We start from the raw sequence: 54,161 nt of genomic DNA on the forward strand, positions 1-54,161 counted from the left end.
TCAGGTAAGTCAGCACTTCCAACGCTCTCTAGTAGTAACCAGCGCAATCATCAAACAAATTTTAATAAAATTCAATTTCTTTTTTAACGACAGCGATCATTTATCTTGTGCTGTCAGCAACATGTAGAGTGTCGTTGAAATATCAATAAGCATCTCTCGGAAAACAACGTGGGCATCTCTGAAGAGCAATTTGCTTTTACCGCACAATGTCGACTATCCGTAAGTATATTTTTCGCCGCAACGTGAGAATCCTGCCGCCGATCAATCATTCTATCAGGGCGTGCAGGTATGTGATTTGGCGCTAATATACACCTTCTAGTAGGCAGGCATCCGCGGGGCGCTATCGAATCAAAATGAGGGATTATGGATGGCGACTCTCCATTACACGTCGGGCGGATCCGGCACGGACATTGCAAAAGCCGGATTCAATCTGGCTAGCGTGCAATATGTTGACCAGGTCAACGAGCTGCCAGAGGGCATGAAAGGCTTGGTCTACCTCGACGAGGCCAACGGAGTAACCCAATCCTTTATCGACAAGGTTACTCCTTTCCTCGGCAATCCGAACGTATTTGGATTCTTCCTGGTTGACGAGCCGGATCCCACCGGCCAATGGGGCACCTACGCCTCTGCCGCAAATCTGAAGGCAGAATCCGACTGGATCCATGAGCATTTTCCAGGCGCCAAGACCTACATCACAATGATGAGCTTGGGGACGTCGGCGAATCCGGATTTCAGAGGCACGTACAATCCCGCCAATACCGGTATCGATTACTACGGCATAGATGTCTATCCGGTCCGCACGGATGGCCCGGTCGACTACAACATGATCGACAAATTCGTCGCTGCCGCTCAGGCATCGGGCATCCCGACGAGCCAGATCGTTCCGGGCTACCAGGCGTTTGGAGGCGGCGAGTATAACACCGATATGGGTGGCAAATATGTCGTGCCCACCGCCGCCCAGATGGAAACCATGATGGACCACTGGGCCAAGCTGGTTCCGTCACCCGCCTTCGACTACGCATACGCCTGGGGTTCGCAGCGAGGCGACACAGCGTTGGAGAGCTCTTCGGAACTGCAGGCCGTTTTCCGGGAACACAACCTTGCAACGACGGGAACCACTCCGCCTCCCGTCGACACAAGCGACACCTTGTATGGCACCAGCGGCGACGATGTGTTTCACGGGGCCGGCGGCCACACAATGATCGGCTATGGTGGCAATGACACCTATTATGTCGATGACATCCGCGACAAGGAGATCGAGGCTGCGGGCGGCGGTACCGACAAAGCATTCGCCTCCGTAAGTCATGCGCTTGCGGCCGGATCGGAAATCGAACTTCTCGCCACCAACAATCCGTCCGGCACGACGGCAATCAACCTCACCGGCAATGAGTTCGCCCAGACCATCCAGGGCAATGCCGGCGCGAACGTTATCAATGGCGGCGGTGGCGCCGACACCATGACCGGCTATGGCGGCAACGACACCTATTATGTCGACAATGCTGCCGACAAAGTGGTCGAGGCCGCTGGCGGCGGCTCCGACAAGGTGCTCGCCTCGGTGAGCTATGTCTTTTCGGCCGGCTCGCAGATTGAGCTCCTCGCCACCACGAACCCGTCCGGTACGACGGCGATCAATCTGACGGGCAACGAGTTCGCCCAGACCATCCAGGGCAATGCCGGCGCCAATGTCATCAACGGCGGACGCGGCGCGGACACCATGATCGGCTATGGCGGCAACGACACCTATCATGTCGACAATGCTGGCGACAAAGCGATCGAGGCGGTAGGCGGCGGCACCGACAAGGTGATCACTTCGATGAGCCATGCGCTTACCGCCGGCTCGCAGATCGAGCTTCTCGCCACCAGCAATCCGTCCGGCACGGCGCCGGTCCACCTCAACGGCAACGAGTTCGCCCAGACCATCCAGGGCAATTCCGGTAGCAATGTCTTCAATGGCCTCGGTGGTGCCGACACGATGGTCGGCAATGGCGGCAGCGACGGCTACTATGTCGACAATGTCGGCGACAGAGTGATCGAGGCGGTAGGCGGCGGGCGCGACAACATAGCCACGACAGTGAGCTATGCGCTTGCGGCCGGCTCGGAGGTCGAGCTTCTCGCTACGAGGTATCCATCCGGCACGACGGCAATGAACCTCAGCGGCAACGAGTTCGGCCAGACCATCCAGGGCAACGCCGGCGCGAACATCATCAATGGTGGCGGCGGTGCCGACATCTTGACCGGTAACGGAGGCAATGATGCCTTCGTGTTCAACAGCGCTCTTGGAGCCGGCAATATCGACAAGGTCACCGACTTCAACAAGCTTCAGGACAAGATCCAGCTCGACGACGCGGTTTTTGCCGGGCTTAAGCTTGGAGGCCTTTCATCCGACGCTTTCTTTGCTGGTACGGGTGCGCATGACAGCTCCGACCATATTATCTACAACAGCTCAACCGGAGCGCTCTCTTTCGATAGCGACGGGATCGGCGGCGCATCTCAAATACAGTTCGCCACTCTCTCTCCAGGTCTGTCGCTTACGGCAGGTTCATTCCTTGTGATCTGAACGACCCGGAACGGCGGACCGTCGAGCCGGTCCACCGCTCCTCCTTGTTCAAGCACCGGTTTGTTCCAAAGCGGGGTGTCAGTTTCCGCCGGTTCCGACCCTACTCCGCCGCTCCGCGCTCAGCGCGATTGTTCAAGGCGATAAGGTTTTTGCCCGGGCCAGGCTGTTAGGCTGCTCATTGCGATAGCGGGTCCGATTTCCATGATTAGATCTAGGACGGTCCCGGCAAGAAGACCAACTCACTGAAGACGTCATCCCAGTCGATATGGCCCCAGCCGAGCGGCATGTGCAGGTCGCCCAAACCTCGTGCTGCATCCTCCTGCGGGAGGTAGGTTCGATTGAGACGGGCGCCCCGAAGGAATCATGGACATGCAGGTGCCCCGCCACCGGCGCCATGGCACGCAGCTGCTCGCGGAAGTTCAGGCCGCGATGGGTGGATTCAATATAGGCGTGACGGAAATCGATAAGCGCCACCAAGTTCGGATGGCCGACCGCCTTAACCGTCTGCGCCACCTCGGCCGGGGGTCTGCCGGCACTGACCCGGTTCCTTGGCGAAGAGGTTCTCAAAGGCGATGATGATCACCGCCAGCTTGCGGGACCACCGCGACGCTGGCTCTGCGGTGGCAGGAGCGTTTGGCGGTCGCCTCACCCCAGCTCTTGACCTTGTCCCTGCCCTTGAAGCGGATCACCAGACCCGATACCGCCTCGCAGAGCGCACGCCGCACATCCGAGTCGCCAGCTTTCGAGATCCGTCCCTGGACGTCAATCGTGGAGCCGGATTGCCAGCGCCGCGACAGCGAGCGTGCCGAGGCATGGTTGCACGGCTTCGACGGCCTGCCGATTGGCGGTGAGCCGAAGCCGATAAGCAACCAACTAAAGACCGAGTTCGAAAGCCGTCAGCGGTCGGTCCACCAACCGCTGGCGCGGGCGGCATCGAAGCACACTTTCCTAGGGTGGGGGCCTTTGAGCGCGGCTTTCAGAGCGGCAACGCCACGATTGTACTCTTTCGTTTTGTCATACTTCCCACCCTCAACAAGAAAGTCGCCAAAACGTCTGTCGTTATAGATCGATTGAGAGCAAAACAAATAAGCCGCCATCTGATATCCATAATCGAAGGCAACCGAGTTAGCGCGGGCGGCGGTTGGAACGAACGAGTTTGCGCAAATCACCATTGCCGCGACCGGCATCATGCCTACGCGAGATAATTTCATTGTTGTTGCCCTCTCCCAAGACGCAACGAACTTGCCGAAGTTTTTGCCTTGGTGCAAGACCGTCATGAAATCGTCCTCGAAGGAGCTCGTGCTCCACATCCTTCTGTGCAAGCAGTCGCAGATCTTAACCGGCCGTGGCGTCAATAGCTGGTGAAACTGCTAAGATGCGCCGGATGAGGCAATCAATTCGAACGCCGGAGACCCTGCCTCTGCAGAATTTCCGGGTTTAAGTTTCATTGTTGCGGCGTGCTCGCAAAGCCCTAAAGACCGGTGAAGTTCGCAACACGTCAAATTCTCGGCGACACTCTGACGTTACAGCCCGCCTGTATGCACCCACGCAACGGCTCAGATCTGTCTGGGTTCGGTCCACTCGGCGCCCGAGAGGCGAAGATTTCGGGATCGAGGCGCTTGGGCCACTGCGCGCCAGACAGAGCGATCCGATCCGTGTCATACTGTCAGAGGCAAGACACTAGCAATTTGGGGGCGGCGGCAGATGAAGGAAGAGAACGACGTTCAGAAGTTGGTGCGGACGCTGCGTGCTCGAGCACCTGATGACGCGGCTGAATTGCTGGCCCGAGAATCTCCCGAGTTCATCCGCGACACACTAAAGCTGTTGCCGGACGGGCACGCCCGTAAGGTGGCCGAGCATTTGCCACCGCATATGCGGCCCATCAGGTCTCATGGCGGTGGCAAGGATTTCGCGGTCCCCGACTCGCTCGTCGAGCTGATGGACCCGATTCCCGCCAGCGTTCCTGTCGCGACGACGGTTGCCGCCGCAGTGGAGGCGGTCAGACGCGCCCAGGTGCCGACCGAGCTCACTTATCTCTACGTCACGGACGAGGGCAATAAACTGGTTGGCCTGGTGGTCCTGCGCGATCTGATGCTGAGCGAAGCGGACGCGACGGTGGATCAGATCATGCTGCCCAGGCCGTTCGCCCTTAATGTCGGTCTGTCTTTGAGCGACGCCTGCAAGGCAGCAGTACGCCGTCAGTACCCTGTCTATCCGGTGGTGGACGCGGAGAACAAGCTGCTCGGGCAGGTTCGCGGCTGGCGCTTGTTCGAGCAGCAAATCATCGAGATTTCCGCCCAGTCTGGCCAGATGGTGGGTGTCCAGAAGGAGGAGCGTTCTTTTACGCCGCTGTTTTCAGCCTTCTTGAAGCGTCATCCGTGGCTGCAGCTGAACCTGCTGACGGCCTTCATGGCCGCTTTCGTGGTCAGTTCATTCACAGGCACGATCGAGAAGATCGTCGCCCTGGCGGCGTTCCTCCCGGTCTTGGCCGGGCAGAGCGGAAACACCGGCTGCCAGGCACTCGCTATGACGCTGCGTGGCCTTGCCCTGGGGGATGTGGACAAACGACCGAAGCTGCACCTGGTGATGCGGGAGGGCGCGCTCGGGATCGCCAACGGCGTGCTCGTCGGTCTTGTGGCGGCTGCGGCGATGTGGTTCTACGCCTCGCGGCAACCGGAGTCGGCGGCCCAGGCGCCAATGCTGGCACTTGTGATCCTGCTCGCCATGTCCGGATCGTGCCTCATGTCTGGAATCTCCGGCGTGCTGATCCCGCTGGGCCTGCGCCGGGTCGGCGCCGATCCGGCGGTCGCCTCGGCGATCTTCCTCACCACCGTGACCGATATCGTAGGCATGGGCCTGATGCTGGGGCTGGCCACCATGCTCGTGCTGTAGCAAGGCGCGTCCGGTGACGCGTCCATGGGGAGATGGGGTTCCTATAAGCTGACCTCGTCGCGTCCAACGAAATAGCAAGAGCCGTGCCGCATCGCGAACGCGTCGTGAGAAGCACCTCGCGGCAGATCTCCGACCGCTTGCGCAACGCGACGGAAGACCTTTGGATGAGCCGTGGGTGACCTTGAAGCCTCATTCGGTGACCAGATACGCGCAGAATCGCGCAAACAATATTAATCTTGTCGGCTGTGCGATCCGCCACTGATGATGATTTGATTTAGTTGCCACTGGTGCCGAATACTTCAATCGTTACTGCAACGCTGAGAAGATTTCTTACAACCGGCGCAGCCGGAATAGGAATAACTCCGATGGTTTGTTGCGCGGCTGCAACAGCTGTTGAAAACTCGGACGATTTCGTCAAAGTTCAGTCGCTTTTTTTCTTGTGGTCGTGCTAAGTCCTTCGCACTGGTCGGGTTTGGGGTGGGTTCTCGGCATGCAATCTTCGTTTCGAACGATCGTCGGCTGCGCCGCGCTGCTTTATAGCGGCTTGTTGCCGGCCGGCGCGCAGGGTCTTTTTTCGGCCTATGACGATGCGTTTTCGGCCCGCATCGCCAGTCCGGCCGACAACGGAACGCTCGCCCAGTTCGTCACAGTTGCCGTCAACGCGGGACAATACGATCAGGCGATCTCCTCAATCGAGCAGTATCTGATCAAATATCCCCGCGATGCGCGCGCCCGGCTGGCGGCCAGCCGGTTGTACTACCATGTCGGCTCCTATGAATTGGCCCGGCGGCAGGTGCAGTACGGCATCGAAGTCGGCGGCCTGACCGCAAGTGAGCAGCAGGAAGCCGTTCGCCTGCTCGCCCGCATCGAGCGCGCGTTGCGTGGCGTCACCTGGGAACTCGCCCTGACCGGCGGCGTGTTCAGCGCATTCACCGATTTTGAGCCAGGCGGGGCGCAGGACGACGACAGCTTCGTCTCGCCCTATGGGCGGGCGGAAGGCTTTGTCCGGTGGGACCTCGGCACGCCAAGTGCCGACGCTCTCGTCCTTTCAGGGTCGTTGACGGCGACACAGCGCTTTTTCACGGAAGACCTGTCGGTTCCGGGTAGCGAGGAGACCTTCATCCACGGCAACGCCGCAATCACCTGGGACAAGGGCTTGCCGAACAGTGGGATCGATTCGCTGCGCCTGCTGCTTTCGGCGTTCGCAGTTACGGATCGTTTCGACAGCGATATCCACGAGACCGGCATCGGCGTCAGTGGACGCTTCCTCGTTCGCCCGACGGTTGAGACGACGCTCTTCGCCGGTGGCGGCTACATCGATCTAAGCGCCTCGCAAGGCATTTTCGCCGATAGCAGGGTCTTCTATGACGCAGGCGGCAGCTACCGCTTCCGCAATGGCCAGGCGCTCGGACTGCGCTTTGTCGGCTCGAATGACTTCGCCTCCGGATCTGGCGAAATCGGCCGCAGCTACACAGGCGAGGTCCGCTATGGCGGCCTGTTGATGAACGTACCGGATCTTTTCGCATGGTCGCACCAGATCGCCTTCTCGGCCGGCCACAGCGACACTCCCGATCTGTCTGTCGGCATCGGCACAAATATCAAGAGCGACTTCTGGCGCATTGCCTCGGAAAGCGATTTTCAGCTGACGGAGGCGCAGAAGATCAGCGTCGATCTCGCCTATCGCGAAACCAACTTCGACATCGCCAACCGCGACCGAAAATCGTTCGAAATGCTCATGAGCTATACGTTGACGCTCAATTGAAAGAGGCCGCGATGAGGACCCCGTACCGTCAGATCGCCATTTTTATCGCCTGCCTTGCCTTCGCGGCACCATCCGCCGCTGAGACGGTCGGGTCGATGACGGCCTATCAGACCAACATCGTCCGCAACAACGGCGGGACAATGAACGTTGGTGCCGGCGTCGAACTCGGCGACCAGCTGCGCAGCAATCCCACCGGTCTTGGAATGCTGGTGTTCCGGGATGAATCGAGCGCCAAGATTGGTCCGAACACCAGCCTGACGATCGATGAATTCGTCTACAATCCAGGCTCCGGATCGGGTAAGATCGACATCGGCATGAACAGCGGCCTGGCCCGTTTCTACGGCGGCCAGGTTTCGAAAGGGGGCGTCATGCAGGTTGCGACGCCGCACATGGTGCTCGGGGCGAGAGGCGGCATCATCGAAGTGCTGGTGGCAGCCGGCCAGACCGTCGGCATACTGCGCGCCGGCCGCATGACCTGCACGATCAATGGCAAACGGCTGGTCATCACAAACCCGGGCTACGCCTGCACATCGGAAGATGGCAAGCTGCTGACCGGCTACGGCGGAATCGACACCTTCCCGATATTGGACAGCATCGACCGGATAGCCGGCACCGGCCTGCCAGGCGCACCGGGTCCTGGATTGGACGTAAGCGCGATTTGTGCGTCGGCACTCGGCGGCTCGCTCAAAGTCTGCGAGTCCACGGACGGCGCATTGCCAGGAGTGGTCATGGAGTTCCCCGACAGCCTAACGCCACCTGTGGGCGGGGGCGTGGATAAGGGCGAGTGTGAGGGTGAGGGTTGCTGCTACTACTGCAATTAGGCCTGGCCGCACGACATGAGCCTTTTGGTCGGTTGGCGCTGGGCTGATTGGCGGCAAGCTGGCAGGCGCAAAATATCCGGCCTTGCGGTCGTGCTCCTGCTGCTCGCTTGCCATTTGGCTTTTGACGGGCCGTTGTCGCGCCTGCGTGAGCGGACGTACGACTTCTACCAGTTTCTCGCCCCACGCCAGGCGACGAGCAATCCTGTCGTGATCGTCTCGATAGACGACGCCAGCCTCAAGGCACATGGGCGATGGCCCTGGAACCGTGGCCTCTTGGCCGATCTGGTCGATGGCATCACCGAATCCGGCGCGGCGGTGGTCGGGCTTGCGCTGGTACTCCCCGAGGCCGACACCTCGCCTGAGGGCATCGCCGGAGACAAGCGCCTGGCAGCGGCGCTGGCGAAAAATCGAACGGCGCTTGCCGTCAGCCTAGGCAATGAGGCGACGGTTTCAGAAGCAGAACCCAAAGCCGGCTGGTCGATCGTCGGGCAGGTACCCGACACACTTCCCGGCTTCACCGGCCTGACCGGCTCGCTTGCCGAATTCTCGAACGCCGCCGCGGGCCTCGGCGTGATTCGCACCTTGCCCGATCCCGACGGCGTACTGCGCCATGTGCCGCTGCTGTGGCTTCGCAACACCGCTCAAGGCGTGCAGCTGTGGCCGTCCTTCGCACTCGAGCTCCTGCGCCTTTACGCCGGACAGGACGGTTACATAGCCCGGATGAATGCAGCCGGGTTCGACGCACTCAGGATGGCCGGCGCCATTGTGCCGCTCGAGCCGGAGGGGAGCATCCGCCTCTGGGAAACCGCCACCGATACGCCGCGTATATCTGCCAGCACTATCCTTTCGGGCCATGGCGATCCGCGGCTGCGGGAGGCCATCGCTATTGTCGATCTGTCGGCCGTGGGACTGACGCAGTATCTGCCCACCCCGACGCGTCCAGCGCGACCAGGCGCGGACATCCACGCCGATGCAATCGCCCAGTTGCTTGCCGGGCGCTACCTTGCAGAGCCAACGCACGCACGTACGCTTGAGCGGCTCTGGTTTGTCCTCAGCGCCATCGTTTTCATCGGACTTTCCGGAGTGCTCGCCGGGCGTGTCGTGCTTGGTGCCGTGGCTCTCGCGCTGCTGGCCGTCACGCCGTTCGTGTTCGGCGCTCTCGAATACAGCCTGCAGGATGCACTCTATGACCCGCTGCAGCCGGCGCTTGCAACGATCCTGGTAGCCGGCTTCGAAGGCTATGTCCTCTACAGGCGCAGCGAGCAGCGCCGGTCCACCCTGGCACGGCAGTTCTCCCAGTATCTGTCGCCTTCCGTGGTGCAGCGCCTCGCAAGCTCGGACACCGAAGCGATCCTGTCCGGCGAGAAGCGCGAGATCACAATTCTGCTCAGCGACATACGCGGCTTCACGACGATGAGCGAACAACTCGATACCCAGGAAATCGCCAAGGTGGTCAACCACTTCCTCGGCATTGCGACCGATGAGATCCTCAAGCGCGACGGCACCATCGACAAGTTCATGGGCGATGCGGTGCTCGCCTTCTGGAACGCGCCGCTTAATCAGCCGGACCATCGCGAGCGCGCGCTCGACGCGGGGCTTGCCCTGATCGAACGGGTGAAGCGCGAAGACGCCGCCTTCAGCGCGGACGGCCACCCCTCCATCGCAATCGGCGTCGCCATCGAGACGGGCATCTGCTCGGTAGGCAATTTCGGCTCCGAACGGCGTTTCGATTACACCGCGATCGGCTCTCCGGTGAACCGCACGGCTCGGCTCGAGTCGACGACCAAGAAGCTGGGCATCCCCCTGGTGCTTGGTCCCGGCTTTGCGGCAGGAGCGCCGATGCCGGTCGTCCAGGCGGGCGCCTTTGAACTCCAGGGTTTCAAGGGCGAGGTGCCGGTTTTCACCGTTCCGGAGATGCAAGCTGCTCACCAAAGTATGAGCCGCGAAGAAGAGAGCCAACGTGGTGAGCAATCTGGCGCCCCTGCCGTGGTGGTTGGTTCGCCGCCATCCGTGCAAATGGCACCGCCTGATCTTGCACCCCGAACCCGAAGCACACGCTGACCGGATCCAGCGGATCGCAGGGGTGCCGACCTGCTTGTGAACTAATACTGCTGGGGAGGCCTAGGTGTCATCCCGACGGATTTTCGCGAGCTGCATTCCTCCCTTCCCTCCTTATCAAAACCGCCGCTCGCGAATTCGCTGGCGAGTATATCTCCGGTATGATATACATATATCACTCATGAGGATATACAAAATGCCGCTCTTCATTCGCGATCCCGACGTCGACGCCATGGCCGTCGAGCTGCAGCACATTACCAACGCGCGCAGCAAGACCGAGGCCGTCAGAACCGCCTTGCGCCATGAGATCGAGCGCAACCGCGGCAGCGTCCCGCTGCGCGAGAGACTTGCCAAAGTCAAGGAAATGGCGCGGCGGATCGGGCCGGCCAACCCTGATTTCGATATGAAGAAATTCACCGACCAAATGTGGAGCGACGACTGATGTTCGTCGATGCCTCTGTGATCGTTGCCATCCTGAACGAGGAATCTGGCGCGGAAGAACTGGAAAAGCGGCTCGCGGCCGCGACCAAGCCGCTGTATATCTCCCCGCTCGTCCGGTTCGAGGCAGTCCAGGGTCTCGCGCGAGCGTCGGCCGAAGCCATCAAAAAGAACGCCAAGCCCACGGCCAACATGCTGGCGCAAGCCCGTGATACTGTCGACGCCTTTTTGATCGAGATCGCCGGCAAGGAAATCATGATATCCGGCGACATCGGCGACCGGGCGATCGAAGCCAGCATGAAATACGGCAAAGCAGTCGGGCACAAAGCCGATCTCAATTTCGGCGATTGTTTTGCCTACGCTTGCGCGAAGGCTCACCGGCTTGCCCTGCTTTACAAGGGCAATGACTTTTCACAAACTGATCTGGCGTAAGGCTTTCCTGGCCTTGCATCGCGGCGCGAGACCCATGCAGACGCTCGGTGTCGTAAGCCGACTATTCCCGCTGATTATGAGCGATGAGAAGACGTCGACCATCCGGTTTCGCAAGGTCCGCATCGTTCCCGGTCCGATGCGGTATGTCTGCGATGATGACGCGAGCAAATCCGCTGTCGTTAACGTCTTAAAATGCGCGGATATTCAGCTAGCATCGGAGCTGCCTGTCTCAGAAAATCGGCCGAGTGGCCGGATGACATGATGCTGCGTGGGATGCGCGAGCATTACCGGAAATCGAGCTTACCGACATTGTCCAGGTAATTGAGCACGAACCGCTCAAACCAGACGGCTGACGTCGGCTGATCGAGCTGTCCAAAACTGCGGGTCGGTTCTCCAGCCGATTGCGATCTTCTCGGCTCAGGGTGAACAGTGGTAGCGGCGAGGAGGAACTCGTCGCGCGCCTGAGGTTCGCCGCCGATCCATAGGCGCTGTCGGCGGCCAGATACTCCGGCTTCAGGCCGAAGCGGTCCCCGGTCCTGTCAATCCTGGTGCGCGCGGCTCCCATCTCAGCCTGCCAGATCGCGCGGGTCGCCTCGGCGTCCAGGGTGACGCGTTGAGCGGTCATTCCGTTCACTATCCAAAGCTGTGCTTCTTCGTCCGTATGCGGAACTGATTGGAGGGTATCTCGCTGGCCACAAACTGCGCGGCATCCGTCCGCAGCTGTGATAGGTTCGGGTATGGGCATGCAATGACCGAAGTACGCAAGCTCGCGGCAATCCTGGTGGCGGACATCGTCGGCTTCAGCCGTCTGACGGCGAGTGACGAGGATCGTACGCTCGCTCGCATCCGCACGCTGCGAAGCGACCTCGTCGATCCGACCATCGCAGTTCATCGGGGTCGGGTCGTAAAGAGCACCGGCGATGGCGTGCTGTGCGAGTTTCGGAGCGGCGTTGACGCGGTCCGCTGCGCTATGGAGCTGCAGGCAGGGATGACTGAGCGCAATTCCGGATTGCCGGCAGAGCGTCGAATTGAACTGCGCATCGGTATTCATATCGGCGATGTTGTCGAGGAAGCGGATGGCGACTTGATGGGCGATGGCGTCAATATCGCTGCTCGTTTGGAGGGCATAGCGAAACCAGGCACCATCTGCCTGTCCGAAGATGCCTACCGTCAGGTGCGGAGCCGGCTCGACCTCGCGATTTGTGATCTCGGCGAGAGAGTCCTTAAGAACATTGCTGAGCCGATGCGTGTCTATGCGCTGGAGGTCGGTGCGCCTGCGCGTCGCGAGCCACCTGTCTTAACCGGAGCCACACCGGCTCCGCTCGCCCTTCTCGACAAGCCGTCCATCGCCGTGCTGCCCTTCATCAACATGAGCGGCGACGCCGAACAGGAGTTCTTTACCGACGGCCTGACAGAGGACATCATCACCGATCTCTCCAATGTACCGGGCTTCTTCGTAATCGCCCGTAACTCCACCTTCGCCTACAAGGGCAAGCCTAGTGATGTCCGTCAGATCGCTCGCGATCTAGGAGTCAAGTACATACTTGAGGGCAGCGCGAGGCGGTCCGTCAAGCGTTTGCGTGTGAATGTGCAGCTGATCAACGCGGCGGAAGGCGGCAATCACGTCTGGGCCGAGCGTTTCGACCGCGAAATCGCCGACATCTTCGACGTTCAGGACGAGGTCACGCGACGCGTTGTTGAAGCGATTTCTGGCAAGCTTAGTGAAAGGAATATTGTTACCCGTTTTCGACCGTCAAGTCTCGAAGCCTATGATCTTTGTGTTAGGTCGCGAGGCAAATGGAACATTTCCAGATCAGACAACAGTGAGGCGTGTGCTGATTTGGAACGTGCCGTTCAGATCGATCCACACTACTGCGAAGCGCACAGCAATCTTGCCATCTCACTGCTATTTGGCTGGATTATTTGGGGCGAACCACAGATACCCGGCCGCGCAAGGGCTCTGATGCACGCACAACGGGCCGTGGAAATCGATCCTGGCGATTCCCACGCTCGCAGGATCCTGGGCTGCGTTCAGCTTAATGAGCGCAATTGGGATGAAGCAAAATTCCAATTCGATGCTGCCGTTCGGCTAAATCCCAACAATGCAGATGCGGTTGCATGGATGGGGGAGCTTCAAATCTACTTAGGCAAGCCGGAAGCGGCGCTGACCGCTTGTGCAGAGGCGCTGCGTTTAAATCCTCGTCCACCCGGTTGGTATTTCTGGATCATGGGAATGGCGCAAATTTCCGCCGGTCACTACGAAGAAGCTGTTTCGTCCTTGAGCCGGGAAGAAACCTACGGGACAGGTTCGAGGGAGCACCTGATTGCGGCGCTTGCCCTTGCCGGCCGCTTGCCTGATGCACAGGAGGAAGCCCGCCTATTTCTTGCGGGCAATCCAGGTTGGACGATCGGCGAACTAGTAGCGAACTTGCCATTTAGTAGCATGAGTGCTGCCCAGCCCTTTGTCGATGGCTGGCGTCTGGCGGGCTTGCCGGACTAGGCGTATTTCGGCGTTGGTGAAACCCCGCACGCCACCAGGTGGCGGACGTAGCGGCACCGGCGCGAGTCTGCGAAAGCGCTATCGACCGCTCCATCCCTGCAAGTTGCCGTCCCAGTTCCGGCCGCGGCCGGTCGAAGGATACGCGACGACCTGAAGGTCGGCTGCTGGCGGACATTGTCGAAAACGTCCTCGGCCAAACCATTCAAGCGGCTTGCCTAGAACACTACGTCCTAGCGTTTTGCGTGCCCTCCCCGGTTGTCATTCGCCGCGCATGGTCGCCTGGAAGGTCGGCAGGTGCTTCTTCTGCGCATCGAGCATTCTCTCGCGATAGACGCCATAGATGACGTCGGTGTCGTGCAGTGTGACGCCGGCAATTGTCGGCGAGGCAAAAACCGGCAGCTCGATACCGCGTTTCGAAAGCGCCTCGGCGGTGCGGGCGATCAGCTCATGCGCCAGGATCATGGCAAGCACGGTCGACGAACCGGAGACCGGCCGGCTCCAGCCCTCGACCGGCACGATGGCATCCTCGATCGGCGAGCAGGTGTCGATGACAAGGTCGGCGGCATCGGCAAGCCGTTTGCCGGAAGAGTGCGTCGCCGGCTTGTCGAGATTGTTCTTGCTAGTTATCGCAACGACGAAGATGCCGCGTTTTTTCGCATAAAGCGCGGTGTCTATGCCGGACGAATTGCGGCCGCTGTGGCCAAAGATGATGATCGAATCGCCTTTGTTCAGCGGCTGGTGGTCGAGGAATTTCTCGGCGTATTTCTCGGTCCGCTCCAGCCACAGAAGTTCGCGCACGCCGCCGGCGCCGAGCACGTTATGCCACATGACACGCGGGTCGGTCAGCGGATTGAAGCCGACATAGCTGCCGTAGCGCGGAAACACTTCCTGGACCGGCAACACCGAGTGGCCCGAGCCGTAAAGATGAACCAACCCGCCGCTCTCGAGCGTGTCGGCAAAGCGGCTGGCCGCTTCGCCAAAGGCTTCGGCATTGGCTTTCGAGGCCTGTTCGATGAGGGCGGCAAGGCGGGGTATGTAAAGATCGGACACGTCGGTACTCCTGTTATGGGTCGGCTTGGGTATGGCTCAGCTTCTTGCGGTTGGCGCGGCGCGACCGGCACGCAGCGTCGAGCGGATTTCGTAGCGGTCGCCACGCATCACCGAGACGGTGAATTCGAATGGGCCACGCTCGTCGGTGGTGATGCGCTCGACCACGAAAGCGGGACTCCCCGCAGGCAGATCGAGCAACTCGGCATCCGCCGCCCCGACCGCGCCAACACGGTAGTTTTCGCGTGCCGCGACCGGCACGATACCGTAATGGCCTTCCAGCGCTTCGTAGAGCGAGCCCTGCAACAGGCCGGCGTCGAGAAAGCCGGGCACGCGCGCGGCGGAGAGTTGCGCAGTCTGAATACCGATCGGTTCGTTGTTGCCGAGCCTGAGCCGCCGGATGCGCACCACCGGGTCGCCCTCCTCGATCTCCAGCGCTCCGGCCGCAGCGGCATTGGCGGTGCTCAGGCTGCAGTCGAGCAAGCGCGAGCCGGCGACCACGCCCATATTGCCCATTTCCTGCGTGAAGCTGGTGAGTTCGCGGGTGCCAGCGACCAGCGTGGTGGAGCGCACGAAGGTGCCACGGCCATGTTCGCGCCTGAGCAGCCCGTGCTCCTCCAGATTGCGCAGCGCGTGGCGCAGCGTGATGCGGCTCACCCCGAACAGGGCGCACAGTCTGTCTTCGGCCGGAATCTGGTCACCAGTCGCCCACTCGCCACTCTTGACGATGGCGCGGATGGCCTCTTCCACCTGATACCAGAGCGGCTCGGGCCTTCGGCGGTCGGGCAGCTGGAAGCTGACTTGGCTCATCTAATCTGCCTCCACTGTGCTCCGGCGAGACCGGCCAGCGAGGCGCCGACGAGACCGGCGCGGGAGCCGAATTCGCCGGGCCGCAGAACGACATCGCGCAGATGCGGCGGCAGATGACGCTGCAAAGCCGAAAGCAGCGGCGGCCCTACCACGTCCAGCGCATCGGCAAGGCCGCCGGAAATCAGGACCGCCTGGGTGTCAAGCAGCGCGACCGCACCCGCCAAGGCAGTGCCCAGCCGGCGCGCCGGCAGCTCCAATGCGTCAAGTGCGGCCGTCTTGCCACCCCGGGCCGCCTCGACCAGCCTGCCGCCATTGGCCAGCCCGATCTGGCGCGCCGCGGCGTCGAACGCCCGCCCGGAAGCGAAGCGCTCCAGCCAGCCGCTGCGGTCCTCGCCTTCATCCTCGATGTCGGCGCAGGCCCAGCCGAATGAGCAGGCGCCGCCCCGTGCGCCGGCGACGATGCGGTTGTTGGCCAGAACGGCGGAGCCGATGCCGGTGCCGATCGCCAGCAGGATGGCATCAGACAGGCCTTTTGCGGCACCTTCGACCGCCTCGGCCAGCATGGCGATCTGCGCATCGTTGCCAATGGCAACAGACAGACGAGGAAATAAGGTCGCGACGTCGACACCATCGAGATAGGGCAGGTTCGGAACCCAACGGCAGACCGAGCCCTCGACAAGCCCCGGCACCGCCAGGCCAAGTGCCTCGACCGGACCGGCCTCGGCGCGCAAGGCACCGATTCCGGCGACGAAGGCATCAAGGCTTGCCGGCGCAGGCTCGCGGCTTAGCATCTCCAGCCAGCGAACATCGCCGGTATGGATTGCGGCGCGCAAATTGGTGCCGCCAAGATCGATGGCCAGAACGCGTGTCATCGAGAGCGGCTCCGATTGGCCACCGCCCGGTCCTCGGAGCGCCAGCTCCACGACGCCACGGCGTCGTCGGCTCTGATCGGCAGTGCGGTACAGACCCCGGTGCACGCGGCGCCAAAGCCGATCGGGCTGAGCGCAGCGTGTCGATGAACCATGCTCCGTCTCCCATTCGACATCGGCATCCTTTGCAGCGGCTCAGTGTCATTATAACGACATGACTTCGGCCGCAAGTGCCTTGCAGTATGTTCGGGCATGGCCGGCCGGGGAGAATCAGCTCGAACTGTATCAGCTAATTCCTTGTTTTCACGAGGTATCTCGCATGCTTGTGTGGACCGCAGTAAGAAAACGCCGCAACACCGGCAGGAGCTCCCCACGAAGATAGCGCTTGCATCGTTGCTTCACGTTGTCATAACGTCATGGACATCGCTGTGTGGCTATGCGGAGGGTCGGATGTCTTTGGCTTGGATCTCGAAACTGGCACTGGCTGCAGGGTTGCTGGCCTCGCCCACCGTTGGTTGGGCCCAATCGGTCAACATCTCCTATCTGACCCACTGGTCGCCCGAAACGGTCGCTTTGCTGGACGCCGCGGCCAAGGACTACGCCAAGAGCAATCCGGATGTGACCGTCACCGTGCGCGCCGTCCCTTTCGGCGATCTCCTGACGACACTGCGTTCCCAGGGCGGCAGCTCGGACGGGCCGACGATCGGCGGCATCTACGATTTGTGGCTGCCCGAACTGGCGCGAGACAAGCTGGTCGCGCCGGCCCCCGATGCGGTTGCCGGCGAGGTCAAGAGTGCGTGGCCGGCCGGTGTCGTCAGTGCGGCCTCTGTTGGCGCCACGCTTTACGGCATTCCAAACGAGATCGACGTCTATGCGCTGAACTACAACAAGGAGCTGTTCAAACGGGCAGGCATCACAGCCGCGCCGAAGACCTGGTCCGAATTGAAGGATGCGGCCCAGAAGCTGACCAGGAAAGATGCCGGCCAGCAAGGCTTCGGCATGATCAATTCCTGGGCGGCGGGCGTCGTCCATCCCTTCGCCTCGCTGCTGGTCTCCAATGGCGGCGAGCTGGTCAAGGACGGCAAACCGATGCTCGACAGTCCTCAAGCCGGCGAGACTTTCCAGCTTTATGAGGACCTGATCAAGTCCGGCGCCAGCGATCCGGCGATGGCCACGGCCGACGCCAATACAACCGGCCCCTTCCTAGACAATTTCGTCTCCGGCAAGACCGGCATGATCATCATGGCCAACTGGTGGGAAAGCGCATTGAAGAGCGGCATGGGCGACAAGTTCTCCAATATCGCCACCGCACCCATCCCGGTCGGTCCGAGCGGCGACAAGCCGCACTCGATCTCCTATTCATGGATGACCGTCGTCAACGCCAATGCCGGTCAGGCCGAACAAAAAGCGGCATGGGATTTCCTGGTATGGCTGAACAGTCCGAAGTCCGGCAAGAACGGCGCATCGGCAATGTCGGATATTCTGATGTCGATGGGCATCCTGCCGACGCGGACCTCCGACATCGAAGCCCATAAGGACAAGCTCGGTTCCGAGTTCCTGTCCGGCTATGTCAGCGTGCTTGCCGACGCCAAGCCCTTCCCTGTCGTCCCGGGCGGCCAGGAGTTCAGCGAATCGCTGCAGCAGACGCTCGAGGCGTTGCAGTATGGGCAGCTCTCGGCCAAGGATGCGCAGGCGAACGCGCAGGCCGATGCCGTCTCGATCCTGGAGCGTGCCGCCAAATAGCGAAGGCGCTGTTTCGAGAGCCCGACGCTTTGGAAGCAGAGCGATGATCAAAACCTATCGTGCCTCGGCGGGCATCATGCTGGCGCCCGCCGTGACACTGATCGGCGTTTTCATCCTGCTGCCGATGCTGCTCACCATCTGGCTGTCATTCCAGGACTGGTCGACGCAGACGCCTTTTTCCAATGCGAGCTTCATCGGCTTCGACAATTTTCGCGAAATATTCGGGCCGACCTCGGTCGGGCGGGATTTCAAGCGAGCGCTGCTCAACACCGCCATCTACACGGCATTGTCGGTGATGCTCATCCTGCCCCTTTCGGTAGTGTTCGGCTTGATGGTCCACCAGCGCGATGTCGCAGGCGGCACGGCGCTGCGGACCGTGTTGTTTTCCACCTACATGGTGCCGATGATCGCCGTGACGCTGGTCTGGTCGAAGCTCTATTCGCCGAGCGAGGGGCCGCTCAACCAGGTGCTCGGTCTCGCCGGAATCGGCCCGCAACTCTGGTTGTCCTCGCCAAGATCGGCGTTGATCTCGATCGTCGTCCTCAATGTCTGGCAGCAGATCGGCTATTTTACGGTGCTGGCCGTTGCCGGGCTGACCCAGATCCCGGGCAGTCTTTACGAGGCGGCGACGCTTGACGGCGCCAACCGGCGCGAACAGTTCCGCTTCATCACCTTGCCGCTATTGAGCCGCACGCTCTTGTTCAGCGCCGTCATTGCCATCATCAACGCCGTGCAGGTGTTCGAGCCGGTGGCGCTGATCACCCAAGGCGGGCCGGTCGGCTCGACCAACGTGCTGACCTACCATATCCGCCGAGTCGGCATCGAGCGGGCACAAGGCGGGCTGGGCTCGGCCATGGCAGTGATGCTGATGCTGGCGCTGATCGTCATTGTGTGTGCGCTGTTTGCATTCGCCAACCGGAAGGATGACGAATGAGCGCGCCGGGCCGCTCAGCATCGAGCCGGTTGGCGCGCAAACGCCTGGCGGGCCGCAGAGCGCTGCTCGCCACGCTGATGCTGCTGGTTGCCGTGGCCTCCGCCTTCCCGCTGTTGTGGATGGTGCTCTCCAGCCTGAAAACGCCGGCCGAAACCATGCAGGTGCCGCCGGTGTGGATACCGCGCACGCCGAGCCTCGAAGCGTATGAGAAAGTGTCCGGCGTCATCAATGTCGGCCGCTCGATGTGGAATTCGCTCGTGATCGCCACGATCACCACCGCCGGCATTCTGGTCACCAGCATGATGGCTGGCTACGCCTTCGCCAAGCATCACTTTCCCGGCCGCTCACTGCTGTTTTCGGTGCTGATCGCCACCATGTTCCTGCCGCCGATCGTCACGCTGATCCCGCTTTACCGTCTCGTCGGATCAATCGGCCTGAACGCCAGCCTTGCCGGTATTATCGTGCCAAATCTCGCCAATGCGTTCGGCATTTTCCTGATGCGCCAGTTCATAGCCGGCGTGCCCGACGATCTGATCGACGCAGCGCGGATGGATGGGGCGTCGGAACTCCTGATCCTGTTCAAGATCGTCGCGCCGAGCGTGGCGCCGGCAATCGCGGCACTGGCGCTGTTTGCCTTCGTCTATCACTGGAATAGCTATCTCTGGCCGCTGACCGTTCTACAGGGCAATGCACACGAATATCCGATCGTCATCAGCCTTAGTCGCCTGCTCAGCTACAATCGAGGCGCTCTCAACACGGGACTGGTGATGGCTGGCGCGACGCTTGCCGTGCTTCCGCCACTGGTGCTCTTCGTCTTCCTGCAGCGCTTCTTTGTGGATTCGATCGTCGGCTCGGCGGTCAAGGGATAGCGTCGGCGGCACTGGCTATCTGTTTATCGCGAATCTGATGCGAATGCCTCACAAAGTGAACGTCGGACGTACGTTGTTGTCACTTACCGAACAAGCTCAACCACCTATGTCCTGGTGCATGGTCGGCCAGCTCGCCTTTCCGCGTACATCGCCTGTCAATGCCCAAATGCGACGCACCATTGGCTCAGTTAGCCGGATTCGGCCGGGTTTCGACACCAAAGCGGAAGTGCGAGTGGCCATGCTGCCGCGCTCGGCGGGCCGCCTGCTGATTGCTCTCTGTCTTCTTGCGCGCCGTTCCTGGCGCCGAGCGCCTTTCATTCTGTGACATATCCCCTGGCTTGAGAGCGCGCGCGATCTCTAGGTAGCCGGTCAATTTGTCAACCTCGACGACATAAGGCTCGAATATGGCTCCTATGTCATGGGAGTGAACGGCTTCCGGCGTCCGCCCCCAAAGCAGCTGCTTGCGGCGGTGACCGAGGCGCCGGTTACCGCATCGTGTCGTCGGTAATAAAGCGACGTTGCGCTCTCTGCTTTCACATCCGGGTATGCCGAAAAGTCCGTCGGTCAAAAGTCGACCAGCGGCGTGTCCACGATCTGGTGCTCGAATAGCAACCAGAACGACGATCCCCGGGATTCGGAGTACCAATGTTCAAAAATCGCAAGGGCCTCGCCGATATTGGTGGCGGGTTCGTCCTCGGGCAGCTTCGCAGCCTGGAACAACGCAAGCGCAACGGGGCCAAAATGCGTGATCGCTTCCGTGCGCGCCTCGCTGTCCGCATTCCAGCCGAGCCGCAAGCGCAGGACGGCCAAAGCGCTGGCCACGGCGATCTCCTCACTTTCGGCTGAGGCCACGGCGTCCGAGATCGCCTGCATGAGGTTGAGCCGCCTGAAGGCGAAAGCGCGCTCCTGTTCCAGAACCGCGATCTGATTGGCCGCTTGTCGCCTGAAGCTTGCCTCGGTTGTCCTGGCGGTCTCAGCCGTCGTTTTCAGGTCATTCAGAAAGGAAGCCGTCGGGTTCATCTTGGCTCACTAGGATGGCGGAAGAGAGTGGGAGTCGAACCCACCAGAGACCGACTCGCGGCCCCTCCCGGATTTGAAGTCCGGACGCCCCACCGGGGACGATGCTCCTCCAGAAATTTGCGCCATCGGCGGCTCACCCTCGCCTGTCAGGCGGAACAGGTCCAGCCTGCGCCTGTTCAGACGGCGCAAGTCTCCCCGCCGCAGCGTCACGCCGTGCCGATCGAGAAATTCGAGGATATGGATGGCGACCTTGCGTCCGCTGCCCACGCGATCGCGAAATTGAGCAGCGGTGAACTCGCCTGTGGGCATCGACGCAGCGAGGTCGCGCGCGATCTCGACGATCTGCGCCAACGCCTGGCGCTGGAAGAAGTGATCATGAGCGACCTCGTGGACCTTCCCTATGCGGCCGGCAAGCTTCAGAAGCCGCCGGATTTCCGTCTCCGGCGCGGCCAGCACCTCGGCAATATCCCACACTCGCGGCGGATGGAATCGTTCGGGTCCGCCGATGAGAGGCTGGATCTGCAGCCAGAGAGTTTCATCCTTTGCCGTCAGGTGCGCCTCATGACCGGGCAGCCGCACCCAGGCGCCGTCCAAGGCAACTTCTCCAGCGTGCGAAAGGCTCCGCAGAACTGCTATGAAAGAGGGGGCCGGCAGACGTGGATCAAGCCCAATACGCAGTCTCTCCATTCCTACGCCCGGCAAATCCGGATTGTCGGCATGGAAGTTCTCCAGGGTCGCGGCCACGTCGCGCTTGAATCGCAACCAGCGCTCTGGCGACAGCACGAGAAGCATTTCTCCGACGGCAAAACGGACAAGCCCGAGCTGATCGATCAGGCCTTCCGTCTCGCAGTCACTGAGCGCCCTGTCGCGCGCGAAAGCCTTCAGGTCGAAATAGTGGGGCGGCGCATCAAGGAGTGCGGCGGCGGCCAGTTCGGGCGCCAATAGCGCATGGGCATCGAGTTGGACCAGCCGTTCCGGCGCGCGGCGTTTGCGGCTGGGCGCCCGCAGATCGAGAAAATGTCCGCCGCCGATGGTTCGCTGCGCGGAGGTGTCGCGCACCACGTAAACGTCTCCGGCAGTGGCCGCGATCGGACTGTCCAGCACCAATTGAACATTGGCCGTGCCGCCAGGCCCGATCGGTTCGTCTCCGAGGAGTACAATGCGTGCCCCGACCTCCGTCGCGGCATGGTGGAGCCGCACCGGAAACCATTGGCCGATCGGTTTGCGTTCACCCGGCAGAACGCGAAGGCTTGCATCGATCCGGTCCGACGGCGCGTGAAGCTTCGGATCGACAATTACGTCGCCGCGCCGGATCGCCTCCTTGAAAACCCTTTCGCCGGTCAGATTGAGCGCGCAACGGTCTCCCGCCCGACCACGTTCAGTCGGCCGGTTCTGGGCGTGGATCGATCGAACCCGCGCAAGCAATCCTGACGGGCTTACAACCACGTTGTCCCCAGTACCGAGAGAACCCGAAAGCACGGTGCCCGTCACGACGGTGCCCACGCCGCGCAGCGTGAACGAGCGGTCCACCGCTAGTCGAAAACGGCCCGAAACTGCACGCCGGGCAAGATGCGACGCCTCCTCGACCAAGAGATACCTGAGTTCATCGATACCTTCGCCTGTAACGACCGAGACGGGAATCAGGGGGGCCTCGGCAAGCATCGTCCCGGCAAGCACCGAGCGGATATCGCTCGCCACCGCGGTGCGGCGCTCGGGACCGGCCAGATCGCATTTCGTGAGCAGGACGGCGCCGCGCTTGACACCTAGCAGGTCGACGATGGCGAGATGCTCCCGGGTTTGCGGCATGACGCCGTCGTCGGCGGCCACCACGAGCAACACGAAGTCGATGCCGCTGGCGCCGGCGAGCATCGTGTGTACGAAACGCTCGTGGCCGGGAACATCGACGAAACCGATGCTATCCCCACCCGGCACCGGCAAATAGGCGAAGCCGAGATCGATCGTCATGCCGCGTGTCTTTTCCTCCTGCAAACGATCGGTGTCTATACCGGTCAGCGCATGCACCAGCGCAGTTTTGCCATGGTCGACATGTCCCGCCGTGCCAACGATCATGATGATGCGGCCTCCGGCCACGGCGCGGCGGCGCGACGCTGGGCCTCGGCGGCATCGCCCGCGCTCAATTCGGCCCGCACCGCAGCCAGATAGCGGCTGGCAAGGGCGCTGCCGCCTGCCTGGGCACGCAGGAGCCAAACCAGCGCCTCGACCGCGTCAGCCGGCACGCCCGTGCCAAGATGGCAGGCGGCGCCGAGCATTGCCTGCCCTTCGGCGTCTCCTCGCATGGCAGCACGGCGCCACCAGCGGACAGCCTCGTCCGGATCGCGCGGCACGCCGAGCGCATTGTGATAAAGCATGCCGATCCGGGTCATAGCGGATGCGATGCCCTGATCGGCCGCGGCAAGCGCCCAGCGTCGCGCCTCGCCGACATCGGGAGCCATCACTTCGCCTTCCAGCAGCATCCAGCTCAGCATATCCTGCGCCGGTCCGTCGCCAGTTTCCGCTGCGGCCCGATAGAGCTCGGCCGCCCGGCGAAAGTCCTGCTCGACGCCTTCGCCGCGGAAATAGAGCGACGCCAGGTTCCTTTGCCCGACAGGATCCCCTGCCTCGGCGGCGAGCGCCAGCCAGCGAAAGGCCATATCCGCATCACGCTCGACGCCGAGCCCTTCGGCGAAGCAGGCGCCGATATTGTTCTGAGCGCGGGCAACGCCCTGGTGAGCCAGCGGCTCCCATATGGAGAGAGCCACGGCATGATCGCCTCGCCGCGCGGCTTCGAGGGCCTCGGTCATGCGTGCGGCCACAGGCGTCTCGGCTGGGCGGCGCGCAAGGCGGTCAAGCCAGCGCATCGGTTCCTCCCAGATTTAAGCCGGCTAGATTGGCGATGAAGTTCGCCTCGTCTTCCAGGCAGCGGAAATCGAGCACGAGCGCCTGGTTTTCGATGCGCCCGATCACGGGGACGCCCAGCCCACGCAGCGCAGCCGCAAGCGCTTCGAGCGCCCGGCCGCTCCCTGAGCGCGGCTTGAGAGCAAGCCCGGCGCTTGGCACAGTTTCGAGCGGCAGCGCGCCGGATCCGACTTGGCTCCGGCACTCCACCGTGTCGACCGCAAAGGCTTCGCCCACGGCGTCAGCAACCAGGGGAGCAAGGCGCTTTGCCTGCGCTGCAATCTCCCTCACCGAGCGCGAGAGCAGCCTTAGCGTCGGCAGGCGCTCGGCCAGGCGGTCGGGGTCGCGGTAGAGCTTCAACGTCGCCTCGAGCGCGGCCAGACGAAGCTTGTCGACCCTGAGCGCCCGCTTCATCGGGTTGCGGCTGATCGCTGCGAGCAGGTCCTTGCGGCCGACGATGAAACCCGCCTGCGGACCGCCAAGCAGCTTGTCGCCGGAGAATGTGACGAGATCGGCGCCATCGGCGACCGCCTCGCGCACGGTCGGCTCGCGCCCAAGGCCGTAGCGGGCTAGATCGACCAGCGTGCCCGAACCGAGATCATGGACCAGCGGTACCTCATGCGCCTTTGCGATTGAAGCGAGCTCCGGTGCCCGGATCTCGGCCGTGAATCCTTCCACCCGGTAGTTCGACGTGTGCACCTTGAGGATGAGCCCGGTCTCCGGGCCGATCGCCGCGACATAGTCTTTGCGATGCGTGCGGTTGGTGGTGCCGACCTCGACAAGCCTGGCGCCGGCGCGCGTCATGATCTCGGGCATCCGGAAAGAGCCGCCGATCTCGATCAACTCGCCTCGCGAAACGATCGCTTCGCGACCGAGCGCCAGCGTGTTGAGCACGAGAAGGACGGCAGCCGCGTTGTTGTTGACGACGGTTGCATCCTCGGCTCCGGTCAGCTCGCAAACGAGCGATCGAAGATGATCGTCCCGTTCGCCGCGCTCGCCTTTCTCGACATCGAATTCGAGAGCCACGGCTTCGCGCATCGCCAGCCGAACAGCCTCGACCGCCTCTTTCGCGAGGAGGGCTCGTCCGAGATTGGTATGCAGCACCGTTCCGGTCAGGTTGAAAACGGGGCGCAGGGAAGAGCGTTCGCCGCCCCTGAGCTGCACGAGCGCGTCGCCGGCAAGATCGTTCGCCTCCGGCACGACGGCTGCGGCATTGCGGGAGGCCATTCGTGCATCGGCGACGGCTCGGCGAATGGCCTCCGTCGCGGCCTGCCGTCCGAAGCGCTCGATTGCGGCCGCCGCCAGCGGGGTCCTCAGCACTTGGTCGACCGACGGAAGATTGCGCAAAGGGTTTGCCGATGAAGCGGTCATCGTATCCTCAATAGCCGACAAGGAACGGATTGAACGATCCGCGGCGATGGCCGCCCTCGCGGACGAGCAGGTCGAGGCCGAGCGTCGCCACGTCGTCGGCGACCGGATCGAGAGCCGGATCCTTGTGCTGGTACAGGATCTTTACATAGCAGCCGCATGCATCGCAGGTCTCGGCCTTGACCGTGCCAGGGCCTCCCTCGATTTCCTGATAGCCTATCCCCTTGGTCGAGCCGCACAGCGTACATTTGACACGGACGTGGTTCCACAATGTTCCACACAGCGCGCAGACGCAGAACCGCGCCCCGTGTGCGCCGTGCCAACCGACGATGATCGAGGATACGGGCGGCCCACCGCAGGCCGGACAGGCGCCGTCGGCAACCGGAACCAGCTTCGAGCTGTCGAGACATGCCGCGAGGCGGGCAAAGTGAACCTGCAGCGCGGCCGCGACATAGACATGCTCGGCAAGCGCGTTCATTGGGATCGCATCGGTGAGCACATTGCGCACCATGGAGTCGACCCCGGACGCATCGATATTCGCCAGCCTGTCCAAGGCGGCTGCGGCCGCCTTGGGTTTTTCGATCGTGGCTGCCACTTCGAACAGGCGGCCGAGCGTCATTCCAAGGGCGGCATCCGAAGTGGATTGGTTGCGATCGAGCGGCGGCATACCGAAGGTTCGTGCGCGCTCGCGCGCCTCCGCGGTCGGCAATTCGATCTCCGGCAAGCCGTCCTGGATGCGGTGCTGCGCATCCGTCAGTGCAGAGAGGAAGCGGAGATAGGGGCCGAGCTGGTGGTCATCCGCCAACACATCCAATCGCTCGGAGCGGCGAATGAACAAGGTCCGCGGATCAGGCAGGCGCGCAAAGGGTGGGGCCGAGACCTCGCCGATTACAGTCGGGTCAGGGCGTGACGGATCTTGTTGCTTTGGCATTTCAACCTCACGAACCTCACGGGCCACGTGGTCGGCTTGATACTGCTCCAGAGCAATTCCACGAAAAGTGTATAACGGTTTTCCGTCCGGAATTGCGTAAAAACAAATACCCGCTCATTCGGCGGGATTCGATCCCGAACGTCCGTCCGGTTTGCCTGCGATCAGTTCACGCAGCCATTTGCGATGATGCCGCCAAGCCCAGCCGCCGGTCACCCGTCCGCGCGTCATGGCGGGAATGGTGCCGCGTACCCAGATGGCCGAATAGAAATGGATAATCCAGACGCCGATGATCGCCACGGCAGCGATCGAATGAACAAGCAGCGCCACCCGCTGCTGACCGATCGTGGTGTAAGCGGCGAAATATTGTTGCCAGATGACGATGCCGCTCGAAATCAGGATGACGATGAGGATCGACATTGACCAGAAGACGAGCTTCTGGCCGGCATTGTACTTGCCGACTTCGGGGACGTTGTCCTCGTGATTGGACAATACGTCACGGAAACGGGCGAGCCACGTTCCGTCCTCGGGCCTCCACAAATTGGCCTTCCAGAACCGAAGGAAAAGCCCAAAGAAGCTGAAGAAGAGCAAGACGCCGATCCATGGGTGAATGAAGCGCGTGAACTGGCCGCCGCCAAACAGCCCCGACAGGAAGAACAGGCTCGGGTGAAACATGGCAAGGCCGGACAAGGCGAGCAGGATCAGGCTGGCCGCCGTGATCCAATGGTTGATCCGCGCGCCCACCGTGTAGCGGTCCACGATGACTGGCTTGCCGGGATGTACCTGCTCGTTCGGCTTCACGTCATACGCGGCCATCGTTGTCGCCTTCCGTCAGCTCTTCGGCATGCTCCTCATCCGTCTCGGAGACCCTGTTCGGTCCCATGACCAGATGGTGAAGCAGGCCGACGCCGGCCGCCACGCCGAGAATGGTGAGGCCGGCATATTTGGTCACGCCCTTCCACGCCTCCACGAGCGGACTGATCTTCGGCTCCTTCGGCAGACCCGAATAGAGCTCCGGCTGGTCGGCATGGTGCAGCACATACATCACATGCGTCCCTCCGACGCCGGGCGGATCGTAGAGGCCGGCATTCGAATAGCCGCGCGATTTCAGGTCCTTGATGCGGCCGTCGGCGTGCTGTTTCATCTCGTCTTTCGTGCCGAACACGATCGCCTGGGTCGGGCAGGCCTTGGCGCAGGCTGGTCCCTGGCCGACAGCCACGCGGTCGGAGCAGAGCGTGCATTTGTAGGCCGTGTGATCGACTTTGGAGATGCGCGGAATGTTGAACGGGCAACCCTTGATGCAATAGCCGCAGCCGATGCAGTTCTCATGGACGAAATCGACGATGCCGTTCGAATACTGCACTATGGCCCCTGGTGCCGGACAAGCCTTGAGGCAGCCCGGGTCAGCGCAGTGCATACAGCCATCCTTGCGGATCAGCCATTCGAGTTCGTTCGTCTCGGGATTGTCCCATTCGCTGTAGCGCATCAGCGTGAACATGTCCGGCGTGAGATCGGCAGGATTCTCATAGACGCCGGCATTGAAGCCGATCTCCGGATGCGTGTCGTTCCACTCGATGCAGGCCGTCTGGCATGCCTTGCAGCCGATGCATTTCGAAACATCGATGAGCTTGGCGACTTCTGTCAATTGCTGCTCGGGCGCGGGAACCGTCGAGGCAGAGCGGCGGATGAGGTCCTTGTCGGAAAAACGCAGTGCGGTATCCGTCGTCGAAGGATTTGGAAGTGGAGGAAACATCGCTTACTCCTCCTACGCTACCGGCCCGGCGATGGGCTCGATGTTGACAAGGAACGCCTTGTATTCCGGCGTCTCGATGTTGGCGTCGCCGACAAAGGGGGTGAGCATGTTCGGGCCAAAGCCTTTCTTCGCCGCTCCCGTGAAGCCCCAGTGCAGCGGTATTCCGACGATGTGGACGGTCTTGCCATCGCAGGTGAGCGGCCTGATCCGCTTGGTCACCATGGCCTTCGCCACAACGGAACCGCGCTTCGACCAGACGCGCACCCAGCCGCCTTTGGTGATGCCCTTCTCGGCCGCAAGCTGTTCCGAAATTTCCACGAAAAACTCCGGCTGCATCACCGCATTGGTGATGACGTGCTTGGTCCAGAAGTGGAAATGCTCGGTCAGTCGGTAGGAGGTCGCCGCGTAGGGGAACTCCTGCGAAGCCGATTCGGCGAACTGGGCCATGTCGCCTTCGAACACCCGCGCTGCGGGGTTGCCGCGGACTTTGGGAGCTATCGGGTTCGCGATGGGCGACTCGAATGGCTCGTAATGCGCCGGGAATGGTCCGTCGCGCATCATGCCCCGGGTAAAGAGGCGCGAGACGCCCTCCGGATTCATGATGAACGGGCCTACTTGATCGGGCTTTGCCGTTGGCAAGATGTCGGGGACATCGTAGCCCGACCATTTCGTGCCGTCCCATTCAATCACCTTGCGGCTTGGATCCCAAGCCTTTCCGGTGAGGTCAGCCGACGCCCTGTTGTAGAGAATGCGGCGGTTGGCAGGCCATGAGAACGCCCATTTGGAATAGGCGCCGGTTTCGTCAGGATCGGTGGTGTCCCGCCTGGCCATGTTGTTGCCGTTTTCGTTGAAGCAGCCGGAATAGATCCAGCAGCCGCAGGAGGTGGAGCCGTCGTCGCGCAGCGCGGCGAAGCCCGGCAAGAGCTTTCCGGCCTCGGCCAGCACCTTTGTCGGGTCGGCCGTGTCGGTTACCCTGGCGAGCGCCCTACCATTGATCTCCTGGGCAAGCTCCTCGGCCGTCGGATCGCCGGGATCGGCATAAGGCCAGTTGAGCTTGACGATCGGCTCGGCGAAGGCGCCGCCTTCCTTGGTGTAGAGCTCCTTCAGGCGCAGATAGAGCTGCGCCATAATCCAGGTATCGCGTTTGGCCTCGCCGGGGGGCGTGCCGCCGGCCCAATGCCACTGCAGCCAGCGCCCCGAATTGACCAGCGAGCCGTCGTCCTCGGCGAAGCAGGTGGAGGGAAGCTGGTAGACTTCCGTCTGAATCTGCGACGGATCAACATCGTTGTACGGCCCGTGGTTCTCCCAGAACCGGCCCGTCTCCGTGTCCAACGGATCCATGATGACGAGGTATTTGAGCTTCGAGAGGGACTCGATCACCTTCTTCTTGTTCGGAGCTGCCTGTAGCGGGTTGAAGCCCTGGCAGAAATAGCCGTTCATCTTGCCCTGGTGCATCAGCTCGAAAGCCCGCAGCAGATCGTAGCCCGGCAGGTCGAGCTTCGGCAGGTAGTCGTAGGCGAAGCCGTTCTCCGGCGTTGCCGCGTTGCCCCACATTGACTTCTGGAAGCTTACGAAGAACTTCCTGTAGTTCTGCCAGTAGCTCATCTGGTTCGGCCGGAGCGGCTTGAAGCCTCGGGTCGACATGTAGGCTGCCAGATCGACCTCCTTCTCGGTCGGCAGCGTCAGATAACCAGGCAGCAGGTTCGACATCAGCCCGAGGTCGGTCAGCCCCTGGATGTTGGAGTGACCGCGAAGCGCGTTCATGCCGCCGCCGCGTATACCAATATTGCCGAGAACAAGCTGCAGCATCGCCATGGCGCGGATGTTCTGCGAGCCCTTCGAGTGCTGGGTCCAGCCGAGCGCGTACATCGAGGTCATCGCCTTGGTCGGAGACGACGTCTCGGCGACCATCGCGGCCACCTTCAGGAACCGGTCCTTCGGTGTGCCGCAGATGCGCTCGACCATCTCCGGCGTGTAGACCGCGACATGCTTCTTGAGCAGATTCCAGACGCAGCGGGGATTGGCCAATGTCGCGTCGACAACGGCAAAGCCGTCCGTGCCTATGTCATAGTCCCAACTGGACTTGTCATAGTCTCGCTTCGCCTCGTTATAGCCGGAGAAGAGGCCGTCCTGATAGGTGAAGCCTTCCTTGACGACATACGTCGCGTTGGTGAAGGTCTTCAGATAGTCCCATTGCACCTTATCGTTCTGGATGCAGTAGTTGATCAGCCCGAGCAGGAAGGCGATGTCCGTTCCCTGGCGGATCGGCGCATAAAGATCCGACACCGAAGCCGAGCGCGTAAAGCGCGGGTCGATGACGATGAGCTTGGCGCCGCGGTTGGCCTTCGCCTCTGTAACCCATTTGAAGCCGCAAGGATGCGCTTCCGCGGCATTGCCGCCCATGATGACGACGAGATCCGTGTTCTTGATGTCGGTCCAGGAATTGGTCATTGCGCCGCGGCCGAATGTTGGGGCGAGACTCGCCACCGTCGGGCCGTGTCAGACACGTGCCTGGTTGTCGAACACCAGCATGCCCGCGCTGCGGACCACCTTGTAGGTCGCGAACGCGGTTTCATTGGTCGAAGCCGAGGCGGCGAGGAAGCCGGTGGTGATCCACCGGTTGACCGTCACGCCGTCATTGTTCGTCGCGACGAAGTTCTTGTCGCGATCGTCCTTCATCAGGCGGGCGATGCGGCCGAGCGCGTCTTCCCAGCTTATCGGCTCGAACTTGTCCGAGCCCGGTTTGCGGATCATCGGATGTTGCAGACGGGTCGGCGACTTGACAAATCCGAGCAGGGCCGACCCTTTGGGGCACAAGGTGCCGCGATTGGTCGGATGATCAGTGTCACCCTCGATATGGGTGATCTCGGCCGGCTCGCCCTTTCTGAGATCGCCCTTCGAATACAAGATTATGCCGCAAGCCACCGAGCAGTATGGACAGGTGTTGCGTGTTTCGGTGGTGTTCGCGAGCTTGAAGGGCCGTATAGCCGCCGCGTGTGCGGCCTCGCTATCGCCGAAGCCGAGGGCTCCAAGCGTAGTACCGGCGAGACCCGCGCCCGCTGTTTGCAGGAACGCGCGTCGAGAAAGATCGATGTTCATGGGTTCCTCCCGAAGCCGATGCCCCACAAGGCAACTCGAACCAACGGTTCAATCCGACTAACTAGTCTCGGACCAAATAAAATCAATGCCAAAGAACGAGGCGCGTACGGTGCAGCAAAAGTGCCCCTCCGAACCGCCTTCCTGCAACAGGTTTGTGCCCGCAAATCGGCATTGTGTATTATTGTTGAATATTCTTGTCATCTTTTCGTGACCGCGACTGCGATTGACGAAAACGAACGCATTACCATACAGTAAAGCGTGGTGATGAAACAGCTCCCGCGGGTCGGGGCGCCTTTCGATCGATACCCAATGACGGCGATGCCTCGCACGCCGGATACGGTGCTTGCCTTTCCTAACTTAATGAAATCCGCTGAGAGCAAGCGTGCTCCAAACGCGCCGTGCGTTGGCGCGATCGTATTTTCCATTCCGGTTGACCTTGATCCCTACTAAAGCGTGCCAGCAGAGGAGGCTCGACGACTATGGCAATCGCCCTCTCGCCCGAAATAACCGATGCGCCCGTTGTGCGCCTGACCAGCCTCGCCCATGGCGGCGGTTGCGGCTGTAAGCTGGCACCGTCAGTGCTGCAGCAGCTTCTCGCTAATCCGGCGGCTGCCAGTCCCTATCATCAGCTTCTCGTCGGCACGGAGACCGGCGACGATGCGGCAGTCTGGCAACTCGAGGGCGCGACTTGCGTCATCGCGACCACCGACTTCTTCATGCCTATGGTAGATGACCCCTACGATTTCGGCCGGATTGCCGCAACCAACGCCCTGTCCGATATCTATGCGATGGGTGGCCGGCCGATCATGGCGCTGGCGATCCTCGGGATGCCTCTCGACAAGATCCCGACGCTCATGGTCCGCGAAATCCTGAAAGGTGGCGAAGCTGTCTGCGCCGACGCCGGAATCCCGGTTGCAGGTGGCCACTCGATCGACTCGCCGGAGCCGATTTATGGCCTCGCAGTCATCGGCACATGCCGACCCGGAGATATCCGACGCAATTCTGACACCAGGCCGGGTGACGCCTTGATCCTGACGAAAGGGCTCGGCGTCGGCATCTACTCCGCCGCCATCAAGAAGCAGGCGCTTTCCGAGAGCGGCTATCGCGAAATGATCGCCTCCACCACCCTTCTCAACCGGATCGGATCGGAGCTGGCGCAGGACGCGAGCGTCCACGCCGTCACCGACGTGACCGGATTTGGCTTGCTCGGACATGCCCTCGAGATGGCACGCGGCGCCGGGTGCACGCTGATAATTTGCAGCCACGACGTGCCGCTCTTTTCCGAAGCTGCCTCGCTCGCGGTCGACGGCCACGTCACCGGCGCATCGCGGCGCAACTGGGCGAGCTATGGCGACGCGGTAAGCTTACCTCCCGGCATGCCCGAGTGGCGACGCCATCTTCTCACGGATCCACAGACTTCGGGCGGGTTGCTGGTTGCTTGCGAGACCGACCACGCAGCGGCGCTCGTCGAGAGGATCGTCGCGGACGGCTATCCTTCGGCTCGCATCATCGGCCATGCCAGGCCCGGCGCGCCGACAATAGTAGTAGAGGCCTGAACGGCCGCTCCGCTTCCCGCCAGATGACGGGGTGCGCCCTCCAGTTCGCGGCACTCCACCTCCTGCCACCACTGGATCGGCAGGCAAAGACGCCGCCTGCCCTGTCCACGCTGGATTGGCGGCGAACGCTGCGGACTGTTTTGGTGACCGGATGATCCGAGCGAGCCTGAGTTCGCCAGATCATGACTGGGCGCCAGGCACGAGATCGCAACCGACACCCGGCGTAGCAAGTCGTTCCTCGCAGGTGAAGCCGTCGCAGCGTATGTCGATCGCGAGCTTGAAATCATTGAAGGTATCAAGCGCGGCCTTGCTGATGTCGAAGCTGGGCGCATCGTGTCTCATGATAAGGCTATGGCAGAAATTTATGCTGCGATTGATGCCGGCACGGGCCGCAAGGTGTGACGCGAGCCGTTCAGTGGTCTCGCGGTGCGCTGGACGACATCAAGGAACAGATCGCCTATATCTCGCAGGATAATCCGCGCGCTGCGCGCCTGGTAGCAGACCGGATTCTGGGCGCAGGGGCCGCGCTTGGGGGAAATGGCAACCGGGCGACCCGGCCGTGTATCCGGCACCTATGAAAAGCCTTTGAGTCGCCTGCCCTACATCATCGCTTATGCCGTGACCGCCAAGGTCGGCCGGGAAAGCATTTCAATTTTGCGGGTGATCCACGCAGCGCGCGATTGGCAGGACGAGGAATGGCGGAACTGAGCGAAATCTCGTGACGAAGGGGCTTTAATCGGGAGCGGATTTATTTTGACAGCAAGCTGCCGGGTATTGCTCCCGAGTTTAACCGGAGACCTGGGTGGGAGCATATACGTCGAGCACGTTCTGAGTTTCGTCCGTTCGCAATGAGTTATGGCTGCTAACGATCTGGCAAAACCACGATTCAGTCCGCGGTCAGCACGACCTTGACACTCTGTGAACGGTCGGAGGCAAGTCGAAAGGCATCGGGGGCGGAGGAAAGCGTGCGCTCCGCTGTGACGAGCTTGAGGACGTCCACCTCCCCCGACACGATGAGATCGACCGCCCGGCCGAACTCCGTACCGAAGCGGAATGTGCCTTTGAGGTCGATCTCCTTGGCCATCACTGCATTGGCAGGCAGCGGGATCCGGCCACCGGGAAGATTGCCGACCTGGACCACCGTGCCGCCGCGCCGGACACTGGCGATCGCCGCGGCAAGGCCGGCGGCAGTGCCTGAAATCTCGAACGCCACATCAAGCGAACCGCCGGCAGCAAGCCCCTGGAGCTCGGCGTCGCCGCCGGAAAGGTCGACCGTCCTGTCGGCGCCCAACCTGCGGGCGAAGGCGAGCGGAGCGGCGGCGATATCGGCGACCGTAAGCTCAGCGCAGCCGGCAAGCCTGGCCGCAAGCATGGCCAAGAGACCGATGGGGCCGGCACCAAACAGGATGACGTTGCGGCCCCTGATGTCGCCCGCCCGCGCGATGGCGTGCAGGCTGACCGCCAGCGGCTCGGCAAGTGCGGCCGCCTGGTAGGCCACATCAAATGGAACCTTGAAACATTGCGGGGGCGTGGCGTCGAACAGACTGAAGCCGCCGGCCGTGGCGGCGCCGATACGATGGTCGGCTATGGCGGCAACGACACTACTATGTCGACAACGCTGGCGACAGGGCGTGTCTCGGGTCGCTCAAGGGTCCGTTCCGGACATATCGGCAGGAGGCTGCACCGCTCTAACGGCCGAGGCCCAATCAATCCGAACGACCGAGTTCGATCTCGATACGTCGTCGATGAAATGCCGCCTAAAGACCGACGCTAGCCAGAGCCGAACCTATCAATTCAACGCTTCTCGGGTTGGGAAATGGCCCGAAATTGTTTCTGATTTTCTGGCTGGCGATATCAGGGTCCTTCGTCCGAAGCTGGCCGAACAGTTCGCGGGCCTCGTCCTTGAGGCCGAGATGCGCCAACGCAGCCCCATAATAGCGGAGTGTCGGGGGATACGAAATCTCGCGCCCCCCCGGTTCAAGCGCGAGAGCGCGACGCCCCTCGCGGGCGGCCGCTTCGAAATCACCCGACATCGCCTCAATCATGCACAGTGACGTCGCGAAGCAATATCGAAACGTCAAGTTCTTTCCAAGTATCTCTGCCTTCTTAGCCGCTGCCCTAGCCTCTGAATAACGTCCAGTATAGAAGTTTAGCATAGAGAATGCATCGTAGTACATGACATTTTGTGTACCGGTCTGCCTTGCTTTTTCCAAATATTCTCCGGCAGTAGTGAAATCTTGAAGGAGGAACGCGTGTACGTGGGCGCATAGAGACAGGGCTGCGCCATTAAATGGATCAAGGTCCATAGCCACGCGCATGTCGTCCTTGCACTCTTCGATCGTAAGGCGATAGTCGTAGGCATGCGAACGGTCGTAAAGAAATACAGCCTGATACGCGCGCCAAGCATGAAAGATGCCCTGGCGGCTGAGTCCATTTGCTTCGGTCAGCGTCGCACGGCTGGCTCTGACGTCGGACGGGCTAAGGCTGAACATCTGCGCTGTAGCAGTCAGAAGCCGTTTTCGGCTGAGATGGGAATCGTCCAGCGCATCGAGCGAGAGAATGTTCCGGTGCAGGAGACGGTCAACACAGTTGGTTGCGAAGGCCTGAAGATCCCGCTCCAGTGCCAGCGTCTTTCCGCCAAGCTTTACCACCGTACTCATGCTGACCATAACGTCCCGGTTGGTCGAACCGACGCACATAATGGCAACCGCCAGAGTATCGTAGGCGCTCTCCGTCTTGATCAGCAGATCCAAGTCCTGCGCGTCGGCAGCATTTCGCGGCCCGTTGCGAGCGGGATCCGGGACGGAAACCCGAAAGCAGCCCGTTTCCTCAAGGCCGGAGATGACGGCCTGCCGAAAGAGTTCAGGCAAAATCATGGCGCCGACCGCACCATTGTGCCAAGCGTCCAAGCCGATGCTCACGACCAGACGCCTGTCGGGCTGCGCGCCACTGCGTCGAGTGTCGTCGGCCCCCGGACTGATCACTCTCGGCGCCGCCGTTTGCCGCTGGCTTCGCCTCTCGCGCAGCCATTCCTCGAACCCTTCCTCTCCAGCAATGTCGAGGCCTTCAAGAAGCGTTCCGTTCGTCTGAGCGCTTTCACCCTCGCCCAATGCGTCGACGTCACACCGGTCGAGCCGAAGGCAGACGGTTTCGCGATCGATATGAAGCAGATCGGCCAAGTCCCCCGCGAGCAGCGCGCGCAACGATGACAGCTCGCGTCGAAGGCTGTTTTGAGACTCCGTCTTCTCGCATCGCCCCCATAGCATGTCCTGCAGCGAGGCTCGGGAACGCTCCCCGTTCCGGGAAAACGCAAGAATCGCAAGCAAGGCACGTGCCTTCTTGCTCGGCACGGCAATCTGACGGCCGTGCATATCCTCAAGTCGAAAGATGCCCCGTAGCGTAAGCCGCGCGATGAGTTGCATGGCCATTTCCAGCCTACCCTCGAAACCCCGGCCATCTCTATAGCATAGACCGCAAAAGAATACACAATCTCACTCGATCGCGCGTTCAGTGATGGTCTTTTCACGCATTTTTCACGCAACAACGACGGAAATTCGGACGGTTTTGGAACGCGGGCATGGTCATTTCCCGCGTCGGCGGCGCACTGAAATCAAAACCTTGCTTGCGCTACCAAGATGGAGGCTAAAAAAATGTTAGATCAATTTGATCCGATCTTGTTCTGGAGCAGGGCTTCACTCGAAGCGCAACGCCAGGACTATACGTTCGGCGATGGAACGGGCATCGACGAAGCCGGAAAAGGCCGAACAAAGCTTGAACCGAAAGTGGGCGGGCCGACGCGTGCGTCCCGCGCGCTGGCAATCGTGCATATCGCCATGTACGACGCCCTGCTGATGGCCGATCCGGCTTCATTCCACAACAACCATCATCGGTTTGCTCGGCTGGCCGCATATCAGCCCATGCTCCCAGCCGCGCCTGCCGTGATCAGCCGTGAAGCCGCTGTCGCCGGAGCGGCGTCGGTCACGATCCGGCTGTTGTTCGAAGACGCCTTCGTTGAGCAGCTCGTTACGGAATACCGACTGCATCTGTATGAAAAGGGCCAGTCGGCGCAGGCGATCGAAAACGGGCTCGAGTATGGCGCTGCCATCGGCCGGATGCTCGCGGACGCTCGGTCAGCCGACGGTTCGGGAACACGGGATAGGCAATACCGCGCGTTCGATCTACCAGGAACTTTCAGTCCCGATCCTTATTCGCCTCGGAGCGCCCAAGTGGTGGGTGCGACATGGGGTTTCGACGTTAGGCCCTTCGTCACCTACCCCGCCGGCGCGATAGAGTTTGTCGGGCCAAGCGAGGCCCTTGGAGAGCGGCCGCCGCAGCCGGGCCAGACGGAGCCCCTGGGGTCATTTCTTGAAGCAATGAACTGGCCGGCGGATCGCGACCTGGTCGCCGGCAAAGGCGCTGCTCCAGGGACCGACCGGTTGACACGAACAGCCGAGGAAACGCTCATCGGAACCTTCTGGGCCTATGACGGGGTTCGCGGGATCGGCTTGCCGCCGCGCCTCTACAATCAATGTCTTCACGCGATCGCGGAGCAGGCGAACTTCTCGACGGAGGCGTTGGCCGTTCTGCTGGCCATCTGCAACCTGGGAATGGCCGATGCCGGCATTGCCGCGTGGCGCGAAAAATTCACCTATCATGTCGCACGGCCGGCAACCTTGCTTCGCACCAACGAGGCCGGATTCAGGGAGGGTACCGCCTCCGTGCCGACCTTCGATCAGGCCAGGCTCTCAATGCCCGCCGGAGGGGCCGGCAAACCGGACTATACCTCCATCAAGGCATGGCTCGAATTGCCACCCGACACACCTTCGCTGGTCGATTCGGATGCGCATTGGGCCCCCCTTGGGGCACCACAGACGAATTCCGTCCCGCGTGGCGGCGATGGTCCGAAGTCACGAACGCCGCAGTTTCCGGCCTATCCATCGGGGCATGCGACCTTCGGTTCAACCTGCTTCGGGCTCGCAAGCGAGCTGCTTGAAGCTCTGGGCGGCGGCAAAGATCTCGTCTTTGCCTTCGTATCCGATGAGTATGATGGCCGCGCCATCGACCCGGACGGTTCCGTGCGTCCCCACCATGTCCGCCAGATGACGCTTGCCCAGGCAATCCATGAGAATGCCGTCAGCCGTCTCTATCTCGGTGTGCATTGGCAGATGGACGCTGTCGAAGGTGTGCGTCTTGGCCGCAACCTGATCGACGTCATGAAGTCCAACCCCGTTGGGCCTCTACACGCGATCATCCCCGACGATCCTTTCGAGCCTGAACTCGCCGCTAAAGCAAAGGAGATGATGTGATGAACAACTTTCGCACGCGTATGGCGAACCAACTTAGTCATAGCCGCTGTGAAGATCCGGCTCGGCCGATCGCGCCGGCCTCGTCAGAGACGTTAATCGTCGAGCTCAAGGACGACACGCTCTCGATCAGCGACACGCATCTGTTCGACTTCCCGAATAGCAAGCATGGGCTATTTGCCGCCAATAACCGCATTCACGCACGCAAGGTCAAACAGGATGGCGACGACACCATGTTCGAAATGCTGGAAAAAATCGATCAGCCGGACGCCAAGCCGTTTCTAGTCCTTGCAGGCCGGCCGCATGACTGCCGCCTAAGCATCGGGGCCGACGGGATTCGCCGATTGCGAGCCTACGGCACCGATGATGGAAACGGACGCCTGAACTGCGGCGGGTGGATATTCGACGCCCTGCAGTCGTCTTCCGCCTGACATTCCCCAAATCAATGGACGCCATCGGTTGCGGTGGCGTCCACACCTGAAACGTGATCACTCTGTGGGAGAAATAAAATGGACAATTATCCGGTATGGGGACTTTTGATTGCTTTCAACGGAGCGACTATATTTCTTCTGCGCTCCGTATTCACAAGCATTGACTACAAATCGATTATGTTGGAGAAGAATATCCAGGACGACAACGGCGTAGCTCCTGTCGAGAGCTACAGTCGTGTAGCCGGCATGCTTGGGGCATCTTTGATGGTTACGCTATTCTGGGGCGCGAGCAACGTCGTCCTCTACTTTGCGATCGTGCGGCCCGATCAGGTTTCTGGAATCGTCACCAGTGTCGGGAATTTTCTTTTCTACGGCGCATCGCTCTTTCTTCCATACGCGGCCAACCAACTGAAGGCGATGTTCCAGAAGCCGGCATGACGACCGCTTGCAGAAATTATAACACGGGGCAGCCTTTTCGAAGAAGGCTGCCGGGCAAATGGGGGACAAAGAGATGGGACTTCAACCTGTTGACCAACTGGATTTTAGGATCAGTTCGAATATCGTCCTGACAAGACGCGGCGAAATCGGCTTTCTTCAAACAGACAACGCTCTCTTCACGGAATTTTTTAAAGATCTGCCCAATGCGAACAAGTTTGCTGCGGCTTTTGCGGGATCCCTATCGCGTTCCCGCAGCAGCTTCGAAGTCCTTTCGCGCTCACGGTCCCGCTCGCGGTCAAGATCGCGATCGCGATCACGTTCGAGATCAACTGCGCAGGTGGAGCGCGGCGGCGGCGCAGTCGGCGAGGTTCTCGCGTCCTGGGACGTCGTGAGGCGGCTTTACGCTGCGGGGATGTTGGACGGGACTTACCCTTTCGAGGCCCTGCAGATAAAACCGCCGCCGGGTCCGTCGGAAACTGCCGCCGAAATTGCAGCGCTTCACGTTCACCAACTGAGCCTTGTCAACGATCGCGCCAGGCAGGAAGAGATCCTGTCGCAGGCCGACACATCCAATCTGTCGGACATCTTTGCCCCTCTCGGCATCGAAAGCGGCGGCTTCGACCGTACTGAGAGGCTGATCGAACTGATCCTGCAGGTCGCCGAGCGCGTTGGCTATTTTTACAAGGCCGTCTTCAATCGCCAGCGACCGAACCAGGTGGATTCCCGGTTGAGGCCATTCATCCCCATTCCGCCTCATGCGGCATTTCCAAGCAACCATTCGTTTCAAATGTTCTGCATCGCCGAGGTTCTCACGCGCCTGATACCGGAACATCCCGGCACAACCGAACTGTTCTTCGTTGCCGAGCGCGTCGCCGAAAACCGTGAGCACGCGGGGCTACATTACCGTTCGGATACGGAGGCCGGCCAGGCTCTGGCCAGGCAGTTCGCACCGTTTTTCATCAATTTGTGCAGCCGCGAGATGCGTCAAGCTCTCCTGGAATGGCACTGAGGGAGGGGAGCTATGGAACCGGACACTGCACCAGGACAGGAGCGGACCGAGTCCCCTCTTTTCTATCTCTGGCATCTTGCCAGCATCGGCTTGCTCGACGCGCAAAGACCAGGCGTTGTGCCGCCAATCTGGTCAAAGGGCCTGCCTGAGAGCCGGGTCGCCATTATCGACAGTGGCTGCACATCGAGGCATCCAAATCTGCCAGCTGGCTGCATCGAAGCCCGGCTGGACGTGGCGGTGTCGACCGATGGAGTAGTCTATCGCGAGGAGGACCGGCGCGCCGCCCGGGATGGCTGGCAGAACCTTGAAGCGACGATGGCTCCAATATTGAAAACGATCGCCGACGACGCCGTTCGCGACGATATTGCCCGGCGCATCAAGGCGATGTCCGAAGGGGAGCCCCGGCTTGTCAACGCTGCCGATCCGGCAGAGCGTTTTGCCGGACACGGCACCTCTTGCGCCGGTCTTATAGCAGGCCGGACACTGAAGGAGCCGCCGGCGGGGTCGGCGCCTGCGCTCGATGGCGCCGTTTTGCCGTACTTTGGCGTGAATCCGTTTGCGACGATTATTCCGGTCGCCACCCCCTACAGCCATGAAATCGCTCCACTTGTCACCGCGCTTCTGCACGCAGTCGCCTGTCGCGCCGATGTCATTCTGCTGCCGCGATCGGTGAACGATCTCGGCAGGTTGGCCAGAGGGAAGAACGCGTCTGGGACGGGTGTTCGCATGACGCGGTTCGACGACGACGAGGCGTTGGCCACCGACAAGAAGATCTTTGAGCATCTCCTGGCAGCGATCGCAGCGGATCGTCCGGTCATTCTCGCGGCCGGGAATGACGGAATGGCCGAACCGGCCTATCCCGCGGCATTGGCGACTGCGACGGACGCACCCTTCGGAGCGACATCTCTGATCGTTGTTGGCGCGGGCAATCAGCTGGGGTGGCGTTCCGCCTACTCGAGCGGCACCTACGCTTCAGGCGTCACGATCTACGGCCCGAGTGACGACGAGGCTATGATCACCGACCAGGTCGTACGAATTGACCTCGCCGCTGAGATGGGCAGCGCAATTGCCAGGTCGGTTGGGCCAGCACGTGCGAAGGCCGGAGCCGAATATTCACCCTTCAGTGTTCTGGCGATTGACGTACCTGCCCGCCTGGCCGGCGATGCGGACGTCATCGACGAAACAACACCCCTGCCGACCGGGCTTCTCTATACCCGCTTCGGCGGAACCTCGGCCGCATCGGCGCTGATTGCAGGTCTGGCTTCGTTGATTCAAGCGAAGGCACTTGCCGACAGCAGCAAACGACACTCCGGCAGCCAATTGCGCGAGCTGCTGCTGAGCAAACGTCCAGCTGAACTGGTGCTTACCTCATCAGGCTCGTCGCGCTCGAAACTTAATAAGGGAGACCAGCCATCCCCTTACGTCCAGATCAGCGACGTCGTGCCAAACAAACCATGAAGGCACGACTGTAAGTCGCGATTATTTGGAGGCAAGCATGGAAGACGGCACAGAGAAGGCAACGGCAACGGCCGACCCGAGATCTGTATTCCCCGGCTCTGGGAGGCAATGTCCGAAATGTGACGAGCCGATCTCCTTAAAAGCCATTCGATGCCCTCACTGCCTGGCAGATCTCGGTAGAGGGGCAACCAGATGGCAAAAGGTGACACTTGGTGCAAAACTCGTACGCGACTGGATCGGGTTTCCTGCGGCAGTGGCTGCGCTATTAACTGCATTCTTCACCCCGACGGTCGCTGCCATGCTGAGTTGGTTCGACCAAGACAGAGCCTATGTGACGGCCGAGCTATTTAATCCCGACATTGTCAATGTAGGTTTAGACGATCGCGGAGTGAGCGACCAAACGGACAGGGTGACGCAATACATCCCTTTGATACGCGTCGGCGGAAAGAATACCGGCTATTCTACCGCCTCGATCAGATCGAATTTTCGCTGCGCATTGCAGACCTCCGACGGCGCCGGCATGGACTATTATTTCGACTTCTATGACATTCAATCCCAGAGGAAGTTTTTTCCAACCTTGGACGCCGGACAGTCGATCATCACTTTCGGAAAGCTTACCGGTTCTCAAGAACACGATTCAGCTACGGGTATGAATACCTGTGAATTTTCTTATGTTGACCGGTACGGCCCGCGGCCCCCTTACATCGTGTCACTTTCCGACCGCGCAAGGTCAGAGATTGCAGGGCTCGCAATCGGAGATGAGCAAGCGGAACTACAGTCGCAATTCTGTGCTGGAATGGTGACGCAGATGCGGCTGAGCGACAAAACCATAGCCGACTGTGTAAACGACACACATGCAATCGCGATTGAGCCGATATATTTGTGGAAAAGCGCGGTCGCACGCGCAATGCAATTCTCAACGGCGTTCGGCACGATGACCGGCCAGCAGTCGAAACGTGCCGCGGGCGCTATCCTCGTCTGTAACGACAGCCCAGACAACTGCAAGCAGACAGATGCGAACATGTTGTCCGAAATGGACACGGCACTTAGTCGCTTCCAGCCGCCCATAACAACTTGGTTCTGCAGTTCAAAGCCAGGACTATCTTTGGCGGACTGCACACGGCGTGATTTCCCTCTTCCCTGAGCCGGCGTTCCATCTGAGCGATCCGTTCCACGAAACGTCAGCACAGAACAAGTGATTGAGTTTGACTGCCAACGTTCTCGCGCGGCTCCGTTTCTCGATCAGTCCGCAGTGAGCACGACCTTGACACTCTGTGAACGGTCGGCGGCAAGTCGGAAGGCATCGGGGGCGCAAGAAAGCGTGCGCTCCGCTGTCATCAGCTTCAGGACGTCCACCTCCCCCGAAACGATGAGATCGACCGCCCGGCCGAACTCCGTGCCGAAGCGGAATGTGCCTTTGAGGTCGATCTCCTTGGCCATCACTGCATTGGCAGGCAGCGGAATCTGGCCGCCGGGAAGATTGCCGACCTGGACCACCGTGCCGCCACGCCGGACGCTTGCGATTGCTGCGGCAAGGCCGGCCGTGGTGCCCGAAATCTCGAACGCCACATCAAGCGAACCGCCGGCAGCAAGCGCCTGGAGTTCGGCGTCGCCGCCGGAAAGGTCGATCGTCCTGTCGGCGCCCAAACTGCGGGCGAAGGCGAGCGGAGCGGCGGCGATATCGGCGACCGTAAGCTCAGCGCAGCCGGCAAGCCTGGCCGCAAGCATGGCCAAGAGACCGATGGGGCCGGCACCAAACAGGATGACGTTGCGGCCCCTGATGTCGCCCGCCCGCGCGATGGCGTGCAGGCTGACCGCCAGCGGCTCGGCAAGTGCGGCCGCCTGGTAGGCCACATCAAATGGAACCTTGAAACATTGCGCGGGCGTGGCGTCGAACAGACTGGCGAAGCCGCCCTGCATATGTGGCGTCTTCGATGCCGAACCCATGAAGTAGATGTTTTCGCAGAGATTGGCGCGCTCTTCCAGGCATCGCGCGCAATGCCCGCACCAGCGCGACGGATTGACCGCGACGTGGTCGCCGACGCCCAGACCGGGCGCGGCGCCGTTGATCTCGACGATTTCGCCGGAGATTTCGTGGCCGAGGACAAGCGGCGAGGTGACGACGAAGTCGCCGGTGCGGGCGTGGCGGAAGTAATGCAGGTCGGAGCCGCAGATGCCTCCCGCGCCGAAACGCACCCGCACCATGCCTGGCGCCAGCGGTCCCAGCGGATGCTCCACGATACGCAGGTCCTGCGGGCCGAACAGCGTTGCGGCAATCACCTGGCCGCTCACCGGATCAGGCCCATCTCGGTCGGCAGCCAAAGCGTGATGGCCGGTACGAAGGTGATCAGAAGCAGCGCCACTATAAGCGGCACCAGCCAAGGCAGGATCGCCATGGTGGTGCGCTCGACCGAGAGCTTGGCGACGCGCGACAACACGAACAGCACCATGCCGAGCGGCGGGTGCAAAAGCCCAATCATCAGGTTGAGCGTCATGATCAGCCCGAAATGCACCGGGTTGATGCCGTAGACGGCGGCGACCGGCAGCAGGATCGGCACCAGAATCGTGATCGCGGCGATCGTATCGAGGAAGCAGCCGACCACCAGCATCAGGATGTTGACCAGGATCAGGAAGACCCACTTGTTTTCGGTGAGCGCGAAAATGAACTTCGAAAACAGCTGAGCTGCCTGGCTGACGGTGAGCAGCCAGGCGAAGATCGATGCGGCGGTAACGATGAACAGCACCGACGCGGTCGTTTCGATCGTGTCGAAGCTGGCCTTGGCAAGCAAACGCAGCGTCATCGTGCGGTAGCGCACCAGCCCGAGGAAAAGCGACCAGATCACAGCCGCCATCGCCGCTTCGGTCGGCGTGAACCAGCCCATCGTCATGCCACCGATCAGGATGACCGGCGTCATCAGCGCCATGACCGCAGAGAAATCGAAATACCAGTCCGCCACGATCAGCACCAGCAGCGCTATGCCGACCGCGATATTGATCGACAGGCCAAGCTGCACCAGCACATAGCAGCCAATCGGAAAGGCAGCCACCACCAGCACCTCGCCCGCCGCTTCGGCCAGCCGCCGAAGCTCGAAGGATGTGTCGGAGCCCCAGCCGCGCCTGTAGGCGAAGATGGCGACCGTGATCATCATCAGCACGGTCATGACCACGCCGGGCAGGATGCCGGCCATGAACAGCGCACCGATCGAGACATTGGCCATCATGCCGTAGATGACGAAGGGCAGCGAGGGCGGAAAGATCGGCCCGAGCGTGGCGGAAGCGGCGGTGACGCCAACCGCGGCGTCGATAGGATAGCCGTGGTCCTTCATCGCCTTGATCTCGATAGTGCCGATACCGGCGGCGTCGGCGAGCGCGGTGCCCGACATGCCGGAAAAGATCACCGATCCGATGATGTTGACCTGCGCCAGGCCGCCTTTCATCCAGCCGACCAGGGCAAGGGCGAACGAATAGATGCGCCCGGTGACGCCGGCGATGTTCATGAGGTTGCCGGCCAGGATGAAGAAGGGCACGGCGAGCAGCGGAAAGCTCTCCACCCCGGCAATCATGCGCTGGGCCGCGATGATATCGGGCGCCACGCCGTAGATGACGAGGTAAAGGATCGAGGCGGCCGCCATCGAAACGGCGACCGGCACGCCGATGAGCATCAGGACAAGAAAGCCCCCGACCAGAAGCAGCATCGCTCAGACCCCCGCCGTCTCGAACGCACCGGGACGCTCGAGCACCGAATAGCCGCGCCGGTAATTGCCGATGAAGACCTGGATCGAGCGCAGAAGCATCAGCACGAACCCGGCCAGTACGGCGTAGAAGAACCAGCGCCGCGGCAGGTTGACGGTGACCATGCGCTCATGCGCCACGATCGTGACGTAGCGCCACATCAGCCAGGATCCGTAGGCGAAGAATGCGATGCGGATAACATCGACGGCGAGCGCCAGCCAGCGGCCGACGCTCTCCGGCAGATAGTGGTAAAGCACGTCGACATGGATATGGCGCGAAAGGCGCACGCACATGGCGGCGCCGAGAAAAACGACGACGACGAGCGCGTTGATGGCGATCTCCTCGGTCCACGCAAAGCTGTTGTTCAGCGCATAACGGGTGAAGAACTGCAAGAAGACACAGGCGACCATGCCCCAGAACACGGCAAGCGTGACCCAGTCCTCGATACCGTGGTCCGACAGGTCGACGCGTATCGGCACCTCCTCGAAGGCGTGCGCAATCTCTTCGACGGTGATCTCGGTGTGGTGTTCCTCGGCCATTGGCGCGGGCTCCCGAAGCTGGTGGGTCGTCAAGGATTGAAAGGGCCGTCCGGCGCAATTTGGAGCCGGACGGAAGGGCAGGTTAAAGCGGCGAATCCGATTGCCGCCCTATCCTCTTGATTGAGCATCCGATTTGCCGGTGCCCTATTTGATGGCGCGGATCGCTTCCCAATCGGCCTTGTTGTAGCCGAACTCCTCGAAGGTGACCTTCTCCAGCACATTCTTCTCGAAGTCAGCACGGTCGACATCGGTTACGCTGATGCCGCGGTCCTTGAATACCTGCACCAGTTCCTTTTCGCGGGCGACGATCTTTGCCGTGGCGCGGGCGGCAGCCTCCTGCATCACCTCGGTGAAGATCTTCTTGTCCTCGTCGGAAAGCGAGGCCCAGCGCGACGCCGATATGATGGTGTTGAGATGATCGACAATATGGCCAGTGAGCACGATGTTCTTCTGCACCTCGTAGAATTTCTTCGCCTCGATGGTGGTCAGCGGGTTCTCCTGGGCCTCGACCGTGCCGTTCTGCAGAGCCAGATAGACCTCGGCGAAGGCAATCGGCGCCGTGTTGGCGCCGCAGGCACGCGGCATGGCCAGATAGGCCGGCACGTCGGGAACGCGCATCTTCAGGCCCTGCATGTCGGAGCACTTGGCGATCGGCCGGTTCGAGGTGGTCTGCCGCGTCCCGTAATAGGTGGTGGCGGCGATGTGATTGCCGGTCTTGTCCTCATAGCCCTTGGTCAGGGCCTTGTAGACGTCGCTCTTGGTGTATTTCAGCAGATGGTCGGCATCGCGGAAAGTGTATGGGAAATAGGTGACGCCGATCGGTGGATATTCGCGCGCCGCGAAGCTCGATCCGGAAATGATGATATCGACGGTGCCGAGCATCAGGCCCTGGTTGATGTCCGCTTCCTTGCCAAGCTGCGAGGCCGGATAGACGTCGATGGCGTAGCGGCCCTGGGTGCGCTTCTTGATTTCGTCGGCCGCCCACACGGATTCGGTGTGGAAGGGCTCCGTCGTCTCGTAGACATGTGCCCATTTCAGGACCGTTTCCGCCGAGGCCGACGCCATGGGTATGGCAATTGCGGCGATCGCACCGAGCAGAACTGCGTATTTTCTCAGCATCTAATTCCTCCCTGGTTGAACTTGACGGCCGGATCTCCCCCCGGCCAACTGCTATTCCGCAACCTCCTTGGCTGCGGCTCTCTCATCGAAATTGCGTGAGAATCTGATTTGCGACTGGCGCAGATGCTGCTGCATGGCGGCCTTGGCCCGCTCGGGGTCGCGCGCGGCAATTGCATCGCGCACGGCACGATGTTCCTTTGCCGCGACCTGCCAGGAATCGCTGGTCTCGAAATAGATCGACAGGCGTTCGAAGTACGGGTTCATGCGCTGGTCGAAAAGCTCGCCGATGAAGCGCACCAGCACCGCGTTCTCGAGAATGCCGGCGACAGCGGTGTGGAATTCCCGGTCGAGCGCAATGGTCATCTTGTTGGGGTGACGCATGGCCTCCATCCGGCGCAGCACGTCGTCGAGCCGTTCGATATCTGCAGGCCGGACATGGAGGGCCGCTTCGGCGGCGATCGCGCCTTCGACGAATTCGCGCGCGCGCAACAGCTCGAACGGGCCTTCCTCGACTTCGGGTTCGGAGGCGGCGGCGCTCGGCGGATCGGTGACGTAGATACCCGAGCCGACGCGGATGCGTATGCGGCCTTCGACCTCCAGCGCTATCAGCGCTTCACGGACTGTCGGGCGGGAAATTCCGAGCTGGTCGGCCAGATCCCGCTCGGTCGGCAGGCGGTCGCCGACGGAAAACTCGCCGGCATCGATCAGTTGCCTGAGCTGATCGGCGACCTGTCGGTAAAGCCGGCGTGGTTCAACGGCCTGGATCGGCATGCGCGTTTAGTTCCCTCCCGGGCCAACCCTGGTACATTGGTCTGACCCATTGACCGCAGCTTAGACAGAGGATGCGGAGAGTCAAGCTCGATAGAACCGCGGCCCGCACAACCGGAACGCGGCGGCATTGCGCAAGCATTCCATGCGTCAGCGCCGTCCCCCGCGAATGACCAGTACGTTTCCGGCGGCGACGAGGACGAGCCCGATGATCGCGTACGCAGTCCAGGCATAGCCTTCCAGCGCCGTGGAGATCAAAAGCGCAAAGACGGGAAATATGACAGTCGCATAGCCGGCGCGGGCGCCGCCAATGCGTCCGAGCAGCGTCAGGTAGGCGGCGAAAGCCATGACCGTCGATATGACGGCGAGGAAGACCAGCGAGCCGATATAAGAGGCAGTCGTCGCGAACACGAACGGCTCACCGAGCAGGAAGGCCAGGAACGCCGACCAAAGAGTGCCATAAAGCATGCCCCAGGCGCTCGTTGAAACGAGCGGCAAGCCGCGGCGCTGGTTTGCGACGGAGACGAGATTGCCGGCGCAGAAGCTCAGCGTGCCGCAGAGGCACAGAAGAAGGCCCACCAACGTACCGCCGGAAAGCCCGTTGGCAGCGATTTCGGGAAAGAACATCAGCGCTATTCCGGCGAAGCCGATGATGCCGCCGGCGAGAATGCGCGGCGCCGGGCGCTCGCCGATGACCAAGGCACCGAGCAGCATGTTGATGACCGAGGCGAGCGAGAAGACGACCGAGAGCAAGCCGCTGACGAGATAGCCGGCGCCATAATAAAAAAACAGGAAGTTCGACGAGAAGATGAGGATGCCAAGCACAGCAAAGCGCAAATGATCGGTGATCGAAAAGCGGAGCCGCCGGCCGGAAAAACCTGCCCAGGCAAACATCAGCAGCGTGGCGATGGCGAAGCGCCAAACCAGATTGACCTCGTTCGACACGCCGCTGCCGACCTGAAGCTCGATCGCGAACCACGATGCGCTCCAGGCAATGACCGTCAGCGCGTAAAGCCCGTAGTCGACGGGTTCGAAGGGGCGGTCGCGCGTCGCCATGCGCATTTCCGCGTTAGCCGGCTCCGGGGCGTCGTTTGGTTCTCTGGTTACCGACATGCTGGCCAAGACGCTTCCGCTCACAAGACGTTTACAGACCAACCGCCCGCCTTCGCCGCTTCTGACCCCAGACGACGAGACCGAGCAACAGCAGAGCCGGAATGGCGAACCAATAGCGCGACGTCCGTTCCGCAGGGACTAGCACCTGGTTGATTTCGTCGCCGGGCTGCAGGCCGAATTTGGCCGCCTGGCTGCCCAGTCGCACGACGCCGACCGTCACGCTATCGCCAAGCGCACTGACGTCCAGGCCCGCCGCCTTCAGGCGTTCGGCCGATGAATTTGCAGGCCCGAGCTGCAGTCGAACCAGCTTCGATATCTCATCGCCGTTGAGGTTCAGTGTCGTCAGGCGCAAGCGAACCGCGCCTCCCTCGGCGGTCTCGTCGACGATACGGCTGAGTTCGGTGGCGGGTACTGCCCGATACGGTTCACTCACCTGATCGAGCAACAATCCCGGCCTGAACAAGATGAAACAGGCCGCAAGCAACGCAATCGTCTCGTACCAGCGGTTGCGCACGAGCATCCAATTCTGCGTCGCTGCTACAAACGAGACCATGGCCAGCGTCGATGTCACCACCATCGCGACGAAATCGAACGGACCTTCGAGATCGATCATCAGCAGTCCGGTGTTGAAGATGAAGATGAACGGCAGCAGGCCGGTACGGATCTCGTACTTGAAGCCCTGAATGCCGGTCTTCACCGGATCGGCGCCGGAAATTGCCGCAGCAGCATAAGCCGCCAGGCCCACTGGCGGCGTCACGTCCGCCATCAGCCCGAAATAGAAAACGAACATGTGGACGGCGACCAGCGGCACGGCAAGATCGTTCTGCGCCGCCAAATCGACGATGACCGGCGCCATCAAGGTGGCGACCACGACATAGCTTGCAGTGGTCGGCATGCCCATGCCGAGAATGATGCAGATCACCGCGGTGAACAAAAGCATGACGATGAAGCTGCCGCCCGAGATGAATTCGACCAGCTCGGTCATTACCAGCCCGATGCCCGTGAGCAGAACCGTGCCGACGATGATGCCGGCCGTCGCAGTGGCAATGCCGACCGTCGTCATGTTGCGTGCGGCGGCGGACAGCCCACCGACCAGATCGTCGAAACCGTGAAGCCAATGCTGCGCCAGCGCGCGGTCCTTGCGGAAAAAGGCGGTGAGCGGCCGCTGCGTGACGATCAGCGCCATAAGGGCGACAGCGCCCCAGAATGCCGACAGGCCGGGCGACAACTCCTCCACCATTAGGCACCAGATCAGCAGGATCACAGGCAGCAGAAAATGTAGGCCGGTGCGCGCCGTCTCGCCGAAGTGGGGAATCCTGACGATCTCGCCCTCCAGATCCTCCAGCGGCAGGTCGGGATAACGCGCCCGGTAGGCGACAAGGCCGATGTAAACGGCGATCAGCGCGGCAGTGATCATCCAGGTCGCGGCCGCGCCGAAAACGATCTTCGTCCAGCCAATGCCGTAATAGACAAGCCCTGCGAGGATGATGAAACCGCATATGCCCATCAGCCCGCGCAGCGCACCCTGAAATGCGGAGTGCGTGCTGCGTGACGGCAGGCCCTTCATCCCCGTCTTCATCGCTTCGATATCGACGATGTAGAACAACGAGCCGTAGGTCAGCAGCGCCGGATAGAAGGCGTGCTTGACCACCTCGGCATAGGAGATGCCGACATATTCCGCGATCAGGAACGCGGCCGCGCCCATCACCGGGGGCATCAACTGACCATTGACGCCGGCCGCGCATTCGATGGCGCCGGCTTTCACCGCAGAATATCCGACGCGACGCATCAGCGGGATGGTGAAGGTTCCGGTGGTCACGACATTGGCGATCGACGAGCCGGAAATCATGCCGGTCAGGCCGGAGGCGACGACACCGGCCTTGGCCGGACCGCCGCGGTATTTGCCGAGCAGCGAGAAGGCAAGCTGGATGAAAAAGCCGCCGGCACCGGCGCGCTCCAGCAATGTTCCGAACAGAACGAACATGAAGACGACATTGGTGGACACACCGAGGGCAACACCGAAGACCCCCTCCGACGTCAGCCACATCTGCGAGGCTGCGCGCGATAACGTCGCGCCCTTGTGGCCGAGCAGGCCAGGAAGGTGAGGCCCGGCGAAGATATAGATCAGCATGATCGCCGCGATGACGGTGATGGCAGGCCCGACGGCGCGACGGGCGGCCTCGAGCAGGATGAGGACGCCGGCGATCGAGACGACCAGGTCAGCCGTAGTAGGAAGGCCCGGCCGATGGGCGATATCGCTGTAAAAGACCAACAGATACAGGGCGGACGCCGCCCCGGCGATGCCTAGCACCCAGTCGGGCAGCGGCACCCGGCTGCGCGACGAGGTCTTGAAGGCCGGAAACGTCAGCATCGCCAGAAACAGGGCGAAGGCCAGATGGATGGAGCGGGCGATGCCGTCGCTGACGACACCAAAATTGATCATGAACGGAAGGGGCGAGGCATACCAGAGCTGGAACAGCGACCATGCCAGCGATACGCCGAGGATCAGCTTCGCGGTGCGGCCGGTCGGCTTGCGCCCACCGGTGTCGGCCTCGGCGACGATCTCGCTAAGCTTGTCAATGTCGATAACGGGTTGGTCAGGCCCTGCCGCCCGCTGGCTTTGATCTGTCATCGTTCCCCACAATTATTTGCGATGCGAGGCGCCTGTGGCGCCTCGCATTGAAGGCCTCAGAGCCAGCCCTTCTCCTTGTAATAGCGCTCCGCGCCCGGATGCATTGGCGCCGACAGACCGGTCTTGATCATCTCCTTGGGATCGAGATTGGCGAAAGCCGGATGCAGTTTCTTGAAGTCGTCGAAATTTTCGAAGACCGACTTCACCAGTTCGTAGACCACCTCATCGGGCGTGCTGGCATTCGTCACCACTGTCGCGCGGACGCCGAATGTCGTCACGTCGTCCGGATTGTTGGCGTACATGCTGCCCTTGATGGTGGCGACTGAATAGTACGGATGAGCTGCCAACAGCGCGTCCACTGCCGGACCGGTCAGCGGGATGAGTTTGGCGCCACAGGCCGTGGTCGGATCCTGGATCGCGGCGGAAGGATGACCGACGCCGTAGAAGAAACCGTCGATCTTGTTGTCGCACAGCGCGCTGCCCTGCTCGTCCGCCTTCAGCTCCGCGGCAAGCGAGAAATCGCCGAGCGTCCAGCCCATCTGCTTGAGCAACTCCTCCATGGACGAGCGGGTGCCTGACCCGGGATTGCCGACGTTGAAGCGTTTGCCTTTGAAATCCTCGAATTTGGTGACGCCGGCGTCCGGCCGCGCTAGCACGGTAAACGGCTCGGGATGGACGGAGAACACGGCCCGCAGATCCTTGAACGGCTTGCCGTCGAAATTTCCGGTCCCCTCATAGGCCTGGTACTGGACGTCCGATTGGGTCAAGCCGAAATCGAGGTCGCCGGTCTGGATGGAGTTGACGTTGAAGACCGAACCGCCGGTCGACTCCGTCGAGCATCGGATGCCGGTTTTCTGCCGGTCCTTGTTCATCAGTCGGCAAATGGCGCCGCCGACGGCGTAGTAGACGCCGGTGACCCCGCCGGTGCCGACCGTGACGAAGCGCTGCTCGGCTCCGACGGATGGCAGCGCCAGCAGCATGCAGGCCGCCGCGCCGATCAGGGTTTTCATTGAACTGTACATGGTTGCTACCTCTCTGGTGGGTGTCCCGGCCCGTCGCCGATGACGCGTTGGAACTGGTTGAGGCGGTCCGCGTCGTGCGGGTCAGGCCGCTGAAGCGATCGCAGCGTCGATCGCCTCACCGAGCCGTTCGACGATCCGATCGATATCGTGTTTGGAAATGATGAATGGCGGCGCCACAAGCACATGAACGCCCCGCATACCATCAATCGTCCCGGCCATCGGATAAATCATCAGGCCGCGGGCCATTGCTTCGCGCTTGATGCGGGCGTTGAGTTCAAGCCTCTGGTCGAATGGTTCCTTGCTGGCGCGATCAACCACCAGCTCGATTCCCCTAAATAGACCCCGCCCGCGAATGTCGCCGACGTGATGGTGGTTATCGAAGCGTTGGTGCAGGCGTTCGTCCAGCTGCGCGCCCATTGCGCTGACGTTGTCGAGCAGACCGTCACGCCGGATGACCTCCTGCACGGCAAGGCCGGCCGCCGCTGCCATTGGATGGCCCATATAGGTATGCCCATGCTGGAAGAAGCCCGAGCCTTGGGCAAAGGCATCGAAGATATGCCGGCCGAGCAGCACCGCGCCAATCGGCTGGTAGCCACCGCCGAGTCCCTTGGCGATGGTCAGCAGGTCGGGAGCGATGCCGTCCTGCTCGCACGCATGCAGCGTGCCGGTACGGCCCATGCCGCACATCACCTCGTCGAGAATGAGCAGCACGCCGGAGCGGTCGCAAATCGCGCGAATGTGCTTGAAGTAATCCGCGACCGGCGGCACCGCGCCGAGCGTGGCACCCACCACCGGCTCGGCGACAAAGGCGATGACCTCGTCCGGGCCGAGTTCGAGGATCTTGTCTTCGAGCTGCTGGGCGGCGCGCGCCGCATAGGCTTCGTCGCTTTCGCCATGCTTTTGATAGCGATAGGCGTAACAGGGGTCGATATGGTGGGTCTCGATCAGCAACGGCCTGAACTGGGCGCGCCGCCATTCGTTGCCGCCGGTGGCGAGAGCGCCGAGCGTATTGCCGTGATAGCTCTGCCGGCGTGCGATGAGATGGCGCCGTTGCGGCTCGCCTTTCTCGACAAAATATTGCCTGGCCATCTTGAGCGCGGCCTCGACCGCCTCCGAGCCGCCGCTGACTAGATAGACGTGGTCCAAGCCTTTCGGTGCGTCCTCGACCAGCCGATCCGCCAAGCGCTCCGCCACCTCGGTGGTGAAGAAGCTGGTGTGGGCGTAGGCGATGCGGTCAAGCTGGGTGTGCAGTGCAGCGATCACGTCGGGATGGCCGTGGCCGAGACAGGACACCGCCGCGCCGCCCGACGCGTCGATATAGGACTTGCCCTCGGCATCGAACAGTTCGATGCCTTGGCCGCGAATGGCGACCGGCAGCGTCGAGTGGATGGTTCGATGAAGAATGTGTGTCATCAACGGTCCCTCGTGGGCATTTTCTTCGGCGGACGCTGGTTCAGATGGGTCTTGAGAGCGGCGCCCTGCTCATCGAAACGTCGCAGCGATTCAACGGCGCCCTCGCCTGCCTGCCCTGCGACAAGAGCACCGAGGACCTCGGCAACGATGAAAGCTGGCGTCATGGTGTGGAAAAAGGACGGGCTGCCGGTCGGCACGACGACTAGGTGATCGGCAAGCAGCGCCAAGGGCGCTACCCCGCTGTCGGTGATCGCAATGACCGGTACGCCGCGGCCGGCAGCGTACTCGACAAGCTCGATGGTGAAGCGCGTGTAAGGCAGGACGCTGGCGGCGATCAGCACGTCGTCCTTGGTCGCATGGGCAAGAGCGTCGCCATCGGTTCCGCCGATGCCGTGCAGCAGCACCGACTTCTCGCCGATCAGCGACAGGATGTAATGCAGATGCCAGGCGACTGCGTGGCTCGAGCGCAGGCCGAGGCAATAGACGCGCCTTGCCGCACTCAGCGCCCTGGCCGTCTCGACCAGACGGTCGATCGACCTGCCTTCGGCGAGATGGGAAAGCTGGCTGGAAATCGAATCCAGAATATCGGCCGCCAGCGCGTGGTCGCCCTTGAGCTTTTGGCTGGCCACCTGAAGGCCCGCCTTGCCGGCGAAACCGATTTCGCCGTCCCGGATCGCGGCGGCGTAAATATCGCGTACGGTCTCGTAGCCGTCAAGGCCGAGATGCTGGGCTGTCGTAAGCAGATGAGTTGTCCGGGTTAGGTAGCAGACGAGTTGTCCGGTTTGATCTTCAGCGAACGGAGGCTGGGGATGAGACGGGCAGCATGGCTACAG

Annotated in this window: 41 protein-coding genes, 1 tRNA gene and 6 pseudogenes; 20 read left to right on the forward strand and 28 right to left on the reverse strand. The window is 61.5% G+C overall.

Annotation, left to right across the window (positions count from 1 at the left end; all coding sequences use genetic code 11):
• Window positions 1–367 precede the first annotated feature (367 nt).
• The gene (locus tag NKI29_RS08735; protein WP_352795935.1) at window positions 368–2,557 is read left to right on the forward strand and encodes a calcium-binding protein; all 2,190 of its coding nucleotides are present in this window, start codon (window positions 368–370) and stop codon (window positions 2,555–2,557) included.
• 132 nt (window positions 2,558–2,689) lie between these two features.
• On the opposite strand, the pseudogene NKI29_RS08740 reads toward NKI29_RS08735, so the two are convergent.
• From NKI29_RS08740 to NKI29_RS08750, 3 genes and pseudogenes are all read right to left on the reverse strand, one after another.
• Window positions 2,690–3,131, reverse strand: a pseudogene (locus tag NKI29_RS08740) (sugar phosphate isomerase/epimerase family protein); the annotation flags it as partial.
• Window positions 3,126–3,351 (reverse strand): annotated as a pseudogene (locus tag NKI29_RS08745) (transposase); the annotation flags it as partial. The pseudogenes NKI29_RS08740 and NKI29_RS08745, both read right to left, overlap by 6 nt.
• Before the next feature lie 102 nt (window positions 3,352–3,453).
• Window positions 3,454–3,834, reverse strand: coding sequence for a hypothetical protein (locus tag NKI29_RS08750; RefSeq protein WP_352795936.1), 381 nt, complete (start codon window positions 3,832–3,834; stop codon window positions 3,454–3,456).
• A gap of 427 nt (window positions 3,835–4,261) precedes the next feature.
• Between NKI29_RS08750 and NKI29_RS08755 the strand changes: the two genes are divergently transcribed.
• The 6 genes from NKI29_RS08755 to NKI29_RS08780 all read left to right on the forward strand — a co-directional run bounded on the left by NKI29_RS08755 (window position 4,262) and on the right by NKI29_RS08780 (window position 10,960).
• Window positions 4,262–5,449 (forward strand): magnesium transporter, encoded by a 1,188-nt coding sequence (locus NKI29_RS08755; RefSeq protein WP_352795938.1) that lies wholly within the window; start codon window positions 4,262–4,264, stop codon window positions 5,447–5,449.
• A 490-nt stretch (window positions 5,450–5,939) separates the two neighbouring features.
• A complete protein-coding gene (locus tag NKI29_RS08760) occupies window positions 5,940–7,211 on the forward strand; it encodes a tetratricopeptide repeat protein (protein WP_352795940.1) in 1,272 nt (423 codons plus the stop codon).
• A gap of 11 nt (window positions 7,212–7,222) precedes the next feature.
• A complete protein-coding gene (locus NKI29_RS08765; RefSeq protein ID WP_198023599.1) occupies window positions 7,223–8,032 on the forward strand; it encodes a FecR family protein in 810 nt (269 codons plus the stop codon).
• 15 nt (window positions 8,033–8,047) lie between these two features.
• Window positions 8,048–10,093: a CHASE2 domain-containing protein gene (locus NKI29_RS08770; protein ID WP_352795941.1), complete on the forward strand. Its 2,046-nt coding sequence runs from the start codon at window positions 8,048–8,050 to the stop codon at window positions 10,091–10,093.
• A 193-nt stretch (window positions 10,094–10,286) separates the two neighbouring features.
• The gene (locus tag NKI29_RS08775; RefSeq protein ID WP_023678723.1) at window positions 10,287–10,532 is read left to right on the forward strand and encodes a type II toxin-antitoxin system VapB family antitoxin; all 246 of its coding nucleotides are present in this window, start codon (window positions 10,287–10,289) and stop codon (window positions 10,530–10,532) included.
• On the forward strand, window positions 10,532–10,960 hold the full coding sequence (locus NKI29_RS08780; protein ID WP_352795943.1) for a type II toxin-antitoxin system VapC family toxin: 429 nt from the start codon (window positions 10,532–10,534) through the stop codon (window positions 10,958–10,960). The genes NKI29_RS08775 and NKI29_RS08780 overlap by 1 nt, the downstream gene beginning before the upstream one ends.
• A 463-nt stretch (window positions 10,961–11,423) precedes the next feature.
• Here NKI29_RS08780 and NKI29_RS08785 read toward each other — a convergent pair.
• Window positions 11,424–11,570 (reverse strand): annotated as a pseudogene (locus NKI29_RS08785) (IS5/IS1182 family transposase); the annotation flags it as partial.
• A 138-nt stretch (window positions 11,571–11,708) separates the two neighbouring features.
• Between NKI29_RS08785 and NKI29_RS08790 the strand changes: the two are divergent.
• On the forward strand, window positions 11,709–13,460 hold the full coding sequence (locus NKI29_RS08790; RefSeq protein ID WP_352795945.1) for an adenylate/guanylate cyclase domain-containing protein: 1,752 nt from the start codon (window positions 11,709–11,711) through the stop codon (window positions 13,458–13,460).
• Between the two features lie 258 nt (window positions 13,461–13,718).
• Here the strand turns inward: NKI29_RS08790 and NKI29_RS08795 are convergent, their stop codons facing one another.
• Genes NKI29_RS08795 through NKI29_RS08805 form a run of 3 tightly spaced genes read right to left on the reverse strand, consistent with a single transcriptional unit; the run spans window position 13,719 to window position 16,189 of the window.
• Window positions 13,719–14,510: a sugar isomerase domain-containing protein gene (locus tag NKI29_RS08795; RefSeq protein ID WP_352795947.1), complete on the reverse strand. Its 792-nt coding sequence runs from the start codon at window positions 14,508–14,510 to the stop codon at window positions 13,719–13,721.
• 36 nt (window positions 14,511–14,546) lie between these two features.
• On the reverse strand, window positions 14,547–15,317 hold the full coding sequence (locus tag NKI29_RS08800; protein ID WP_352795949.1) for a GntR family transcriptional regulator: 771 nt from the start codon (window positions 15,315–15,317) through the stop codon (window positions 14,547–14,549).
• Window positions 15,314–16,189, reverse strand: coding sequence for an ROK family protein (locus NKI29_RS08805; RefSeq protein ID WP_352795950.1), 876 nt, complete (start codon window positions 16,187–16,189; stop codon window positions 15,314–15,316). The genes NKI29_RS08800 and NKI29_RS08805 overlap by 4 nt, the downstream gene beginning before the upstream one ends.
• A gap of 447 nt (window positions 16,190–16,636) precedes the next feature.
• On the opposite strand from NKI29_RS08805, the gene NKI29_RS08810 reads away from it, so the two are divergent.
• Genes NKI29_RS08810 through NKI29_RS08820 form a run of 3 tightly spaced genes read left to right on the forward strand, consistent with a single transcriptional unit; the run spans window position 16,637 to window position 19,732 of the window.
• Window positions 16,637–17,929 carry an ABC transporter substrate-binding protein gene (locus tag NKI29_RS08810; RefSeq protein ID WP_023678714.1) on the forward strand — a complete coding sequence of 431 codons (1,293 nt, stop codon included), beginning with the start codon at window positions 16,637–16,639 and terminating at the stop codon, window positions 17,927–17,929.
• A gap of 43 nt (window positions 17,930–17,972) precedes the next feature.
• Window positions 17,973–18,863, forward strand: coding sequence for a carbohydrate ABC transporter permease (locus tag NKI29_RS08815; protein ID WP_023678713.1), 891 nt, complete (start codon window positions 17,973–17,975; stop codon window positions 18,861–18,863).
• Window positions 18,860–19,732 (forward strand): carbohydrate ABC transporter permease, encoded by an 873-nt coding sequence (locus tag NKI29_RS08820; RefSeq protein ID WP_352745356.1) that lies wholly within the window; start codon window positions 18,860–18,862, stop codon window positions 19,730–19,732. Before NKI29_RS08815 ends, NKI29_RS08820 begins: the two co-directional genes overlap by 4 nt.
• A 564-nt stretch (window positions 19,733–20,296) precedes the next feature.
• Here NKI29_RS08820 and NKI29_RS08825 read toward each other — a convergent pair.
• The 9 genes and pseudogenes from NKI29_RS08825 to fdnG all read right to left on the reverse strand — a co-directional run bounded on the left by NKI29_RS08825 (window position 20,297) and on the right by fdnG (window position 30,795).
• Entirely contained in the window at window positions 20,297–20,752 is a 456-nt protein-coding gene (locus NKI29_RS08825) for a hypothetical protein (RefSeq protein ID WP_352579372.1), read from the reverse strand.
• A gap of 15 nt (window positions 20,753–20,767) precedes the next feature.
• Window positions 20,768–20,863, reverse strand: a tRNA-Sec gene (locus NKI29_RS08830).
• 123 nt (window positions 20,864–20,986) lie between these two features.
• A pseudogene (selB, locus tag NKI29_RS08835) lies at window positions 20,987–22,822 on the reverse strand (selenocysteine-specific translation elongation factor); the annotation flags it as partial.
• On the reverse strand, window positions 22,819–23,610 hold the full coding sequence (locus NKI29_RS08840; protein WP_352795952.1) for a tetratricopeptide repeat protein: 792 nt from the start codon (window positions 23,608–23,610) through the stop codon (window positions 22,819–22,821). The gene NKI29_RS08840 and the pseudogene selB, both read right to left, overlap by 4 nt.
• Window positions 23,597–25,018 (reverse strand): L-seryl-tRNA(Sec) selenium transferase, encoded by a 1,422-nt coding sequence (gene selA, locus NKI29_RS08845; RefSeq protein ID WP_352795953.1) that lies wholly within the window; start codon window positions 25,016–25,018, stop codon window positions 23,597–23,599. The genes NKI29_RS08840 and selA overlap by 14 nt, the downstream gene beginning before the upstream one ends.
• Window positions 25,019–25,025: 7 nt before the next feature.
• Window positions 25,026–25,946 (reverse strand): formate dehydrogenase accessory protein FdhE, encoded by a 921-nt coding sequence (fdhE, locus tag NKI29_RS08850; protein WP_023678707.1) that lies wholly within the window; start codon window positions 25,944–25,946, stop codon window positions 25,026–25,028.
• Between the two features lie 114 nt (window positions 25,947–26,060).
• Window positions 26,061–26,759 carry a formate dehydrogenase subunit gamma gene (locus NKI29_RS08855; protein WP_352795955.1) on the reverse strand — a complete coding sequence of 233 codons (699 nt, stop codon included), beginning with the start codon at window positions 26,757–26,759 and terminating at the stop codon, window positions 26,061–26,063.
• Window positions 26,746–27,696 (reverse strand): formate dehydrogenase subunit beta, encoded by a 951-nt coding sequence (gene fdxH, locus NKI29_RS08860; protein WP_352795957.1) that lies wholly within the window; start codon window positions 27,694–27,696, stop codon window positions 26,746–26,748. Before fdxH ends, NKI29_RS08855 begins: the two co-directional genes overlap by 14 nt.
• A 12-nt stretch (window positions 27,697–27,708) precedes the next feature.
• Window positions 27,709–30,795 (reverse strand): formate dehydrogenase-N subunit alpha, encoded by a 3,087-nt coding sequence (fdnG, locus tag NKI29_RS08865; RefSeq protein ID WP_352570696.1) that lies wholly within the window; start codon window positions 30,793–30,795, stop codon window positions 27,709–27,711.
• A gap of 479 nt (window positions 30,796–31,274) precedes the next feature.
• Here fdnG and selD point away from each other — a divergent pair, with 479 nt between their 5' ends.
• From selD to NKI29_RS08880, 3 genes and pseudogenes are all read left to right on the forward strand, one after another.
• Window positions 31,275–32,351 carry a selenide, water dikinase SelD gene (selD, locus tag NKI29_RS08870; RefSeq protein ID WP_352795959.1) on the forward strand — a complete coding sequence of 359 codons (1,077 nt, stop codon included), beginning with the start codon at window positions 31,275–31,277 and terminating at the stop codon, window positions 32,349–32,351.
• A gap of 186 nt (window positions 32,352–32,537) precedes the next feature.
• Complete coding sequence (locus NKI29_RS08875) at window positions 32,538–32,753, forward strand: CopG family ribbon-helix-helix protein (protein WP_352795988.1); 216 nt, start codon at window positions 32,538–32,540, stop codon at window positions 32,751–32,753.
• Window positions 32,750–33,059 (forward strand): annotated as a pseudogene (locus tag NKI29_RS08880) (type II toxin-antitoxin system RelE/ParE family toxin). Before NKI29_RS08875 ends, NKI29_RS08880 begins: the two are co-directional and overlap by 4 nt.
• Before the next feature lie 178 nt (window positions 33,060–33,237).
• Here NKI29_RS08880 and NKI29_RS08885 read toward each other — a convergent pair.
• Both NKI29_RS08885 and NKI29_RS08890 read right to left on the reverse strand, forming a co-directional pair.
• Window positions 33,238–33,906, reverse strand: a pseudogene (locus tag NKI29_RS08885) (zinc-binding dehydrogenase); the annotation flags it as partial.
• 202 nt (window positions 33,907–34,108) lie between these two features.
• Entirely contained in the window at window positions 34,109–35,773 is a 1,665-nt protein-coding gene (locus NKI29_RS08890; RefSeq protein WP_352795960.1) for an AfsR/SARP family transcriptional regulator, read from the reverse strand.
• Between the two features lie 228 nt (window positions 35,774–36,001).
• Here NKI29_RS08890 and NKI29_RS08895 point away from each other — a divergent pair, with 228 nt between their 5' ends.
• The 6 genes from NKI29_RS08895 (at window position 36,002) to NKI29_RS08920 (ending at window position 42,134) form a co-directional block, all read left to right on the forward strand.
• Window positions 36,002–37,657 carry a vanadium-dependent haloperoxidase gene (locus NKI29_RS08895; protein WP_352795961.1) on the forward strand — a complete coding sequence of 552 codons (1,656 nt, stop codon included), beginning with the start codon at window positions 36,002–36,004 and terminating at the stop codon, window positions 37,655–37,657.
• Window positions 37,657–38,085 (forward strand): hypothetical protein, encoded by a 429-nt coding sequence (locus NKI29_RS08900; RefSeq protein ID WP_352795963.1) that lies wholly within the window; start codon window positions 37,657–37,659, stop codon window positions 38,083–38,085. The genes NKI29_RS08895 and NKI29_RS08900 overlap by 1 nt, the downstream gene beginning before the upstream one ends.
• A 78-nt stretch (window positions 38,086–38,163) precedes the next feature.
• Window positions 38,164–38,523, forward strand: coding sequence for a hypothetical protein (locus tag NKI29_RS08905; protein ID WP_031213365.1), 360 nt, complete (start codon window positions 38,164–38,166; stop codon window positions 38,521–38,523).
• A 73-nt stretch (window positions 38,524–38,596) separates the two neighbouring features.
• Entirely contained in the window at window positions 38,597–39,532 is a 936-nt protein-coding gene (locus tag NKI29_RS08910; RefSeq protein WP_352795965.1) for a phosphatase PAP2 family protein, read from the forward strand.
• A 12-nt stretch (window positions 39,533–39,544) separates the two neighbouring features.
• The gene (locus tag NKI29_RS08915; RefSeq protein WP_352724154.1) at window positions 39,545–40,990 is read left to right on the forward strand and encodes a S8 family serine peptidase; all 1,446 of its coding nucleotides are present in this window, start codon (window positions 39,545–39,547) and stop codon (window positions 40,988–40,990) included.
• A gap of 37 nt (window positions 40,991–41,027) precedes the next feature.
• Window positions 41,028–42,134, forward strand: a complete 1,107-nt coding sequence (locus NKI29_RS08920; protein WP_352724152.1) for a hypothetical protein — start codon at window positions 41,028–41,030, stop codon at window positions 42,132–42,134.
• A gap of 98 nt (window positions 42,135–42,232) precedes the next feature.
• On the opposite strand, the gene NKI29_RS08925 is transcribed toward NKI29_RS08920, so the two are convergent.
• The 10 genes from NKI29_RS08925 to NKI29_RS08970 all read right to left on the reverse strand — a co-directional run bounded on the left by NKI29_RS08925 (window position 42,233) and on the right by NKI29_RS08970 (window position 53,957).
• Complete coding sequence (locus NKI29_RS08925; RefSeq protein WP_352724150.1) at window positions 42,233–43,282, reverse strand: L-idonate 5-dehydrogenase; 1,050 nt, start codon at window positions 43,280–43,282, stop codon at window positions 42,233–42,235.
• Window positions 43,279–44,685, reverse strand: a complete 1,407-nt coding sequence (locus NKI29_RS08930) for a TRAP transporter large permease (protein ID WP_352795967.1) — start codon at window positions 44,683–44,685, stop codon at window positions 43,279–43,281. The genes NKI29_RS08925 and NKI29_RS08930 overlap by 4 nt, the downstream gene beginning before the upstream one ends.
• A gap of 3 nt (window positions 44,686–44,688) precedes the next feature.
• Window positions 44,689–45,261 (reverse strand): TRAP transporter small permease, encoded by a 573-nt coding sequence (locus tag NKI29_RS08935; RefSeq protein ID WP_352724146.1) that lies wholly within the window; start codon window positions 45,259–45,261, stop codon window positions 44,689–44,691.
• A gap of 144 nt (window positions 45,262–45,405) precedes the next feature.
• On the reverse strand, window positions 45,406–46,380 hold the full coding sequence (locus NKI29_RS08940) for a sialic acid TRAP transporter substrate-binding protein SiaP (RefSeq protein WP_023717039.1): 975 nt from the start codon (window positions 46,378–46,380) through the stop codon (window positions 45,406–45,408).
• 51 nt (window positions 46,381–46,431) lie between these two features.
• Complete coding sequence (locus NKI29_RS08945; RefSeq protein WP_352452148.1) at window positions 46,432–47,151, reverse strand: FadR/GntR family transcriptional regulator; 720 nt, start codon at window positions 47,149–47,151, stop codon at window positions 46,432–46,434.
• Window positions 47,152–47,298: 147 nt separating this feature from the next.
• Window positions 47,299–48,204 carry a DMT family transporter gene (locus tag NKI29_RS08950; RefSeq protein WP_352635207.1) on the reverse strand — a complete coding sequence of 302 codons (906 nt, stop codon included), beginning with the start codon at window positions 48,202–48,204 and terminating at the stop codon, window positions 47,299–47,301.
• Window positions 48,205–48,292: 88 nt separating this feature from the next.
• Entirely contained in the window at window positions 48,293–50,893 is a 2,601-nt protein-coding gene (locus NKI29_RS08955) for a TRAP transporter permease (protein ID WP_352795969.1), read from the reverse strand.
• A 56-nt stretch (window positions 50,894–50,949) separates the two neighbouring features.
• Window positions 50,950–51,903: a TAXI family TRAP transporter solute-binding subunit gene (locus NKI29_RS08960; RefSeq protein ID WP_352635415.1), complete on the reverse strand. Its 954-nt coding sequence runs from the start codon at window positions 51,901–51,903 to the stop codon at window positions 50,950–50,952.
• A 93-nt stretch (window positions 51,904–51,996) separates the two neighbouring features.
• Window positions 51,997–53,328, reverse strand: coding sequence for an aspartate aminotransferase family protein (locus NKI29_RS08965; RefSeq protein WP_352795970.1), 1,332 nt, complete (start codon window positions 53,326–53,328; stop codon window positions 51,997–51,999).
• Window positions 53,328–53,957 (reverse strand): MurR/RpiR family transcriptional regulator, encoded by a 630-nt coding sequence (locus tag NKI29_RS08970; RefSeq protein WP_352795971.1) that lies wholly within the window; start codon window positions 53,955–53,957, stop codon window positions 53,328–53,330. The genes NKI29_RS08965 and NKI29_RS08970 overlap by 1 nt, the downstream gene beginning before the upstream one ends.
• Window positions 53,958–54,161: the final 204 nt, after the last annotated feature.

It is taken from the genome of Mesorhizobium sp. M0678 (assembly GCF_040320505.1).
Lineage (GTDB): Bacteria > Pseudomonadota > Alphaproteobacteria > Rhizobiales > Rhizobiaceae > Mesorhizobium.

Coding starts and splice junctions, on each gene's coding strand:
- fdxH (WP_352795957.1), bottom strand. CDS start 27,696: ATGTTTCCTCCACTTCCAAATCCTTCGACGACGGATACCGCACTGCGT.
- fdhE (WP_023678707.1), bottom strand. CDS start 25,946: ATGCCAAAGCAACAAGATCCGTCACGCCCTGACCCGACTGTAATCGGC.
- NKI29_RS08940 (WP_023717039.1), bottom strand. CDS start 46,380: ATGCTGAGAAAATACGCAGTTCTGCTCGGTGCGATCGCCGCAATTGCC.
- NKI29_RS08810 (WP_023678714.1), top strand. CDS start 16,637: ATGTCTTTGGCTTGGATCTCGAAACTGGCACTGGCTGCAGGGTTGCTG.
- NKI29_RS08920 (WP_352724152.1), top strand. CDS start 41,028: ATGGAAGACGGCACAGAGAAGGCAACGGCAACGGCCGACCCGAGATCT.
- NKI29_RS08965 (WP_352795970.1), bottom strand. CDS start 53,328: ATGACACACATTCTTCATCGAACCATCCACTCGACGCTGCCGGTCGCC.
- NKI29_RS08915 (WP_352724154.1), top strand. CDS start 39,545: ATGGAACCGGACACTGCACCAGGACAGGAGCGGACCGAGTCCCCTCTT.
- NKI29_RS08900 (WP_352795963.1), top strand. CDS start 37,657: ATGAACAACTTTCGCACGCGTATGGCGAACCAACTTAGTCATAGCCGC.
- NKI29_RS08935 (WP_352724146.1), bottom strand. CDS start 45,261: ATGGCCGAGGAACACCACACCGAGATCACCGTCGAAGAGATTGCGCAC.
- NKI29_RS08960 (WP_352635415.1), bottom strand. CDS start 51,903: ATGAAAACCCTGATCGGCGCGGCGGCCTGCATGCTGCTGGCGCTGCCA.
- NKI29_RS08735 (WP_352795935.1), top strand. CDS start 368: ATGGCGACTCTCCATTACACGTCGGGCGGATCCGGCACGGACATTGCA.
- NKI29_RS08930 (WP_352795967.1), bottom strand. CDS start 44,685: ATGCTGCTTCTGGTCGGGGGCTTTCTTGTCCTGATGCTCATCGGCGTG.
- NKI29_RS08895 (WP_352795961.1), top strand. CDS start 36,002: ATGTTAGATCAATTTGATCCGATCTTGTTCTGGAGCAGGGCTTCACTC.
- NKI29_RS08825 (WP_352579372.1), bottom strand. CDS start 20,752: ATGAACCCGACGGCTTCCTTTCTGAATGACCTGAAAACGACGGCTGAG.
- NKI29_RS08760 (WP_352795940.1), top strand. CDS start 5,940: ATGCAATCTTCGTTTCGAACGATCGTCGGCTGCGCCGCGCTGCTTTAT.
- NKI29_RS08755 (WP_352795938.1), top strand. CDS start 4,262: ATGAAGGAAGAGAACGACGTTCAGAAGTTGGTGCGGACGCTGCGTGCT.
- NKI29_RS08950 (WP_352635207.1), bottom strand. CDS start 48,204: ATGGCGACGCGCGACCGCCCCTTCGAACCCGTCGACTACGGGCTTTAC.
- NKI29_RS08815 (WP_023678713.1), top strand. CDS start 17,973: ATGATCAAAACCTATCGTGCCTCGGCGGGCATCATGCTGGCGCCCGCC.
- selD (WP_352795959.1), top strand. CDS start 31,275: ATGGCAATCGCCCTCTCGCCCGAAATAACCGATGCGCCCGTTGTGCGC.
- NKI29_RS08820 (WP_352745356.1), top strand. CDS start 18,860: ATGAGCGCGCCGGGCCGCTCAGCATCGAGCCGGTTGGCGCGCAAACGC.
- NKI29_RS08770 (WP_352795941.1), top strand. CDS start 8,048: ATGAGCCTTTTGGTCGGTTGGCGCTGGGCTGATTGGCGGCAAGCTGGC.
- NKI29_RS08855 (WP_352795955.1), bottom strand. CDS start 26,759: ATGGCCGCGTATGACGTGAAGCCGAACGAGCAGGTACATCCCGGCAAG.
- NKI29_RS08790 (WP_352795945.1), top strand. CDS start 11,709: ATGACCGAAGTACGCAAGCTCGCGGCAATCCTGGTGGCGGACATCGTC.
- NKI29_RS08955 (WP_352795969.1), bottom strand. CDS start 50,893: ATGACAGATCAAAGCCAGCGGGCGGCAGGGCCTGACCAACCCGTTATC.
- NKI29_RS08780 (WP_352795943.1), top strand. CDS start 10,532: ATGTTCGTCGATGCCTCTGTGATCGTTGCCATCCTGAACGAGGAATCT.
- NKI29_RS08840 (WP_352795952.1), bottom strand. CDS start 23,610: ATGCGCTGGCTTGACCGCCTTGCGCGCCGCCCAGCCGAGACGCCTGTG.
- selA (WP_352795953.1), bottom strand. CDS start 25,018: ATGACCGCTTCATCGGCAAACCCTTTGCGCAATCTTCCGTCGGTCGAC.
- NKI29_RS08905 (WP_031213365.1), top strand. CDS start 38,164: ATGGACAATTATCCGGTATGGGGACTTTTGATTGCTTTCAACGGAGCG.
- NKI29_RS08890 (WP_352795960.1), bottom strand. CDS start 35,773: ATGCAACTCATCGCGCGGCTTACGCTACGGGGCATCTTTCGACTTGAG.
- NKI29_RS08750 (WP_352795936.1), bottom strand. CDS start 3,834: ATGACGGTCTTGCACCAAGGCAAAAACTTCGGCAAGTTCGTTGCGTCT.
- NKI29_RS08800 (WP_352795949.1), bottom strand. CDS start 15,317: ATGAGCCAAGTCAGCTTCCAGCTGCCCGACCGCCGAAGGCCCGAGCCG.
- NKI29_RS08765 (WP_198023599.1), top strand. CDS start 7,223: ATGAGGACCCCGTACCGTCAGATCGCCATTTTTATCGCCTGCCTTGCC.
- NKI29_RS08910 (WP_352795965.1), top strand. CDS start 38,597: ATGGGACTTCAACCTGTTGACCAACTGGATTTTAGGATCAGTTCGAAT.
- NKI29_RS08945 (WP_352452148.1), bottom strand. CDS start 47,151: ATGCCGATCCAGGCCGTTGAACCACGCCGGCTTTACCGACAGGTCGCC.
- NKI29_RS08805 (WP_352795950.1), bottom strand. CDS start 16,189: ATGACACGCGTTCTGGCCATCGATCTTGGCGGCACCAATTTGCGCGCC.
- NKI29_RS08775 (WP_023678723.1), top strand. CDS start 10,287: ATGCCGCTCTTCATTCGCGATCCCGACGTCGACGCCATGGCCGTCGAG.